Below are 57,671 nucleotides of genomic sequence, written 5' to 3'. Positions count from 1 at the left end.
TATCCCCGAAGCCTGGCTCGAAGCTGCGCAGAAATCTCCGGTGTACAAGATGGCTATCGACTGGCAGATCGCCCTGCCGCTGCACCCGGAATACCGCACCTTGCCCATGGTTTGGTACGTGCCACCCCTGTCTCCGATCCAGAACGCAGTACAGGCCGGCCAAGTGGAAACTGTCACCGTGGGTCGTGGCGCCGAGATCCCCGATCTCTCCACCCTGCGTATCCCGCTGCAATACCTGGCCAACCTGCTCACCGCCGGCGACGAGAAGCCAGTGGCCCGTGCCCTGGAACGCATGATTGTGATGCGCGCCTATATGCGCGGCATCCATGTGGACGGCATTCAGGAGCGCGAATTGCTGGAAGAGGCTGGCCTGACCGTCGCCCAGGTAGAAGAGATGTATCGCTACATGGCACTGGCCAATTACGAGGATCGCTTCGTGGTGCCCTCAAGCCATAAGGCCTACGCCGAAAACGCCTACGACATGAAGTCCTCTTGTGGTTTCAGCTTCGGCAACGGCTGTAGCACCGGCAACGACAGCACCAATATTTTCGGTGGCAAGCAGCACGCAGTGCGCGAAGTAATACCCGCCAAAGTAGTCGACTAAGGTCGAGCGGAGAATACCGATGAAAGTACTAAACCTGATCGCCCGCCTGCTGGATTACCCGTCCGATGAGCTGGTGGCGCACCTGGATGAGCTGACCAGCTGGTTGGCTGAATCCGAGGATCTGGATGCTCCGTTGCGCGACAAGCTGCTGGCATTTATCTCCCATTACGAGCGTATGGATGCGCTCGATTGGCAGAGCGAATACGACGGTCTGTTTGAGCGCGGCCGCGCTGTATCCCTGCATATCTTCGAGCATATCCACGGCGAATCCCGTGATCGTGGCCAAGCCATGGTAGACCTGACCGCGCGCTATCGCAGCGCCGGCCTTGAGCTGAATGAGCGCGAACTGCCGGATTACCTGCCCACCTACTTAGAGTTCTGTGCCACCCAGGGGGAAGCTGCCTACGGCTGGGTTCACGATATTACCCATGTGATTGCCCTGTTGAGCGCGCGCTTGTCCAAGCGTGAGAGTCCCTATCACCTGCTGATGGATGCGCTCTTGCAGATGGCAGGGGTATATGTCGATCTGACAGCACTCAAGGAAGAAGTCGCCAACGAAGAACGTGACGATACCCCCGAGGCGCTGGACAAGATCTGGGAGGAAGAGGCCGTTAGCTTTAGCGGCGCCAACAATTGCGACCAGTCAATAACGCGGCCCAGCAATGCGCAGCTGCGCGACGGCCAGCCCCTTAACTGGGCCAACGCCGCGCAGAATTCTGCCCAGCCCGCACCACAGGAGTAACAAGATGAACTATCTGAATACGCTGCTCTTCGCCATCTACCCCTTTGTCGCCCTCACGGTATTTCTGGTGGGTAGCCTGATCCGCTACGACCGGGATCAGTACACCTGGCGTACCGGCTCCAGTCAGTTGTTGGAGCGCAAGCAATTACGCATCGGCAGTTACCTGTTCCATATCGGGGTGATCGCCATTCTCGCGGGCCACTTTGTCGGCCTACTCACACCCAAGGCAGTGTGGCACTTCCTTGGAATTGAAGCTTCCACCAAGCAGATGATGGCAATGGGGATCGGTGGTTTCTTCGGGGTGATCTGCTTTATCGGTCTCACCATTCTGGTGAAGCGCCGCCTCACCAACAAGCGCGTACGCGCAACCACTTCCAAAATGGACTTGGCCATACTGCTGATGCTCTACGCGCAATTGATCCTCGGCCTGATCAGTATTGTGGTATCTGCCGGCCATATGGACGGTGCTGAAATGCTCAAATTGATGGCTTGGGCTCAGTCCATTGTCACGCTGGATGGTGCCGGTGCAGCTGCTGCAATCAGCGGAGTGAACATCATTTACAAGCTGCATATTTTCCTCGGCATGACACTGTTCCTGCTGTTCCCCTTCAGCCGCTTGGTACACGTATGGAGTGTTCCGGTGCAGTACTTCCGCCGCAATTACCAGGTAGTCCGCGCCAAAGCTGCGCGCTAATCCCTGCAACTATTAAATGGCCCGCCATGAGCGGGCCCAGTGTGGAGTTGAGTCATGAATACATTACTGGCCACTGATGCTGCCGGCGGCGAATTTGAGATGGCCGAGGTAGTGGCCGTTAACGGAACTGAAATCCCCGCTGACCTGATCTACCAAGAGATGCAGTACCAGCCTGCAGATTCTCCGCGTCAGGCGATCTACTGCGCCGCACGCGCTCTGGTTATCGGCTGGCTGCTACGAGATCGAGCTGCAGGGCAGGGTCTCTGCGCTGCCGACGAAGACTTGCACAGTGAGGCTTTCGATCGCGCAGTCTCAGATCTATTAAAAGGCGAGCTACAGGTGAACCCGGCAACCGACGCCGAGTGCCGCGCGTACTTCGAAGCCCACCCGTATAAGTTCCGCTCCGATCCCCTCGCAGAAGTACGCCATATCCTGATCCCGGCTGCACCGGATGACTCCGAGGCCTGCGCCAAGGCACGCACCGCAGCCGAGAATATGCTGGAACAGATTCGCGCCGACTCCAATCCGCTTCAATCTTTCGCTCGTTTGGCCCAATCCCACTCAGCCTGCTCCTCCTCCGAAGCCGGTGGTAGCCTCGGCCAAGTAGGGCGCGGTGATACCGTCGCCTCCTTCGAACGCGCAGTGTTCGAGCAGGGCACCGGATTGGTAACGGAACCCGTGGAGACCCCCTACGGTGTGCACCTGATTTATGTGGAGCAATGCGAACCGGGCCGCCCACTGGAATACGAATATGTCTCGGAGCGAATCGAGGAATACCTGACCGAAAAACGCCGCCGCCGGATGACCAGCGACTACCTGCAAAAAATGGTGCAGGCCGCGCAAATATCCGGCCTGGACTTATCGGGGGAGGCCCACTGAGGTGGCAGAGATCCGCCAACTGTTCGCACGCAACCGTGCCTGGGCAGAGGATAGGACGGCACAGGACCCGGAGTTTTTCCAACGCCTGAGCCGCCTGCAAGTACCCAAGTATTTATGGATCGGCTGTTCCGATTCCCGCGTGCCCGCCAACGAGATTGTGGGTATGGCACCGGGGGAGCTGTTCGTTCACCGCAACATCGCCAACGTGGTGGTACACACAGATTTTAATTGTCTCTCGGTACTGCAATACGCCGTGGAAGTACTCAAGGTTGAACACGTGGTGGTGTGTGGCCACTACGGTTGCGGCGGAGTACAGGCTGCCATGGGCCACAGCGAATGTGGCCTGGTGGATAACTGGCTGCGCCATATCAAGGATGTCTACGCCCGCCACAGGCAAGAGCTGGAATCCCTTGATAAAGAATCCCGCTCAGCGCGTCTTTGTGAATTGAATGTGATGGCACAGGTACAAAACCTGGCCATGACCAAAATAGTCCAGCACGCCTGGGATCGAGGCCAACGCCTGAGCCTGCACGGCTGGATCTACGATATTCGCGACGGCCTGATTAGAGATCTGGGAATGCGGATGGACGACCGCGGTCAGGTGCCAGAGATTTATCATGTTTATGGTGAGGTGCAGGAGGTGGGGTGAGTTTATAACTGCTTTATCCCCTTCGAGACCATAAGTATAAATAGCGCAGTTGCGTTTAAATATTTTTTAGTAATACTACGTTCGATTCTACTTGGCTTCTGCTAAAGCAGACGGCTATCAGCATCAGGTGGGGCGGAGCGATACCGCCGTCTCTTTCCAAACTGCAAAGAGGGTAACCATAAATACCGTTATCCTCAATCACATGTTCGCCCCATGCTTATCTCTATTTCTTCTAACTCCCAATACTGCACTGAGTGCAAGACACAGTGATTAAATCCCTAATATGATAAATAAATAGCGGTTTATTACTGATAGGGCCCTTAAATACCTGAATTACTTAAGCTGCGAAATAAAGCCAATGCACTCAAGATCGCGGGATACTGGCGTAATAAGAGCTAGAGATAGATTTTGGTGAGGAGATAATCAGTTGGCAAAAAAAGAAGGCTAAACCCTAGAACGAGCTGAACAACTTTTAGAAGTACAAAATCAAATTGATCATTTGAACATCAATTTAGATATGTGAGTTATACGCTAAAATCTCTCTTTCTCCTATTCTGTGCTTGCTGCTCCCCGTAGCACTCTGCTTTTCCTAAAACGCTACTTTATATGCCACTTTATCGTCTGAAGTCTATCTGATTTTCGAACATCGATAGGAGACAAAAATATTTATCTTAAAACCTTCGATTACTGGAAACTCAATATTTGAAAATATTCAAATTTAGTAACAAGAAATTAAGGATAAGCAGACAAAGATAAAGAGTTTTACGTCCCCAGATTGTGGCTTACTTATTATAAATAAATATATTCGCGAATAAATGAAAATCATTAAGTAATTTATAAATTCATAAAATTAATAAGCGCTCCCGATATTTATCCTCACGAAAAAAATATAACTAAAACTGGCATCAAATACCATGTTTATCAAAATTTGTATCCCTCCGAACTGACGGAGAAAAGCGTCTTATAGGAGTGGAGATAAGAGGACTTGGAAGTTGAATATTACTGCAGTTTAAGTGGGCCCAATTTTTTTCTTCTCCAGCGATGATTAATGTAGATGCATTACCCGTAAGGGATGAATACCCAGCGTATTCATGCTTCTACCTATTCTAATTACTAAAAATAGGAAATAATGAACATGAAAAAGATCCTTACCGCGCTCGCCCTGGCAATTGTTAGCACCGGTGCAGCCGCTGACACCTGGTCTCCCCAAGGTACCATTGGCCTGGCCAATGTCGGTGATATAAAAGTATCTAAGGGTATAAACCTTACTTGTGGTCTATCTGGTAGTTCTACTACAAATTCAGCAGGTAACGCCTCTGTGGGCAGCTTGTCATTGAATACTGGTTTCCTTTGTGGGTCAGTTAGCTTTACCAATCTGCCCTATACATTGGTAGGTAATGCAGGGAATACCGTTACCCTAAAAGATGTAACTGTTGCAGCTATTACCGGCAATTGTTTTGGTGATATTACCGGTAGTTTTAACCAATCAACCGGAGAAATTACTTTTAATGCCGCGGTACTCCCAAGCGTAGGTTTTGGTAGCGACTGCAAAATAACCGGTACTATCTCCACAAATCCCCAGGCATCTTTCGTGCCATAAGTAACCTTTAAAAACCCAATATCTAAAGTAGAGTAGTCAGAAAGTACTGGCTACTCTACTTGGCCACATTTTTATATTCATAAAAAAACCAAGATATCTGTTTCTAAATATCAATCATTATCTGCAAAAAAAATTTCTCATCCTCTTTTTTTAATATGCCTGCCATTAGTTGACCCGTTCGCTTCATTAACTCGGCACGTTAATAATTTACCAAATGTACAGATATATAGTTTTTGCCAAACTATTTGTCTATAGATTGTATAAACTTGCATTTCGGCTCAAAGTTACTTTAGGTCTTAATAAGAAGACAATGTAGGGAGACTAGGGTATTCTCAAAATAAAGTACAATTGGGAGGTGTGTGGCTAGCCCTAGCAAACAATCACCAACCGCCGGCTATACGATTGATCGATGATTTATATGAGTGATAAGAAAATTAGAAATGGAGGTATTTTCAAGCATAGCCAGTCTGAAATACCAGTAAGACACTATAGAACCATTAGTGTCTTACTGGAAATATAAAAATTAGAAACGCTTATTTAGACTAAAGCCTATAATACGCGGATCCAGGGTAAATACATTGGTGGTAAGGCCGGAGTCATCGCTATTGGTAAAGGCGCTTGTGATAGGCGTATCATCAAAGATATTCTTCACATACAACTGCATTTGCAATTCTGATTCCGGATGAGTAAGGGTCGCTGACGCATTGAAGTTATCCCAGGCTTTTAAGCGGTCATACTCGGTATTATAAACCCGCGCATAACTCTCAGACTGTCGATAGTAATCTGCACGTAAAGCTAATTCCCAATCTGAAAGGGGAATAACATGCTCCACTGCTAAGTTAAACGTTAACTTAGGAGCATTTGGTAATTCATTGCCACTTAGGTCAGCAGAAAAACCACGCCCGCCATTTGGGGCATCTGTTAGGGGATTATATTGGGGCAGATCGTAACCGAAAAGAGCTAAAATTTGATCATATCTTAGGGGAGCGTCAATCGCATCAGAGTATGAGCCCCACTGGCTTGAGCCTGCACATAATGCCCATAGGGGTGTCATGAAAAATATAGGCTCCAAAGCAATAGCAGCTTCAACATACTCGACTGGGGCAATACAGTTGGAAGGTACCTGTAAGGAGGGCCGCAGAACGGTCCAATCTTCATTCCCCTGGGTACGATCCATGACATCTATGGATTCCTCCCCTTCCGCTATGCGGGTTCTCAAGTAACCCACATTCATATTCATCCTGGTACTCTCTGTCATTTGCCATGCCAGCTCTAACTCCAGTCCCATACTTTCTGCATCAAAGTTTTCGTTTAATGCGATACGGTCAACAATCTGGGAAACCTGGTAGTCGGTATAGTCGTAATAGAAGGCAGTTGCGTTTAAGTTTAGGCGGCCATCCAGCAAAACATTCTTGGTGCCGAATTCAAGGGAATTTACGAATTCCGGCTCAAAAGTGTTGTCTAGTGGCTGATATTGAACCCGCGCAGGGTCAATCTCCGCCCGTGGTGGGTTGGAGCCGCCTCCTTTATAACCGTGAGCAAAAGAAACATAGAACATTGTATCATCGGTAAAGGGGGTATCTGTTCGCCAGTCCAGCACCGCTCGTCCGGTATACTCCTTCCAGCTTTGAGAAAACTTCTCCCCTTCAGGATATCCCATATGCGTATAGCCACCTGAGCTGTTACCTGGAACAGTAATACCATCTTCATGATACGTACCAAGTAATAACTGGCTGGATATAGGGGTGGTAGTTTTTTCGTCATCAGTATACCGGAGGCCTGTGGTAAGTTTTACATCGTCCGTGATTTGCCAATATGCCTCCCCAAATACAGCCCAGGAACGGGTATCTACTAAGTTACGACTGAGGAAGTAGTTGTGTCCCATTTCATCAATATTTTCCAGGGAATTAGGGTCGATATATATACAGTCTGACCCAACTAAATCTGTGGTGGGGTCAACGCAATTGATCGGAATATTATTGCCATCCTCATCTGTTCCCCGGCTGTAAACATATTCAGCAATCATGGTGAACATATTATTAAAGACAAAGTAGTCATCCTGGGTTTCAAAATTCAGGTAGTTCGCACCGAAGGAAAAATTCCAGGGCCCATCAAATGCAGTCTGCAACCGGAATTCCTGGCTCCACTGTTCATTATCGGAACGGCTGATATCAACTCCCAAAATACCGTCAGAAGGACCAAGTTGTGGGTCAGTATAAATACCTCCGGGGGTGGGGCCCAATGACCACTGATCACCAATTTCTGCTAGGTCATTAAAGACCGCGCCAGTGGTAAACCGATTATAATCCTGTGAAGAATAGTAATCATCCTTAGCATAGGTAGACTGGGAGTAAAAGGTGAGGGTATCAGATAAAGCCCATTCAAAATTCAGCTGTACCAAGTCATTTTCTGCACGAAATACTGGGTCAAAACTAGTAGATATTTCACGTAAATCTCGCGACTGCTCTACACCGCTGTAGGGATCTTTCCAGTCTGATAAACTACCTCCAAAAAGGTATGGGTCAATCAGCCCCGCTGCTGAAAGTATATAGGCGAGCCCCGTTCCATTGGGTGCATCAAAAGCATCTGCGCTGTATAGTGAACCAGGCAAACAGCCCTGACTTGTCATACCTTTTGATAGACTTGTTGTCTCTGTGTTCCCGACCATGTCATCACCGGGGTCAGTAGTACAAAGCTGCTTACCAGTGCGGGATCGCTTGTCATCTTCATCAAAGTGTTGCCAAATCAAATTAGCATTAAACTTATCACTGGGAGTCCATTCAAAAATGGCACGCGTGGAGTAGAGATCCCGGTCGTTAACATCATTCTTGGTATAAGTATTGTAATCAAAGCCATCCCGCTTGGTCATGGCTCCAGAAAAGCGGAAAGCCATAGTTTCACCCAGCGGTATATTCAACATACCCTTGGTACGCTTACTATTATAATTGCCCACTTCAACCTCAATCTCTGAGGCGAATTCATCTTCCGGCATGATTGGTAACATATTAACCACACCAGCAGTGGCGTTACGGCCATATAATGTGCCCTGAGGGCCACGCAGAACTTCTACCCGCTGTACATCAAAAAATTCCTGCTCAAACAGACGATTCCTGATTAAAGAAGCATTATTAAAGCTTACTGCAACGGCAGGATCACTACTGGCAGAAATTGACTGAGTTCCCACTCCTCGAATAGAGAAATTGTATGAGCTAAAGTTTGTTTTGGAGAAGTTAACATTGGGAACGGCTCGCAACAGTTCATTGCCCCCTTCGATCTTTAAAGCATCCATGTTATCCCCAGATAGCGCAGAGACTGCAATAGGCACATCCTGAATGCTTTCCTCAATTTTCTGTGCGGTAACCGTAACTTCTTCAATGGCCGAACCAGAATAGTTACTGGGCTTGTCCCCTTGCCCCTCCTGGGCAAATGCTGCCACAGATGCAGTATTTATTACCAAACAGGCAATCGCCACACTGTACCAGGGGGTTGAATAGTCGCTAGGGTTTGCGGCGGGGATTGCTTGAGCAATCAAATTTTTTTGTTTACGAAGGCGCATCATCATACTGAGTTTCTCTCTCTTATGCTCACTATTATTTTTTTCAAGGCCAAAACTGCCTTCCTTGGGGCCCAACTAGATTGAAGACGTAAAAAAAAGATATTAGGGGGGATAAAAAAGAATATAGAAGTTTAAAAATTTTACTTTTTCTAAGTAACGCACAAGAATTGGGCGCAATCGAAGTCTGAGCGTTGAAAACCGTGCCTAAATGGTTGGTGGGTATCTATATTAAATAGAAATTTTTCAACAAATAATTACCTTCAGGATCTCATATTTACATTGTAGATATAATGTAAGTCCTCACAGAATGTTGACGTAGAACAGAATTGTATAACATATGAAAGAAAGAGCTTTTCATAGATATCATAAGGTTAATGTCTAGCTTGATTCAGCTTATTGTCCGTTAAAGAAGCATGGAAATTAAATGTGGTTACTATTTGGTAAACCTAAGTCTTACTAGATAAGTATGCTAGTAGTGAGAATGGCCTTGTCTGAAGTAGGTAGAAAATATCAAAAAAATCATAACACTCTAATATTTAAAAATTTTTAATTTAAATTCTGGCGTTTGTTTTTCCTCTGACAGATATTTTTCCAGGTAAGCTTATTCTATTAAAAGCATGTCATTCTATTTGGTGAGTTTAGATATATATTCTATAGAGCTTGATATATCACTCATCAAATAAATTTCTGTAAAAATTCTATCTATTAAATTTATAGCATTTTTCAGGTATGTGATTTTTATGCTCTGATCTGGTGCATGTCTTCCGTTCTTAATCCATCAGTAGGGTCCTAATCCAGTCTTTTTAGGGGGAACTTATACCGATATTTCTTAGCTCTTAGAGGATCAGCTTGAGTTCAAAATACTTATATAAAATCTTCAATCAACAGAGGCATAACAATGAAATTTATCACCACATTAATTGCTGCGGTAATTTATATATTACAGGCAACTATTCAAGATTATAAAATCAGAGAGCGAGAATATTCCGTTCCACTTTCAACTATGCCAGATAACGTACAGGCACTTGCAGATGAAATGTTTGAAGAAGCAACTAAAGATAAGCAGCTTACTGCAGAGCAAGCTCAACAGATTGAAGCTGGTATTTGGAAGATGTTAGGTGAGGGCGCTGTACTTCAGAGAAATCATGAGCTGAAAAAAACAAGAGAAAAAATATCTTACTTAGGGCAGCTCTTATCTTGGTTTATGAAGGCAAAAGGGCTGACCTATGCACAGATTGAAGAAAAATATAGAAGCGAATTTACTGAATCTGAAAAGGAGCTACATAGAGCAATTGTAGAATCTGCCTCTCGTTCCAATCAGGATCTAGTCGGCAAACTTTGGAAGTCAATCTGCAAAACCTTTTGGGGGCAGGCAAAGCTATAATCAGAATCCTGATATTTAAGTTTACTTAAATGCCAACCTTATTAAGTTCCTAATAGGTTTATATTAGGAACTTGTAATGGCGCTGATCTTAAACCGGATGAATATAGTCTTGCTATGATAAATAGAGTAGCTATCCAAATTCCATAGAAAGTAGTAATACAAACAACAAATCTATGGGGCTCTGGATTGCTACTCTAAATTACATAGCTATTTATTTTCATTGCTTAGGTCGATAACTTCAATTCTTACCCCTTTATCAACCATCTCGGATAAATGGAATTTACCGTTAGGTTGTTTCACTATGGATTTTTCAATATCACCAGATACAAATTCCCATAGCTCAGGATTCAGTGCATTTGGCTTTGGCTTGTAAACTTCCGCAGTGAAACCACGTTTTGGTTCATTTTCACGTAAAATAACGATATCACCCTTGTAATCTGGAGCTGTTATTATCGTTAATGTAGTTGTTTCGATCTTATCGCCGAATCCTTTTTTGTTCCACTCTCGTAAAACAACATCAACCTGAGCTTTGTCCAGTTTAACATCATCCGTTTCCGTGCTGGCACAGGTGAAGGATGACAATGTCATTAAAAATAGTAGTAGGATTTTTATAGGTTTTAGCATAAATATAATTACTTACAGTTGGTGGAAGTAATAGTTAAAAGGTTGTGCGTGTCTGGCGGTACGACAATAATTCCTGAGAGCCAGGGAAACATTTTTAATTGTGTCTTAGTATATAATCCATCGCCAGCTTCTTTTTCCCAGTGTGATTCGTACACAAACTCTTTTGAATAAAGCCATACATGCCTACCGCCACTTGACATTCCCAGTCCAAATGGAATATTTGAAAATGTGTTGTAATCTGCGTCTTGTTTCTTGGTTAAATCCAAATAGGTGGTCACTTTATTTTTGCTCGGCTTATAGTTTATAACAGTATTGCTGATCGGCACACGACCAACACTATAAGTACAGTTTTTCTTTACCTGATTGTAGTAGCTCGCAATATGTTCACCAAGACCATCACTAGGGTGCTTAACGTCAGGATTATAATATACGCCTTTCCAGTTATGAGTATTAATCAAGTATTTTGCTAACTCGGTACCTTTTTCTCCAAGTCCACCCACTCGCTTGCTGGAATTAAGCTTTCCAAGCTTCTCAAAACTATATTTAAGAACCCAAATTGCCATTGTTATACAATCGCTAGAAATATGATTTTTATATTTTGTGGGGTTACCTATTTTAAGCTGGCTACCAACATGATTGCTGTGATCATTCATAATAGAATTAATCTTGTCTACAGCATGCTGTGAAAATGTCTTTGTCATACCTAACTTCCCAGTTGTTATTATTGTGGAATTTCCTTATCGAGAACGATTTGATTAGATGACAATAGCCAATTAGGGTCAAGGAAATGAAAATATAGATCCTGTACTGCTGAGTTTGTTATAGTGTATTTTAGGCTGATAATATCGCTCTAAAAACGGAGCTACTTCACATATTTTGTTTTTGATATTTATCAATCACCGGCATAAATCATTAAGAATCAGAAAGTTAGTACGGTGAATAGTAGGTATACACTTGTTAGCCATTGAACCTTGATGTTGCTAAAGCAAGAAATAACATAGCATTACACCGAGTATAAGAAATAAAAAATGGGGTGTGATAGATAATCTTCGCCCAAATTTTTATGTTAAATCAGAGCGCGTTATCTATATTTGGAGCTACATTTCTGTAAGGTGGACTATCGTACCGGATATGCCTGGTGTTAAGTGTTGGAGTAAACATCCCTGCTATCTAAACCTTGTAATATTATCTTGATGGCTTGCTGGATGCTTAGATAATTAAATAATCTACGGGTGTTGCGTTGAAGAGGTTTGTTCTGTGATTGCCGGGGCTTTAATACCTTCAGACTCCAATCTTATGCTCAATAATTTCTTTGCTAATGGATGTAAGCTTGCTGTATCAATCTCCTTGAGTCTGCGCTTACCTAAACGCTTATCCAGTGTGGCTAGGGACTGAATCAATGGGTTCTCGGAGTTTAGAGCTTCATCAATTTTGAGGGTATGAACGAATTCCCAGCAGGCTTGATAGGCATCTTGCCGAGATAACTCTCCATATTCCATCTCACCATAGGATAGTTTCTGCTTTTCACTTACATGCTCAGGCACATCGGAATCAGTAACCCAGCGATTATCTTTTCTATAGTAATCACCACTCGCTCTATTCCAAAAGGCTCTTGTACAGAAGTTTGCTATGACTTCTTTATCAAAAGTCAACCAGGCATGTCCACATGAACAGTTTCCATAACTGGTACTATTGATAGAGATACGGCCATCCAGGGATGGAGAAAATTTTTCTTCAACTAGAGATTTCAGCTTGCTCCATTTCATTGGGGGATATTCCTACTCACACATAAATTCATCAGTTTACGGCTATTGTGTAATTGATTATTTCGTTCCAATATAGCAGCTACCAAAAATTCAGGGGATGAGAAAACAGCAGATTCTCCGCACCTCCTATTCTAATTACTCGTTTACACCAGAGTGATTAAACAACTTATAAAGTTAATACTGTTAGTGCAATGAGCTTTCGAAATAGGTGAAGGCCGACCCAATAGCCACCCCAAGGAGGATAGGTCCGGGAAAAAATCTGAATAGCTGCTTTATTTTACTGGGGGTTCGACCATTACGTAGGTCGCTAATTAATTCATGTTGTGCGTGAAAGGCACATAGAGCTGATATCATGGCGACAACCAAAGAGAAAGTGAATCCTTCACTAATGGGTGTATCAATACCAAGAGCAGTTTTGAGAGTAACAATACCGCCTATAAATGCCATAGCGAATGTAGAAATGGACTTAAAAAAATCGAACTCCAATTCTTGACTCAAAAGATAATGAGGGCTTTGTTTTATGGGTTTATCATTAATTAATTCTTGTAATTTTGCTTTCATTACTTACAACCATTAACAGGATCTATTTGGATAATAGTACCTTTACCTGTTCAATGGAATACTCAGAACTTACAGTAAGTTCTATAGCCACAAAGCGATAGTAGCTCAGCGGAAAAGGCTCGATCGTACCAATATTGTTAACCCAGGCCATTTGGAGCAATTTTTATAAAGTAAATTATTATAGGTATAAAACACATCAAGGATAAAGCCAAATTTGTGATATTCAGTAATCGCTTGTTTCCAAACATCAAAAATAACAATCCTGCTAATTGAACAACGGCTGTATAAAGGAAATACATCCCTAGTGTTCTATAAAAATCCGCCAGTTCTGGAGCAACAAGGGCCGGAAAAGTCGCTACCAATAAATATGAGATGAATCCACATAGCATCGCGATACTAAGTCTACATGCTAAATAATTTATTCTTCCCATATTAGTTTTTAATTTTAGTTCTCGCATAATGAAGCGGGTCAGAAATTATAAAGCTCAATAACAGCAGGAGGAGATTTTGATTAATTTTTTAGTAATACATATGTAATAAAAGGTCAAAGCCTTTTATTGAAAATTTTACTCTTTCCATGTCTTCTGTATATTTACCGAGATTATTACCATTAAGATCCCAGACATTTTCTTTAGCTAGCCACGTATTTAATTCGTGGTCATGACATTTGAACTGGCTATGTGGGACTACCTTACCGTTTTTCATGGTCGGACCAAAGTTTCTACATTCTGGGCCCCACCTCCACCACTTTAAGTCTGGCATATCTACCATGCCATCTCTGAGGGGAACGCTGAAAACTATAAATTCCGACTCATAATTTTTATAAATTATATATCTTATGTCTCGCGCCCTCTCGTAATGAACATCCCGAGTAAGTATTTCACCCGGCTCTAGATCAGCTATATCTATACTAGGAGATAGTTCACCAGCATTTGCCGGAGGCTTTAGGGCACTGCCAAACATACCAAGTATAAATCCGACTCCAATTAAAGAGACGGCAAAAAGGCTGAACCAAAGTAATTTCTTACGCTTTTTCATTTGATGTTCACAGCGTATCCAAACTAAGCTATATCATACCACCTGCTGACAAATCAAAAAAGCTTAAGAATTGTCTGATTAATGTGGTATTGATTGTCATACTAGATAATTTGTACCAAATATGAGAGGTGTCCATGTAGCTAAGTATTCACTGATCTATGGGTATCCAGTATTGTTTCCTCAATCTCACACCAATACCATCCGGCAAAGTGCTTTTATCTATTAAGAGATCCTTTATCGATAGATGTAAAACGTTTCTAGCTGGAGTTAATGATCAATTGCTTTTCTGAATTCAAAAATGAAAACCAGTAAATAGTGCCAATTTAATTTTCTATTTTCATGATCAGCCTGAATTTTTGTCAGCATAAATAAACAAAAATATAGGCACAAAAATGATCTTATTGGATTTTATTCAGTTTGTTTTAGTGTCAAAGCTGCGTAAAATCGATAGATATTTATTGGTATTTTCGCCGGAATTGGGTGGCCTTTTGAAGGCCGATGGCCAAAGACCAAAGGGATTCGAGAGAATCAAGATATCTAAGAATTTTCTAAAGAACCATCTTCTCAAAGGAGAACGGTAGCGTGACGTAAGAGAGAGTAAAAGGCGCTGACCCAAGGTGCAGCAACACCAGGGGCCAGCTGACCAAATTGATACACGTACTATCAAAAGTCGAGTAGACCAAAGGAACTTCCCCTTCGACCTCTCACAGAACCGTACGTGAACCTCTCAATTCATACGGCTCTTCGTATTCAGCACATTTTCAATCTTCCCATTCTCCAGTGTGCAAACAAGCCGCGCATTTGTTGACGAACTTTTCCAATAAAGGCCCAACTTTTGAAACAGCTTCGCTTTAGATGCTTAAACTTCTTCCTGGCCCAACGCATCAGCGTTTGGTCAAGATACTTCTGAAGTCGATAAACACCATATCTCCGCCCAAAGTGACCATAGTAGTTCAGCCAACCCTGTATTGCGGGATTAAGTACTTTTGCCATTTCAGATAGTGATCGATCCACCCAGTTTATTACTCGCCATTGCCTGACCTTATCCTTAATCCTCTTGAAGGCCTTAGGGCTCATTGAAGGACTAAATGCGGTGAAGATCTGTCCTTGGCGATTCCTTGCTTTTCTGGGACCAAATCGAAAGCCCAGAAAGTCAAAGTGGATCACTGGGTGGGAGTCTTTACGATTACTGTTCTTGCAATAGACCTTGCGCGTTTTCTCTGGATGAGCCTCAAGCCCGCAGGTAGTCAAGCGTGCTTTTAGAGCCGCCAGTAAGCGATCCGCCTCTCGAGGATTACGACAATGGTAAACAGCATCATCCGCGTAACGCTCAAAAGGAATATCTCTGTGCGTTCTCACCATCCAGGCGTCCAGCGCGTAGTGCAAAAACAAGTTTGCCAGTAGAGGGCTGATTACACCCCCTTGTGGAGTACCTTGTGTTCGCTCTTCAAGCTGTCCGTCCCGATGTTGTACTGGAGCCGTTAACCAGCGCTGTACATAGAGTCTGACCCACTGATGATTATTATGTTTATCTAATGCCTTCAGCAGGAGTTCGTGATTAATATTGTCAAAGAAACCCTTGATATCTAAATCAACTACCCAGATTCTATCCCAGCATCGTTGTCGAGCTCGGCGCACTGCGTCTATAGCAGATTTGCCTGGCCGATAGCCGTAGGAGTCAGGGTGAAATACCTTCTCCAATTCTGGCTCCAGCAGTTGCTTAGCCACCATTTGCGCAATGCGATCTTCGATTGTGGGGATACCCAGTGGTCGCAGGCTGCCATCGAGTTTCGGAATATCCACTCGTTTGACGGCTGATGGAAAATAGCTGCCAGATGACATCCGATTCCATAGCTTGTACAGGTTTTTGACAAGACTCGATTCGTATTGCTCTATCGTTATCTCATCAATCCCCGCTCCGCCGCCATTAGCCTTAATCTGCTTCCACGCTTCCCAAACCGCTCGCTTGGGAATATTGAATGGCTTTGCGCTAATCGTTAATTCCTCCCCATCTGGGTTGATTACACGGTTAGTCGCCGAATACGACAACCCCTTCGCTCCACGTCCATTACAGCCGCTTCTCCACTACTACGGGTTGTTCCGCCCCTGTGACCAGTCTTGGTACTCAACGTCTTGTAGGGCCTCTACTTGACGCTCTTCCTTAACACCTGGACGACAGGTTCTCCTGTTCCACCCAAAAGCCTGTTGTGTGTTCACGCCACCTCTATGCCGGATGCCACTCGGTCGGTAAACAGGTAACCTCCAAGCTTATCCCCGCACTTAGCCAGTGCACGGGTTTTGACATCATCTTGGTAATACGCTTTCGACACCTCATCAGTGGTTCATTTGCATTCGTCTCTACACAACATACCTGACGTATCTCTTACGCCTTTTCCTCAAGCGCTTCTAACCAAAGCTCTTTACTCCGATCACCTTGAGGCGGTTTGTTATCACTTCCTGCAAAGCGATAACGGAGGGCCGACCTCCATCTCCTGGATAGCACGTATTTATTTTTTATTTATAAAAATAAAAAAAAATACTCAGGACGCACTGGCTATATGGATCATACGCTAGAAACCCGCTCATCTTCAATAAAGTGGAGTACATTCAGGGGCTTGGAGCGATTCCCCAAGCTCTGGGAGCGTTGTGCCTGCCTTTTCTTCTTCTATGCCTACCGTTCCCGCGCACCACCCGGTATTTCCTCACAACATTACTTTTTCAGCCTTCCATCAGAGAAGGTCTACCCATGGTCTGAGTATCAGTAGGAAATAACTATGTTGATCTTAAAGCGCCGGACAGGTGAAAACTTAAGGATTGGAGCCAATGTTTCAATCACGGTATTGGAAGTTAAGGGTAATCAGGTGAAGATAGGAATACGTGCTCCTAAATCTCTGCCGGTTCACCGTGAGGAAATTTATATTCGTCTCCGAAAGGAGCAGATGTTGAGGGATGGAAGTTATTGAGAAAAGTCGGAGCTTTGAAGGTTTTAAAACAGCGACGTGCGTCGGCGCGTCAAGCAATAAGAAAGATTTTGTCTTTGGTTGCTGGAGAAAATTATCCTTTCAAATTTAAAATAGATAATTAGTAAAATTCAAGTTCGCACAAATTTAGTCTTGTCAATATAAAGAATATTACTACTAGTAACAATACTTCGGACAGTTTCATGCAGCTATAGCCCCGTAGTCACTGTACCGTTCGTAAATTTGGGCAACTTTTCCAAAACTTTGATCCAGATCTAACTCGTCAAAAATTCTATCCATAAGGTGCTGATTGAACTTTCGACGCTTCTAGCTAGCAATTGAAATGGCCGTTGCCTCATCCATTGGTTTCGCATTTCTATCTTCGATTTTTAGCAAATTCAGAGCCACCAATGATGCATTGACATGCATGTTGATCGCCTCTTTTCGGATTGACTGACAATTAGCCAGACCAGTGTGCTGTTTTGCATCTCTGAATAGAAATTCTATTTGGAATCTAGATTTGTAATACGCGACTAATGTCATTGCATCCAGCTCTGTGTCTGTCGAATACAGCAATGCGTGACCCTCTTTGCCGTTCTTTTATGGATTTAAGCATCACAACACGAATGATTCGTTTTAAAAATCTTGCATAAACAATTTTCGTATAAACTTAAGTTCTTTTATTCAGAGAATCAACGTAGTCAGAACGGTGCGCGTCTGTATCAAAATCAACCTTGTCATCATATTTTTTGGGGCGTCCCGAACCTTTGTATGCCCCTTCGTATAACCACTGTAAGTCTGGATCTATTCGCAACTTCCCAACAATATGCAACCCTGTTGGAATGATGGCCGAAACAAATTTAACCTTGCTATAATAGGCATCTGCAGCTATATATTTGATACCAAGCGCAAGAATTGTTTCCGCAACCCTGACGGCATGATCGGCATATAACTCAATTAAGGATGGCTTGGGGGCCGGCGTTAGAAATTGCCGGCCACCTGATTTATGAATTACTTGGCAAAGTCTCTGATTGCAGCAACAATACTTTCAGTGTACCAACCAACGTCAACTTTTGAACGACTAGATACAGTTGTTGAAATCCTCTCTTGACCTCTAGGTATAACCCCTACTATTGGAATGTTAAGATCTAGGGCTTTATCTAACTCCCACTCCATCCAGTCGCTATGACTAGCGTACATTCCAGCAAGCCCAAGTACTATATTTGAGTTTCCAATCTTTTCAGCTAGTCGATTTTTGATGTAACTTGCGTTTTTAGAATCGATGGGCTCATCCTTGCTCACCTCTTCAAATTCAACGTTAAAGTATCCCCGATCATTTAATAGTCTTCGTAAACTTCTTAAGGCATCAGAGTTTTGCCATGAGTGACTAATGAAGATATTATATTTTTTTGCCATTTCTAACTCCTTGTTAGCTCAATTACTTTCTTTTTGCTCTCTTGAAAAGTAGCCTCTTCCCACTTGGCTTCAACTAAAGATAGGAATAATTTTTCAAACTTTTTGCCATTTTCAACTTCACCCAGACCGTAGTAACAATTGGAAAGTGTCGCAAAAGCCCATTTAAACTCTATGTTGCACTTACCATCATCAACCGCATCCTTCACATATGCTAGTGTTTCGATTATCTGTTGACGTGCTTTCTTAGCTGCAATTAGATAATAAGTTTTTTCATTACCATCTTCTTCCACTTTAGACATCATATCTAAGCAAAGCGCATAATTTTCACCTGTATAGAAATCCTTTCTAATCTGAAAGCCTTTTTCATAATATTTGATTGCCCTTTTTAGACATTCAATATCTGAATTTGAAAGCCACATTCTTTTGTAAATGGCACCAGTTAGGCCAAGTGTCTCAGGGTCATTTGAATCTCCATCGGGTGCTAGTTTTTCAATAACCCTTAGTGCGTCTGTTAATGCTGTATCTTCCGAAGGCTCTTTAGACTTGTAAATTGATAAGGCCAGTTGCTGAAGAAAATAATCTTCTGATGGTACCATTTCGGCCGCTTTTCTCCATAATTTTGCGGCTTCGACAAACTCATCCTCTAACATATGATCTTTTGCTTTTTCAACAATCGCAAATATATGGGTCTCTTTTTCTGCTAAATCACCAATAATTTTCTTATATTCAGCTGCTGGTAACTCTGGAGGGTTGATATCTTTGATGAAATCGTATAGTGGACTATCAACGAGTGGGCTGTTCGTAACTATCTTAATTTTCTCTTCTAACTCTTTTTGGCAACGTTGAGATTCATCTGCTCCAATATCTTCACCTAAATGTTTATAATGGAAAATTCTAGTATGATCTAGGTCAAAAGGGATTTTTCCTTCTTCTTCCTTTATTACTATTGTTGAATATGGTTTAACTGCATGTCGAACACCTAGTTCATATATCGCATTTGGGTTAAAAGTAGAAATGTCAGCCACAACTAACTCCGCCTGCATAAGTAGTGCATACATACTCTTATCAATTAAACCCGCATCCTGTATTTCGTCTGCTCTTATACATTGATACCCAGCAGACTCTACTGCGGGCTGAATTATATTCTTGTATGTTTTGTCTAAATCCAGGGTCTTACCTGTTGAGTGATCAGTTTTTTTCCCGAATCCCATTATTACAAAACATATTTTTTGTGACTTTGCCACGAATACTCCTTTTTGCCTCAGTGACTTTTGGATTCATAACTGCGTATTCAAAAGGGATGTATCATATCACCCCTAAGCACTCCTCAAGTGTGAAAAGTCAATTTAACCGGAGAAAAGCATATCAAAAAGTATGTAAACTAGTATTGGCACGGAATTGATCTAATAGATATATTAAGCCGCCCTTAATTTCCTATGTTATACAATATATGAAAACGTAAAATATTACGCAGCGCTTAGAAACAAGTACAGAAAATATGAGAGATGATCTCTGTCTAAAATTACCTGATAAATTAGTGTGCTTTTTAGATGTTCTGGGCCAAAATATTGGTAGATGGGATCATCGTGCTAGAAACCCTTGGTTTCATCCACTAGACGAAAACAACGCCGCCACCGCCAATAAAGTAGCCACCCAAATCCCACAAAGAATTTTCCAGAAAAGGGAAGCATCTCCCTTCTCAGTAGGATCTTCCCTTAGGTAATCCGGGTTGGGGTTAGCCAGATCGCGCATAAACTCCGTTAGGGTGGAGTAGCGCTGTTCCAGGTCGATACTGCATCCCCGTTCCAGGGCGCGGTCGAACCAGATGGGGACTACCGGATTAAACTGGCTGGCGGTGCGGTAGCGCAGGCGTTCGAAGTCGGCGTGGGAGCGGCAGTTTTCGATTTCCTCGCCGTAGGGCAGTTCTCCGGTAAACATTTCGTAGGCAATGGTGGCGAGAGCATAGACATCGCCGCGAATACCGCTGTTGTGCCCAAGGATATAGTGGGGGTCGGAATAGCTGGCGGTGCCCAGCGCTTCCGGGTGCTCCAGGGGGCGGAAAATCTCGGCACTGCCGGCTACGTAAACTGAGCCGAAGTCGATAATTTTTACCCGCCCGTCGCCGTCGATCATGATATTGGCTGGGCGCAAATCCTGGTGAATGGTTTCCTGATCGTGGAAGGCCTGTAGTCCGGTGGCAATTTCCTTAAGGAGTCGAAACGCCTCTGCGGGTTTAGGAAAGCGGTTGTTGGTGATCCACTGCTCCAGGGTGCTGCCCTGCACATACTCCATCAGGTAATAGAGCGCGGTGCGCGGGCGGGTCTGGCGGTGCAGGCGCACTACCTGGGGGCTGCGAATACGCAGGCCTATCCACTCCTCCTGAATAAAGCGGTCGATATAGTGGATATCGTCCTCGTAATTTACCGAGGGGGTTTTCATTACCAGGATTTCCCCGGTGGTACTGTCGCGCACCAGGTACAGCTGGCTGCGCTGGGAGGAGAACAGCTCCCGTTCCACCTGGTAACCATCCAATACCATGCCCGGTTCCAATTCCGGTGGGAAGGGCAGGCGGGTAAGCTGGCGGCTGTAGTCGTCCAGGGTGGTTTGTGGCAATGCCTTTACCTTTACCACTAATGCGGAGAGGTTATCGTCACTGCCGTTTTCCTCGGCGAGGCGCACCAGGGTTTCCGCTGTTTCCTGTTCGCTTAGTTGGGTATCTGCCAACAGCTCGCGCAGCAAATCCTGTTTGATAAAGTCGTGCACCCCGTCACTGGTAATCAGCAGTACATCGTCCTTAGCCAGGCTGAGCTGGCCGTAATCCACTTGCAGGCCAGTATCCATTCCCAACGCGCGGGACAGCATCTGTTGGCGGTGGGCCAGGGTGATGTTGTGGTCCCGGGTGAGGCATTTAAGGTTGTCACCGCGTAGGTGATAGATACGGCTGTCGCCGATATGGAAGTAGTGGGCGGTACGGGATTTAAAAATCAGGGCAGAGAAGGTGCAGAGGAAGCCCTTTTCCTGTTGGGGAAAGTCGTGGCTCTTGCGGTATAGCTTGCTGTTAATGGAGGCGAGGATTTTCTGTCCGGCGTGGGCGACAGACCAGGTATCCGGCACCTTGTAATAGTCCCGCACAAACTGCTCGGTGGCGGTGTGGCTGGCTTGGGCACCAGCTTCGGCAGAGCTGACTCCATCGGCCAGTGCGGAGACTGCGCCCAGGTATTCCTGTAAGTGCGGGCTGGCTGGCCAGTGATAGATTGCCGCGTCTTCGTTCTGCGGTTTGATGCCGGCACTAGTGCAGAGGCCGTGGCTCAATCGCGGTGTCTGGGCTTCGGGGTTTGCCTCGGTTTCTGTTTGCACCCCGGAATTGGTTTCGCTCACAGCTTTCTCCACTCTCTTTTCGTCCCCTCAGACCAACGGCGAAAAACAAAGAAGGGCCATTGGCCCTCCTTTGCGTTAGTTGCTTGATAACTGCTTTACGATCACCCTTTCCGGATCACTCCACGCTGATCAGCTGCACTGTGCCATCCGGTAGCACTTCGGCGATATTGCCTTTGGGCTCTTCCAGGAACAGGCAGGCGAAGAAGATCACCGCTGCTGCGCCGCAGATAATCAGGAAGAACTGGCTGTAGCTGACATAAGACAGGGCGGTAAGGAAAGTAACCGCACCCACGTTGCCGTAGGCTCCGGCCATACCGGCGATCTGCCCGGTCATGCGGCGCTTCACCAGGGGTACGACAGCGAATACGGCACCTTCACCGGCCTGCACGAAGAAAGAGCAGCACATGGTGGCCACTACCGCAGCGGGAATCCACCAGCTGCCGTTAATCTGGCTCAATACAAAGTAACCCACTGCCAGGCCGCCGATCAGGAACATCAGGCTGCGGCGGCGTCCCAGTTTGTCAGAGAAGTATCCACCGGTTGGGCGGGCCACCAGGTTCATAAAGGCGAAGCCAGAGGCGAGCAGGCCGGCCTTCACCGGGCTCAATCCTTCAAAGGTTTCCAGGAAGAACAGAGGCAACATAGAAACCACGGCCAACTCTGAGCCGAAGGTGACGAAGTAGGCCAGGTCGAGGATGGCTACCTGCTTGAAGTTGTATTTCTCCAGCTCGGGCACACCTTCGCGCAGGTGGTCTTTGTTTACATTCCAAATCATGCGGGTCTGGAAGGCGAACAGTGCTACCAGTAGGCCCCACATCACGTAGGTGGCATTCTGGCTCAGCAGGGCTACGCCGCTGGGAGACAGTTTATAAGCCAGCGCTGCCAGTGCCAGGTACATGGGCACATTCATCAGCAGGTAGAAGTAGAAATCCCGCTTGCTGGTCACTTCCAGGCCGCCGCTCTTTTTCGGTTTGAAGTAAGTGGAACCTTTAGGAGTGTTGCGGGCAACGCGGTAGTAGATGATGCCGTACAGGCCGGCGATGATGCCGGTGAGGCCCAGGGCATAGCGCCAGCCGTCTTCACCGCCGAACAGCAGGGCGATGGTGGGCAGGGTCATGGCACCGGCAGCAGAACCGAAATTCCCCCAGCCGCCGTAAACACCTTCTGCCAGGCCGACTTGTTTGGCTGGGAACCATTCACCCACCATGCGGATACCAATTACAAAGCCGGCACCCACAAATCCCAGCAGGAAGCGGAACAGGGCCAGGGATTCATAACTGTCTGCGGTGGCGAAGCCCAAACAGATTAAAGATGAGGTCATCAGCAGCCCGCTGTACACCAGGCGCGGCCCCAGTTTATCCACCAGCATACCGATAATGATACGGGCGGGGATGGTGAGTGCCACGTTGAGGATTAACAGGGCTTTTACTTGCTGGCTGGTGAGGTCGAACGCTTCCTTGATAAAGACCATCAGCGGAGCGTGGGAGAACCACACCACGAAAGTCAGGAAAAACGCAAACCAAGTAACGTGCAGCGTCTTTATTTTGGGATCGCCCCAATTAAATAAATTGAGGCCGCTGGATTGACTCATGACTATTTTCTCCGGCTTCTCAGAAATTTTTAGAGGTGGATAGGGTCATGACCGATAGTATTTGAGCAGCGCCAGAGGGAAAGCGCGCAAAAGGGGTAAGTGGAAGGGAAATCGATTTGTAGTTGGAAGGGAGTAACCCCTTGGGGTTAGTAGCTCGGAGTGGGTAGGGGCGGTTTTTAGTGCGTTTCTACCCCTGTGGGGGTAGTTGGCGGAAATTGATAATGATTAAAAAGGGTTTTTGGGAGTAGTTGTCGCTAGCCGATTTTTTGTGCATCTTGCCAGTAGCTTGCCTCTATGGATTTCTCGCCCCGCTGTAGTTCTGTAATCACTTTTCTGGGGCGGGGGGCCAATGCGGTGAATAACCGGGGCGGCAATTAATTTTCGACAGCCAATATTTTGGAGATACCTGCCGTGCAATATACACAGCAACTCGCCGGGCGCGCGCTGATATTTGCCTCGGCCATGTTCGCCGCTAACTTTTCTGTTTGGACGCTCTACGCGGTATTGGGGGTAGAGATTCGCGGGCAACTGGATCTGTCTGCAACTGAATACGGGGTTCTACTGGCTGCGCCGATTTTGAGCGGGGCGCTGCTGCGTTTTCCGGCGGGATTTCTGGTGGAATATTTTTCTGCGAAAAAGCTGATTTTATTGCAGATGCTGTTGTTGCTGCCGGTGCTCTTTTTGTTGCCCTTTATCGATAGCTACGGGGCCCACTTGCTGGCGGGGTTGTGGCTGGGTATTTCCGGGGTGTCTTTTGTTTTGGGGATTCGCTATATCAGCCCGTGGTTCGAAAGAGGGCGGCAGGGTACTGCGATGGGCATTTTTGGTGCAGGAAATGCCGGAGCTGCAATTACCCTGGCATTGGCTCCAGCCATTCAAAATTGGTTTGGCCGCGAGTGGATAGGGCCGGTTTATGGAGCCGGGATTATCCTGATGATGGTTTTATTCGAATTTTTTGCACCAGAGGAAACCCGCTATATGCGCAGCCGGGGAAAACCGGATCTGCGCAGTCATTTAAAGCCGCTAACGCAAATCCGGGTTTGGCGTTATGGGCTCTACTATTACTTTGTTTTTGGCAGTTTTCTCGCGCTTTTATTGTGGTTGCCGAATTACTATCTGTCGGTATACCAAGTCAGTACACCGGTAGCAATGGCACTCACCCTGCTGTTTGTGGCCCTTTCCAGTTCACTGCGCGCTTTAGGGGGTTGGTTTGCCGATCGCTACGGTGCGCGCACCGTCAATTGGAGTGTTTTCTGGACCTGCCTGGTGTGTCTTTTCTTCCTCAGTTACCCGCCCACCAGCATGACCATTCACGGGGTGGAACGGGATGTGCATTTAAATATTGAAGTGGGTATTGAATTATTCACTTTACTGCTACTGGTTATTGGTATCGCTCAGGGATTCGGACGAGCTTCTGTATACAAAGCACTGCACGATAATTTCCCCGCACATATGGGTAGTGTTGGTGGCGCGGTGGCCACGATTGGTGCTTTGGGAGGTTTTACCCTGCCAGTCCTGTTTGGTATTGCACAGGATTTAGTGGGTATTCACAGTGCTGCCTTTATGCTGCTCTACGGTGTACTCGCGATTTGCATGCTGGTTATGTATTTAGCGATTCAAAGAGAAAATTATATGCAGCGTTTACAGTACGCACAGCAAAATAATTTCCTGCTTGAGGAAACCAGCGAAACCGAGGCTTTGCCGGATAGGTAGTGCCCACTACCAATAAGGGATTACGCCTGAGTAAAGGCTAGGGAGTAAAGATTAATTAAGCAGGAAAAAATCTATGGTTTCAGTCGAGTCTGAAAAATTGTAATTTGTCACTGTTCACTCCGTTGTTGCAAAGGAAAAGCGTCATGACCGTTTCCAAATTCCCAAAAATTCTCGGTGCCTTACTGTTGGGGGCATGCAGCACTGTTGCATTGCAGGCCGCTGCGCAGGAAAGTGAAAATGCCACTCTGGTGGATGCGTTGAAATCCGGTGAAGTCGGATTGAATCTGCGTTACCGAGTAGAGACTGTTGATCAGGATGGTATTGATGATGAAGCAGTTGCATCCACTTTAAGAACCCGCCTCAACTGGCGCAGTGGCAGCTACCGTGGCTTTACCAGCTTCCTGGAAATGGATGATGTTACGGCGGTAGGCAATGACAGCTACAACTCCACCGTTAATGGTGAAGGCGAATACCCGGTAGTGGCTGATCCGGAAGGAACTGAAATTAACCAGGCCTACATTCGCTACAGCGGTGGGAATTCCATAATTACCGCCGGTCGCCAGCGCATTAACCTGGACGGGCAGCGATTTGTCGGCGGTGTTGGCTGGAGACAAAACGAGCAGACCTACGATGGTGTTCGTTATCAGTACGGCAGTGCCGATAGCTTCCAGCTGGATTACAGCTACGTCTACAACGTTAATCGTATTTTCGGTGAAGACAGTGCTGGTTCCGATATGGGCGGCGATATCCAACTGCTACACGCGATTTATCCAGTAGCTGAAAACCATAAAATCAGCGCTTTTGTTTACAATCTGGATCTGGAAGATCTCACCGATAATGCCAGCCGCACTTATGGGGTAGATTACAAAGGTAAATTTGGTCCGGTAAAAGCCAACCTGAGTTATGCGCACCAGTCAGATATTGGTGACAACCAGTATGACTATAGTGCTAATTATTACCTGGCAGAGCTTGGCGCTGATCTGGGTCCTGTTGCGGCTAAACTCGGTTATGAAGTTTTGGGTTCCGACAATGACGTTGGTTTTAAAACCCCGCTGGCAACCTTGCACAAGTTCCAGGGTTTCACTGATAAATTCCTGGGAACCCCCGGTGACGGTATTGAAGATCTGTATGTTGGCGGTTCTATGAAAGTGGCCGGCGGCAAGCTGGGTTTGACCTATCACAATTTTGAAGCGGCCGAGGGCTCCGTTAGTTATGGTGACGAATGGAACCTGAGCTACGGGCACAAAATTACCGACGACATTTCTGCACTCGTTAAGTACGCAACTTATCGTGCTGATGAGTACAGCACTGACACCGACAAGCTTTGGATCATGGTAACCGCTAATTTCTAAGCGGCTGAAAGAACTCCTTAGCGAGGCCCCCGGCTTCGGCCGGGGTTTTCCCCGCACCTTGAACCTGTTTTTATAATTTATAAATTTTAATCGACTAAAGCTCCACGTTTTGATGTCTCCCCAAGGAGCATCAGTTCGAGCACCAAGGGAGTACCACCTTTGCCCCAAGCATAAATTAACCAGCTTGATACACTGACATCAGTTTAAACACCGAGTCCCGCTACCTAAACCGCGTCGTTTTTTATTGACGTTGCAAGGTGCCGGGACCGTGGCCGTACCGGCCACCAGGGTCTAGCGGGAAACTGCGCGGCCTCCCGAAATTGGAAAGGCGTTTAATGTTACAAGACAATTTTGGCCGTAGGTTTTACTACCTGCGCCTGTCCGTGACGGACATCTGCAACTACCGCTGCAACTACTGCCTGCCCGAGGGCATCGGTTGCGGACGTTCCCTGGAAGGGGAAAATCCTCTCTCAGTCGCTGAGGTGGGCACATTAGTGCGCGCTTTCGCTTCACTGGGTACGGAAAAGGTACGCCTTACTGGCGGAGAGCCCTCCCTGCGCAAAGACCTGGTGCCGCTGCTCGAAGCCGTGCGCGCTAGCGATAAGATTCGCCGCTTAGCCATCACCACCAATGGTTACCGCCTGCCCAGTCAGATAGACGACTGGCACCGCGCGGGCTTGGATCAGGTGAATGTCAGTATCGACAGCCTCGACCCGGCTCAATTCCACCATATCACCGGCCACAATCGCCTGGATAAAGCCTTAGCAGGCCTGGATCGCGCCCTGGCCTTGGGTATCGATACCAAGGTCAACGCAGTGCTGATGCGCCAGTACAACCTGGCCGAGTTGGATAACTTCCTCGCCTGGGTTCGCGAGACTCCGGTGACCCTGCGTTTTATTGAATTAATGCGTACCGGCGATAACCGCGAGTTCTTCGCCAGCAACCATGTCTCCGGCGGCGATATAGAAACCCTGTTGCTTCGGGAAGGCTGGGAGCAGGTTATTCGCACCCGCGATGCCGGCCCGGCGCGGGAGTATTTCCACCCGGATTACGCCGGTCGTATCGGCCTGATTACCCCTTACGGCAAAGATTTCTGTGCAAGCTGCAATCGCCTGCGGGTATCGGCCCAGGGCAAGTTGCACCTGTGCTTGTTCGCCGACCAGGGCTTTGATATGCGCGAAATCATTGCCGATGGCGATAGCGAGGCGCTGGCAGCTCATATCCGCGAGTTGATTGTGGATAAGACCGCAGGCCACCAGCTGCACGAAGGTTTTACCGGCGCTACCCGCAACCTGGCGATGCTGGGGGGCTAGGGTTATGGCCAGGGCTTTTGTTAGTAAATCGACAATCGGCGTGGTGCTGGCCGGCGGCCGCTCCAGCCGGATGGGCCGCGACAAGGCCCTGCTGGCCCACCCCCAACGGGGCAATTTTTTGCAGCATGCCGAGGCATTGCTGAGTGGGCTTCCGCTGGAAAAAGTCGTCACCAGCGGCGCTCGCCCCGGAGCGATTGAAGACCTGGTGCCAGAGCGGGGCCCTCTGGGCGGCCTTTATTCGGTAGCCCTGACAACCGGTGCCGATGCGGCCCTGGTGATTCCGGTCGATATGCCCTTGCTTGGGCGGGAGCACCTCGCAGAGTTATTGGCAGAGGGGCAGGCAAGTGGCCGGCCCTGTTATTTTGAAAAATTCTTTTTTCCCCTGTGGCTGCCTTTAAATGGCGATTGCCTTGATTATTTGCGCCGTGCCGTCGAAGGCAGTGCGCGCAATTCTGTCGGCGCACTGCTGCGTCACCTGGGGGCCAAATCCATACCCATAAAAAGTGCTGGCGATTGGCATCGCAATATCAATACGCCGGCAGATTATCTCGGCTTGAGTACGCCGGATAAAACTCCAGAAAACAGTTTTTTGAGAGACCACTGATTATGTCCGCACACGCTAGCAAAGAATTTGTACCGCTCAATATCGCGGTACTTACCGTATCCGATACCCGCAACGAGCAGACTGATACCTCTGGCCAGTACCTGGTGGAAGCCCTTAAAACTGCCGGCCATCAGCTCGCGGATAAGTGTATTACGCCGGACGATGTTTACCAGATGCGCGCGGTGGTCTCCGCCTGGATTGCCGATCCCAAAGTACAGGTGGTCTTGGTGACCGGCGGTACTGGTTTTACCGATCGCGACTCCACGCCGGAGGCCCTGAGCCCGTTGTTCGATAAAACCGTCGACGGCTTTGGCGAGCTGTTCCGCCATATTTCTCTGGGGGATATCGGTAGCTCCACCGTGCAATCCCGCGCGCTCGCCGGCCTCGCTAACCGCACACTGATATGCTGTATGCCCGGTTCCACCGGAGCCTGTCGCACAGCTTGGGAAGGCATATTGCTGGAGCAGTTGGATGCCCGCCACAAGCCCTGCAACTTTATCCCCCATGTGCGCTTTGCCAGCGCACCCTGCGAGAGCCGGGGGTAATTTGTGAGCCAGTTAACCCACTTAAACCAGCGCGGCGAAGCCAGCATGGTGGATGTTACCGAGAAAGACATCACTGACCGCAGTGCCCTGGCCGAGAGTAGTATCAGTATGAGTGCAGAGGCTTTTGCACTGCTGAGTCAAGGGGCACACAAAAAAGGCGATGTGCTTTCTGTAGCTCGTATCGCCGGCATCCAGGCCGCCAAGAAAACCTCGGATTTAATTCCCCTGTGCCATCCGCTGGCGTTGACCAAAGTAGCGGTGGATTTCGAATTACAGCCGGAAAAGCACAGTGTGCATATCACCGCTTTCTGCCGCCTGGCCGGGCGCACCGGAGTAGAGATGGAAGCGTTAACCGCAGCTTCGGTAGCGGCGCTGACTATTTACGATATGTGTAAAGCCGTGGACCCGGCGATGGAAATCGGCCCGACCCGCCTGCTGCAAAAAACCGGCGGTAAGCGCGGCCACTGGCGCGGCGATGCTGCGGACAAGGCGTAAAAATTTCAGAGGTGTAAAGCGATGGTAAAGGTTCTGTTTTTCGCGCGTCTGCGCCAGCAATTGGGCATGGGCGAGACTACCCTGGAGGACTTTTCCGGCAGTCTGAGCGAGTTGCGCAATACCCTATGTGAACAGCACCCGGATTGGAGCTCACATCTGCAAAGAGACGATGTCCGTATGGCCCTGAACCAGGAGCTGGCAGAAACCGGAGCCCAGGTGAAGGCTGGGGATGAAGTTGCATTTTTCCCGCCGGTTACCGGCGGTTAGTGGTGCCAATATGACAGCTGTTGATCGTATCGAAGTCTGTGAAACGCCCCTCGACGTAGCGGCTGAATATACCGCACTGCAAGGCAACAGTGGCGATGGTGCTTGCGCCCTGTTTGTGGGTTCGGTGCGGGACTTCAATGCGGGCAGTGATGTCTGCGGCCTGGCCCTGGAACACTATCCGGGCATGACCGAAAAGAGCCTGCAACGGATTATCAATGATGCCCGCGATCGCTGGTCCCTGGGGCGTGTGACTATTGTCCACCGGGTTGGCCCCATGCAGATCAACGATGAGATTGTTTTTGTCGGCGTTACCAGCCCCCACCGTCAGGCCGCCTTTGCCGCCTGCCAATACATCATGGATCGCCTCAAAACTGAGGCGCCTTTCTGGAAGCGCGAAGCGGTAGCGGATGAGTCCGGTAAGCCTTCAGAGCGCTGGGTCGAAGCCCGGGCCAGTGATGTTGCGGAGATGGAAAAGTGGTCCGCCGGCTGAGCCTGCTGCTATCCGCTTTACTGGTGGCCATCGCGCTACCGGTTAATGCGGATAACTGCACCTTGCGGGTGGCGGTAGCGGCCAGCTTCCGCCCGGCACTGGAAGAGGTACTGCCGGAATTTGAGCGTCGCCATGCCTGTGTGGTGCAAATCAGTAGCGGCAGCTCAGGGGTGCTCTACCAACAAATAGCGCACCGCGCGCCCTTCGATTTATTCCTGTCTGCCGATCGCGAGCGCCCCGAACTGTTGGAAAAGCAGGGCGGGGCACTGGGCAACAGTCGCCAGACTTACGCCCTGGGTTTATTGGCTCTATGGCACCCAAAATCGGAATCGAATATAGAGCAGTTACTGCAAACCTGGCCCGATAAAATTGTATTAGCCGATCCGAAAGTAGCACCCTTCGGCAGTGCCGCCCGGCAAGCGCTGCAAAGCCTGGATTTGTGGAAGAAAAAACAAACTCAATTAGCCCGGGCCCACAATGCCGGCCAAGCCTATTTAATGCTGGATTCTGGCAATGCCCGGTTGGGTTTTGTCGCCGCCAGCCAGATGCAAGCAGCTAGCCGCGATAACTACTGGTTGCTGCCGCAGCATTTGTACAAACCCATTGAACAGCAGCTGCTGATTCCCACCCAGAGTCGCCGGCCTAAAGAGGCACAATCCCTCGCTAACTATTTGCGTTCAGGGGAAGTGCAGGCGCAGTTATACCACTTGGGTTACGGTGTTTTACCGACTCAATATCAAAGTAGAGATGGAGGGAGTGGCTTATGAGTATCGCCGCTGCCGACTGGCAGGCCCTGTGGCTAACTTTAAAATTGGCCGGCTTAACCACCTTACTCCTGTTTATTATCGGCGTGCCCCTGGCCTGGAAATTGAGCCAATGGCAGAGCCGCTGGCGCCACGGTATCGAGGTATTAATTACCCTGCCGCTGGTACTGCCACCCACGGTGCTGGGTTTTTATTTACTGCTTTTATTTTCCCCCAACTATGCGCCCGGGCAGTGGCTGTCACACATTTTTGATGGCCCTTTGGTGTTTTCCTTTACCGGCCTTGTATTTGCGTCAGTAATTTATTCCCTGCCGTTTATGGTGCAGCCGCTGTTGGCCGCGTTTAATGCCAATGGTCAGCGCCTGACCCAGGCTGCCGCAGCGCTGGGTATACCGCCCTGGGCGGCACTATTAAAAGTTCTTTTGCCGGCGAGTCGCGCTGCTATTGTGGGTGCCTGCGCTTTAACTTTTGCCCATACCCTGGGTGAGTTTGGGGTAGTGCTGATGATTGGTGGCGCTATTCCCGGTGAGACCCAGGTAGTTTCTATTGCCCTTTATCAACATGTGGAGGCGATGGAATACGGTGCGGCGCACCGGCTGGCTTTGATGTTGATGGGAATTACTACCGTACTGCTACTCGCTGCCCGTTGGCTGGGACATAGATTGGCTCCGCGTGGATCAAACAACGAGCGCGCTAAACCGGTAATGGGGGTGCTGGGTTAATGGAAATCACCTTACCCCTATTCGGTACTGCGTCTACCACTTCTGATTCCACCGGGCTGAGTGTTGCAGGGCTGGTGACTTCGCTTAACGCTGCGACTCCCTGGCAATTAGAGCTGCCTGCCTCTGGGATTTTTGGCCTTACCGGTCCTTCCGGCAGCGGCAAGAGCACATTACTGGCTGCTTTGGCTGGCCAACGCCATTGCCGTGGCAATATCACTTTTGCCAATACGGTTTGGCAGCGCGGACGCCGCGCCCTGGCTACCCACAAAAGAACGCTTTCTTTGGGCTTTCAAGATAGCCGCTTGTTTGCCGGCCAGTCGGTGGCAGATAACCTGGCACTGGCCCGCCGTTACAGCCGTAGGCCACTGCCCGAGGAAGAGTGTGGTCGTCTGCTAAAGGCTTTTGGTATTGAACCGCTACTCCATCAGCCGGTGGAGTTACTCTCTGGTGGAGAGGCCCAGCGAGTGGCTGTATTGCGCCAGCTTTATAACAACGCGCCGCTGCATTTATTTGATGAGCCACTATCAGCGGTTGACCGCGCCCAGGTACTGCGGCGCCTATTGCCGACCCTACGGGATTTCTGGGCTCGATATCCGGCGCTGGTAATCTGGACCAGTCACGACTTTGATGAAATCCAGCTGCTGGCCCAGCGTTGTTTATGGATGGATTCTGCCAATTTGTCCGCACCACTTCCTTTACTTGAAGTTGCCCAGCGTCTGGATAGCCACGGCGTAGGGGATAGTTGTCGCAGCCGGATTGAAGCGCGAGTGGAATCCCTAAACGATGGTCTGCTCACTTTGGATTTAGGTGGGATTTCCATCTTTGCAGATAGGGTGGCAGGCCATTATCGCAAAGGCGATACCGTCGCTTTTCTGCTGGAAGCTGGAGATATCAGCCTCAGTGTAGAGAAGCCGGGCCTGTCCAGTATCCTCAATTGCCTGCCGGTAACTTTAGTTGCTAAGCAGAACCTTACCGATGGCCGCATTCGTTTACAGTTAGCCGCTGCTGATCAGGTGTTCTACGCAGATATTTCCCGTCTCTCCTGCGAGCGCCTAGAATTGCGTGAAGGCACTACCTACTTTGCCCAGTTTAAGGCCGGTAGTCTTGCCGGTTTGTAAGTAGTTCCAGGGCAATTTCTGAAAGTGCATTTCTTCAATCCCTAAAACCCCAGCAATTTTTTTGCTAAGTTTGAACATCTGCTAACTTAGTGGTGCTCCTATGGGCGTTGTGTTGGGAATTTCCCTCTTTAACGAGGGCGATAAGTTTTACCGGGAAAAAGCACAGGTCGAGGGCTTACCTGTAGCGAAAGCTGTGACCATTGAGGATCTACACCCAGTACTTACTCGCTGCATAGAAGAAGGCGGGCACAACTATCGAGTAAACCGCCTGGAATCGGGTGAGCTGGAAATTGCCGAGCTACTTGAGGATTGTGAGCCCTACCGGATCGATGCTTTCCGTTATCAGCTTCGCCGAAAGGGCGACGCTATCGTTATTCAATCTACTTACAAAGATGATGCCTTGTACTTTCATCTGGCTTGCCGCGCAGCCAGTGGGCAGAGAGTTAAGATAGATTTCCACGGCGAGCACCCGTTTTATAACTATGACTCCATAGCGGAATACCAGGGTGATGGTAACTATCATCTGGCCAATTTCTTCGACCTTCAATATTTGCCCGGTTATATCGAAGAGCACTGCCGGCGATTTATTCACTGCCCGGAGTACTGGTCTTTTACCTTCTTTATCCCGTATTTGGGCAAGGTAGAGCTGAATAACTACACTTCCGATCCAGAACAGCCTCTCTACCACCTCGATTTCTATTGCCCGGAGCGCAAGCTAAAAATCTTCCAGTCGGCGACTGAGAGAGAAGGCTCTTACTATTTTCGCGACGCTATCTCGGCAGAAAAGCTGGTGCAATTGCTAGAAGATATGGCGACAGAACTGCTGCCAGAGCTGCAAGAAGCGGGTGTTATGTCTTGCTTGAGCTGCTTTGAAGCTATCCATCAAGCCTACAGTGAAATTGAGAGCACCATTGAGACGGATGACAGTCTTGCCTCAGTTGCGGAGGATCTTGTTGGGTACCAACAGAGTATCTGCGGTAGACCTGTCCAATACGAAGTCACTGAAAATGCAGATGGATCTATTACTGTGCAGGCCTACTATTTTCAGCCGCCCATAGGTTACAACTATACGATTAGTGCTGAGGATATCGCAGGGGGCCATATCTATCTGGATAAGCTGCACGATTTAGATTTTTATGAGCAGATGTGTATAGCTATTGCCAGGCATCTATGCCCGACGATGCCAACCGTTGAAGACTTGGATGAAGTGACGATCTACTATCGCAGGGACACCGATAGACAGCTGATTTCCAGCCTGCTTGAAGGTTCGGATATAACACCGATATTGGTTCAGGTGAAATAAAAAAGGGGAGGTTAAACCTCCCCGCAACTGCGGTTTCCCGCCCGTGAGACCAAATTATGGATTGTAGAATTCGCCGTTCTTGCGCAGGTAGAACCAGTAGTTAACCACCAGGCAAACCGCGTAGAAGATAGCAATGCCTGCCAGAGCGTATTCCGGGGTGGTGGCTTTGATCTGCTCGCCGAAGACCTTGGGAATATAGAAGGCACCGTAGGCGGCAACTGCTGAGGTCCATCCCAATACCGGGCCTGCCTGCTCTTTCGGAAACACCATGGCGATGGTGCGGAAGGTAGAGCCATTGCCGATACCGGTAGCGGCGAACAGCACCAGGAACAGCAGGAAGAAGGGCAGGAAGAACTCTTCCGGAGTGGCTGAGCCGTAGGCGGCCTTCATGTAGTAAGCCACACCTAGGGCACTACCCACCATGATTGCAGCACAGATTTGGGTAACCAAGGCTCCGCCGATACGGTCGGAGATCCAACCACCTACCGGGCGAATCAGGGCGCCGATAAACGGACCCATCCAGGCGTACATCAGGGCGCTGGGGCCATTGTTGTTGATGGTATCGTGAGTCATAACCCCATCCACCATCACGTGGCTATATCCGAAGATCACCTTGATGGCCAGGGGGAAGGCCGCTGCGAAACCGATAAAGCTGCCGAAGGTCATGGTGTAAATGACACTCATCACCCAGGTGTGCTTGTTGTTGAAGATACGGTACTGACGCTGCAAGCTGGTTTTAATCTCACCGGGCAGCAGCTTCAAGCCGAACACGGTAGCGGCGATTACCAGTACCAGAACGATTTCCTTGGGCACCCCCCAGCCTGAACCGTTGGCCGCTTCGGGAAGCAACAGCCACAGACCTGTGATTGCGGTGAAGAGGCCGATTCCCAACATCATGGTCATCTTCAACATCGCGCCGATAGAGCTGCCCACATCCGGGGTGACTTCGTCGGTGCGCAGGTTGTTCATACCGAACCAGCCGACAAAGGCCAGTGGAACCAGGAACAGCAGCCATACAAAACCGGCATTTTGAATCCACGCTTCAGAACCGGCTGGTACTTTGCCAATCAGGGAGCCAGAGCTGCTCACCAGGGTCATGGGATCGCCGCCAGCAGCGCCGAAGGCACCGAAGGTCATAAACAGCGGTACCAGGATCTGCATGGTGGTAACACCGAAGTTACCCAAGCCCGCATTCAGGCCAAGCGCCAACCCTTGTTTTTCCTTGGGGAAAAAGAAGCTGATATTGGACATGGAAGAGGCGAAGTTACCACCGCCAATACCTGACAGCAGAGCCAGCAACTGGAATACCCACAATGGGGTCTCAGGATTTTGCAAGGCGATACCCGTGCCTAGGGCAGGGACCATCAATAGGGCCGTGGTAAAGACAATGGTGTTGCGCCCACCGAACAATCGAATAAAGAAACTACTGGGTATTCGAAGAGTAGCGCCGGTGAGGCCGGCAATTGCCATCAGGGTAAACAGATCGGCTTTGGCAATGGGGAAGCCAAGGTTGAGCATTTGAACGGTAATAATGCCCCAGTAGAGCCACACGGCGAAGCCGCACAGCAAACTGGGAATGGATATCCACAAATTCCGGTTTGCGATTTTTTTGCCCTTGGACTGCCAGAACTTGCTGTCCTCTGGGGCCCACTCGTAGATGTCAGACACGGCGGCCACTCCTCCTCGAAATGATTCGTCCGGCCACTATGGGCCGGGGCTTATCCCTGCTCAATTACCAACAGTAAGTAACCCCTTTGCCCCCGCGCGTAATAGCTACCCATTTGGGGGTAAGCGCAGGCACTGAGCCCTGTGTTAAAGTCACTGTTCAGAATTAGTACAACTTACAGCAATGAAGCAGGACACCCCATGACTTCTTCTGCCACGGTAATGATGGTTGATGACCATCCTCTGTTTCGTAAAGGTCTCAAGCAATTGTTTGCTATGGAGCCCAGCTTGGAGTTAGTAGCCGAGGCCAGTAGCGGAGAGGAAGCGTTGGAGCTGGCCAAACAGCATGAGCCGGACCTTATTCTGTTGGACCTGAATATGCGCGGTATGGATGGGCTGGATACCCTGAGGGCAATGCGCGCGGCCGATGTAGCTTCACGCATCGTGATACTGACAGTGTCCGATAACAACGCGGACGTGGTTTCCTGTATTCGCGCCGGTGCCGATGGCTACCTGCTCAAGGATATGGAGCCGGAAGATATTCTCGATCAGGTTATCCAGGCCACACACGGCAAGCTCGCTATCAGCCAGCGCCTGACCGAGATCCTCGCCTCCGCCCTGCGCAAGCCGGACAATTCCGGTGCGGATACCCTGTCGACGCTCACAAGTCGTGAGTACCAGATCTTGCAATTGATTGCCGATGGCCTCAGTAACAAGTTAATCGCCCGTGAATTGGATATCAGTGATGCCACTGTAAAGGTTCACGTTAAACACTTATTGAAAAAGTTGGGCATGCGCTCCCGGGTGGAAGCCGCTGTGTGGATGGTTAATCAGAAGCGACCGGAATCCCAAAACCGCAGCCACTAATTTGTCCCAGCCGCAAAGGAATGAAGTAAGAGATATTGTCCATGCCCACTATCGACTGCTGTAGCCAACCGGGCCTGATGCCCATCGAAAGCGCCCGCGAAAAACTTCTTGAGGCACTGAGCCCAATCAGTGGCACTGAGACTTTGCCCCTGGCACAAGCCGCCGGTCGAGTATTGGCTGAGGATGTTATCTCCACAGTAAACCTACCGCCTTGCGACAATTCTGCAATGGACGGTTACGCCCTGCGCTTTGAAGACCTGGCCAGTGGCTTGCCACTGGAACTGATCGGCAAATCTTTTGCCGGTGCACCTTTTGACGGTGTGGTGAACCCCGGCACCTGCGTGCGCATCATGACAGGAGCCGCAGTACCCGCCGGTGCAGATACGGTAGTGATGCAGGAAAATGTCGATGCCCAGGGGGAGTCGATACGAATAAATTGCGAAGTTCGCACTGGCGACCATGTTCGCCGCTGCGGTGAAGACGTGGCTGAAGGAGCTAGCCTGCTTAAGGCCGGAGAGCGCATCAGCGTTCCACATATTGCCCTGCTCGCTGCTGCCGGTGTGAGCACAGTGACTGTAGTGCGCAAACCGGTAATCGCACTTTTCTCCACCGGCGATGAATTGCGCCAGCCTGGCGAAGCCCTGGGTAAGGGCGATATCTACGATAGCAACCGCATTGCCCTGTTATCCGCCCTGGAACAGTTGGATCTGGAAATTTTGGATTTGGGTATTTTGCCCGATAAAAAGCAGGCCATCACCAATGCCCTGCAGCGAGCTTCCCAAGAGGCCGATGCCATTATTACCTCCGGTGGAGTTTCCGTTGGCGAAGCGGATTACACCCGTGAAGTGTTGGAAGAACTGGGAGAGATCAGCTTCTGGAAAGTGGCGATGAAGCCCGGTAAACCTTTTGCCTTCGGTTTCCTACAGGGAACCCCTTTCTTTGGCTTACCCGGTAACCCGGTTTCCGCCCTGGTAACTTTCTACCAGCTGGCCGTGCCCGCCCTGAGTGTGATGAAAGGCGATCAGTGGACTGGCCCGCAGACCTTACAGGCAAAACTGTTAAAACCGTTGAAGAAAAAGCCGGGCCGTACCGATTTCCAGCGGGGCGTTTATCGCAGTGATAAAAACGGGATATTGGTAGTAGAACCGGTTGGTACCCAGGGGAGCCATATTCTTTCCGGTCTTGCTGCTGCTAACTGTTTTATTGTTTTAGCGCGAGAGAGTGGCAGTGTAGAGGCTGGGGAGCAGGTGGTGATTGAGCCTTTGAGGGTGCCGTTGGGGTAGGTTTTTTATAGCTGCTTTCGTATTGGCTATGGGCTCGTATAAGCTATATCCAAATTAATTTGATTGAAATGGGTAAGGGCGATGAGGATTAGCTTCGCCCGTTGGGCTCGCTGCTCTGCGGCAGCTTTGCTGCCTCCGAGTCGAACCTGAGTTCGAACAAAACCCTGGGAGTTAACCATATACAAAAAAGCCCGCATAAGCGGGCTTTTTTGTATATGGCCCGCCCGAGAGGATTCGAACCTCTGACCTTCGCCTCCGGAGGGCGACGCTCTATCCAGCTGAGCTACGGGCGGTTTAATTGGCTATCTGTGCCAATGGGAGGCGGATTATACAGAAGCTGGGGGGCGGGTTAAAGGACATTCTGTTGGCTTATATAGTCTTTGGCAGGTGGCGATGCAGTGCTTATAATGCGCGGCGTAGGAGTTTGCGACGATATTTTGAACGTTTGTGGGCCAACTCACTTCGGTCCTTTTGGGGGAATATGATGAAGCGTATTTTGGGTATTGTGGCGGCATTGGCCGTCAGTGCGGCTACGGCAGTGGCCCAGCAGTCTGTTAATGAAGAAATCGCAGAGCGAATTGCTCCGGCAGGTGAAACCTGCATGAAAGGTAAAGAGTGTGCGGCGGCAGTAGCGGCAGCACCTGAAGGTGCTAGCGGCGGCGCTGCTCGCAGTGGTCAGGATATCTACAACGCAAGCTGCCAGACCTGTCACGCAATGGGTGTTGCAGGTGCGCCAAAATTCGGTGATGCCGCAGCTTGGGCACCCCGTATCGCCAAGGGCATGGATACTCTCTACAATAATGCCATCAATGGTATCAATGCCATGCCGGCCAAAGGCCTGTGTATGGACTGTAGCGATGACGAGATCAAAGCTGCTGTGAATTACATGGTGGATAACAGCAAGTAAGCTGTTTCTCTGTTGGAAAAAGGCCGCTCATTGAGCGGCCTTTTTTGTTTTCTGCTAAGCAAAATATCTCCTCGTCTAACCAGCCTCATTTTCTGTAATTTTCAAGTACGACTTGTACCTTCCAATGAAATTATAGGTATTACCAAAAAAAGCTGTCTTAAATGACAATTGGATAATTTGCTGGTAGGTAATTAGTAATTAGCAGTTATTCGACATTTAATCCCCCCTGATGCGCAAACTCTGTATTATCCGTGTCTGTTTGTAAGTCAGATGTATATAACAACATAAGGATATTGAGCATGAAGTTGGGGAAGCTTCTTTCATTTATTATTCTTTCATCTTTTTTGACTGCCTGTGGTGGCGGTGGCGGTGGAGGTGGTGATTCTCGTACAGATAGTGATGTTAATAACTCTAGCAATGGTGGCGGTGGCTCCAATAACGGTGGCTCAGGGGGGAGTGGCTCAGATAGTACTCCGGATGAAATTAGTTTTTTAGATATTGAAAATGCTCTTCCTGAAACATTAATAACTTCATTACCAGTAATAGTTACTGGAATTGATACCGCGGTTCTTGTTGAAGTATCTGAGGGGGAATTTTCTATCGATGGCCAAGATTTTTCCTCTGAATCTCGTAATATAGAAAATAATCAAACTCTTGTAGTTCGACTTATATCTCATGTTGAGCTGGGGGGCGTAGTTTCTTCTGATATTAATGTTGGTGACTTCATGACAACATTCAATGTCACGACTAAGGGGGATTTGAGTAATCCATCTGTGCGTATAGACTTTCCTGTGAAAGATGGAGTTTATTTATTTGATTCTGAGCTCACAGTCAGTGGTGTGGCTGAAGATGATAATGGCATAGAAAGGATAGAAGTTAACGGAGTTCAAAGTGATTATGACAGTGAATCAAAAAAATGGCATGCCACTATTCCTCTAGTTGAAGATGGCTCTACCCAGATAAAGGTAGATGCTATTGATATTTACCAGAACCGAGAGGAAGTTTCTGGCGTTGAAGTGTATACGAATAAAGGCTATGAGCGTCTGCCAAGAAAAGGGTTTGCTTATTCTTCCTCCAACGGAGGAGAATTGTTATTTGGTAGCCCACTGAGCAGGTATAACCTTGGAAGCAAAACATTTATTTCAGTTGAAGTCGATGATTGGATTCAGAGCTTAGAGGGTTTTGTCTACGATCAGGCGAATGATTTTGTTGTTGGCTATATCAATGGATCTATCTATAGGTTAGATAATTTTTCAGCTGAGTCAAAACAGTCTGAGTTGTATTCTGGAGAATTAGGGGAAGAAATTTTTGACTTGGTGTTTGATAATTCCAAATCTAACATTTACTTCTTGAAAAAAGATGATGGGAATTATTCACTAGGGAAATTGGAGCTGGCAACAAATGCTGTTTCTGTTATCAAGGATGACCTCTTGAATGGTGATCGCTTTCAGCGAGTGACGGCTCTTCAGTGGGCTAATGATCAGTTGGTGTTTGCAACTAATAAAAGTTCTAGTGGAGAATCTGGAGCTGCATTGTTTTCTCTGAATATTCAAGATAGTACTGTTGTTGAACTGACTAGTTTTGGGCGCCATGTAGATTTTCCAATAGCATCTATCGAAGATTTAATTTATCGCCCCTTAGATGATAGCTTTGTGTTTATTGGTAGGCCCTACCGTATATCAAACTTTGTTAGATCAACATATGAAGAGGGTGAAATTTATCAATGGGAAGTTTTAAGTAATAGTTTAACGAAAGTCGTTGGTGTTAACTCTCTCGAGCCTTTCAATTTAAATTTGAGTGAAGCAAAAGTGGTTGAGAAAGGAGATTCTACTAATCTTTTATTAACAACCGAAAGTTCTGATGAGATATTTGAGGTTAATCTGACCTCTGGTGAAGTTGAGCAATTGACAGAACCATTTCGGGGTGTAGGGCCTCAGCTAGTTGCAGAATCTGTACTTGAACCACTCATTTATAGTAGCGAGGAGAAAAAGCTATACCTAACTTCCTCTTCAGCAGAAAGAGATACAGCGGGGAAAATTATTTCTGTTGACCCACAGTCTGGAGAGCGATCAGTCATTACTGGCCCTGAAAAAGGCACTGGTCCGTCTTTTTCCTTTATTTATGATTTAGCTTTTGGTGGCACAGGGTCGCTTTATGCTCTTGATGGGCATCGGGACGAATTTTCCCTAATTCATGTAGATATCCCATCGGGAAACCGAACTCTAATAAGTGACAATAACAGCTCTGACGCTCTAGTTTTAACTGATGCTGTTGAGGTGGAAATTGATCAGGTTAATGAGCGTGCTTGGGTAATTTCAGATTTAGGGCGGCTAACCTCTATTTCTCTGGAAACAGGGGAGAAAACTGATCTTAAAGATACTCTTGGCCAACTCACCGGTTCAGGTAGCTGGGTGAATATTGAAACTATGGCTATGACAAAGGATGGGCAATACCTTTATTTATTAGGATATTCTTCTTGGAGTCAGCCGATTTCACGCGAAGTGTATACTGTAGATGTTGAGACTGGATCTATTGTCATGACCTCCCGTTTTAGTGATTCAAGTGAGCTTACGGGAAGTGTGGACATGATATTGAGTGCGGATGAAGAAACATTAATATTCGTTCATAGTTATGCTGGAGACGGGCTTAAATCTATCCCTGTGGATTTTTCCGCCCCACTAAAACATACCCCGTTAAATAGTTCACATAAGCTGGCTAGTATCGCGCTTGATCCAGATTCTGGATATCTATTTGGGTTGGATTTGAATACAAACTCAATATTGGAAATTAATCCTGAGAGTAATATGGCTACCGCTATCTCGTATTGATTTGATTGACTTAAGGTCAGGATATACGCCGTTATATCCTGACCAATATGTACAGCCTCAATCAAACATACTCAACAAAGATCCTAAAGTTTCCTCTCCCTTCGCCTGATTCTGCTCCGGCGTCGCCTTACCAAATCCTTCCAACAACACATCTTCTTCCGGCAATTCGTCAATAAAGCGACTGGGTGTGGTGTCCTGGGTTTCGCCGAACTGTTTGCGCTTGCCCGCCAGGGTCATGGTAAGGGTGCGCTGGGCGCGGGTAATGCCTACGTAAGTGAGGCGGCGCTCCTCTTCGATATTGTCGTCTTCAATACTGTTGCGGTGGGGAAGTAAGTTCTCTTCCATACCGATCATAAATACGTGGGGGAATTCCAGGCCCTTGGCGGCGTGTAGGGTCATCAGGCTGACCTTATCGGTGGCTTCCTCTTCTTCCTGGCGCTCCAGCATATCCCGCAGGATCAGTTTGGAGATGGCCTGTTCCAGGCGAATATCCTGCTCCAGCTCGTCGTCGGTGCCCTCCATAATTTTGTTGAGGCTTTCCAACAGCCAATACACATTCTCCATGCGCTTCTCGGCCACTTTCTCGCTGCTGGCGTTTTGCGATAGCCAGCCGGCGTAGTCGATATCTTCCAGCATCTCGCGCAGGGCGCCATTGGCAGTGGTATCGCGACAGTTGCGCTGTACCCCTTCGAGCCACAGGGCAAAGCGATTCAGGCGTTCGTAGCCCTGCTCGTTGATATGCTCCTTAAAGCCCAATTCCGAGCAGGCTTTGAACATGGAAATCTCGCGGCCCTTGGCGTAGTTGCCCAGGGCTTCCAGGCTGCTGGTACCTATTTGGCGACGTGGGGTATTGATAATGCGCAGGAATGCGTTGTCATCATCCGGGTTTACCAACAGGCGCAGATAGGCCATCACGTCTTTGATTTCGGCGCGGGCGAAGAAGGAAGTACCGCCGGACATCTGGTAGGGAACCTGGTGCTCCTGCAATTTCATTTCGATCAGGCGCGCTTGGTGGTTGCCGCGATAGAGCACTGCAAAATCCATAAACTTGCAGCCGCGACGGCTCTTCTGCAGAAATATCTCGTTGGCGACCCGCTCCGCTTCCTCATTTTCATTGGCCACCTTGAGCACGCGGATCTCCTCACCCAGGCCGCGATCGGACCATAATGCTTTGTCGAATTCGTGAGGATTGTGGGCGATCAGGTGGTTGGCCACTTTGAGGATGCGGCTGGTGGAGCGATAGTTCTGCTCCAGTTTGATCAGGCGAAGGTTGGGGAAGTCGGTCTTCAGCGCACTCATGTTCTCCGGGCGCGCGCCGCGCCAGGCGTAGATAGACTGATCATCGTCTCCCACCACTGTGAGGCCGCCGCGCCCGCCCACAAGCAGCTTTACCAGCAGGTACTGGGAGTTGTTGGTGTCCTGATATTCGTCCACCAGCAGGTAGCGAATCTTCTTGCGCCAGCGTTGCAGCAACTCCGGGTCTTTGTCGAACAGCTGTACCGGCAACAGGATCAGGTCGTCGAAGTCGACGGCATTGTAGGCCTTGAGGGCTTCACAGTAGCGATCGTAGGCAATGGCGATGGCCTGCTCGCCGGGGCTCTGTGCCTGCTCCAGGGCACGGCGCGGGGTGAGCATATCGTTCTTCCAGTTGGAGATCTGGTTCTGTACCCGATCCAACAGGTCTGTATCCAGGTCGCCATCCCTGAGCATCAGCTCCTTGATCAGGGCGCGGGCGTCTTCCGCATCGAAGATGGAGAAGCCGGGCTTAAAGCCGGCGGCGCGGTATTCCTTACGCAGGATATTAAGCCCAAGGTTGTGAAAGGTGGATACGGTGAGACCGTGACTCGCCTTGGACCGCTTGCCATCCGGGCCTGCCAGCAGTTTGCTGACCCGCTCTTTCATCTCCCGTGCCGCCTTGTTGGTGAAGGTGAGGGCGGCGATATTGCGCGCGGCGTAGCCACACTGCTCGATCAGGTAGGCGATCTTGCGGGTGATTACGCTGGTCTTGCCGGAGCCGGCACCGGCCAGCACCAGGCAGGGGCCATCGACATACTTCACGGCTTCGGATTGGCGGGGATTGAGCTGGGTCATAGATGGGGCTGCATCTTCGCGTCGCGGAAAAGCGGGAGATTCTAGCAGCCTTGGCTCGAATCATCCCAGTACCAGTGCGAACCACCGGCCACACGTATACTTTGCCCTTGGGATTGGCTATAACTGCGCCTTATTCCCTGCTTGTGTAACCCCATGCAACAACCCATCGCCGGCTATCACCTGGATGAAGAGAATCACTGGGTGGCGGAGCTCGCCTGTGGCCACTTTCAACATGTACGCCACAATCCCCCTTGGACCAACCGGCCCTGGGTAGTCACTGAACAAGGGCGCGAGTCCATGCTGGGATTCCAGCTCAATTGCAAGAAATGCGATGAGGGTGCACCGCCCGATACGCTCGAAAAGGTTGTATAGCCATGACAAAACTTTGGGTCGATGCCGACGCCTGCCCAGTCGCCATCAAGGAAATCCTGTTTCGCGCCGCTGAGCGCACAGCCACAGAACTGACACTGGTTGCTAACCAAGCGGTGCGGGTGCCGCCGTCGCGCTATATTCGCTCCGTGCAAGTGACAGCGGGTTTTGATGTGGCAGATAACGAGATAGTGCAGCGCTGCGAGGCGGGGGACCTGATTATTACTAGCGATATCCCACTGGCAGCAGAGGTGATCGACAAGGGTGCTGAAGCCCTTAACCCCCGTGGGGAGCGCTATACCAAGGCCAATATCCGCGCGCGTCTGAATATGCGGGACTTTATGGATACCCTACGCTCCAGCGGCGTGCATACCGGCGGACCACCGGCCCTTAGCCAGGCGGACCGCAAAGCTTTTGCCGATCAGTTAGATAGATGGCTGGCAAAGAGTCGCAAGTAACTTTAAGGAGAATTGCCGTGGATAATTTGAGACTGAAGCCAATGGAAGAGTGGCAATTCCCAACATTGATGTCTTGGCTACCTGATAGGGAGCAGTGCCAACAGTGGGGTGGTCCTGATTTCAGGTTTCCGTTCGAGGGGAGGTCCTTCTTGGAGGATTGTCGCTGGCCGGAGTTGCCTAGCTACGCACTTCAGGGCAGCAGCGGTGATGTGCTGGCTTTTGGGCAGTATTACCAACACCTGGGTCGCTGCCACTTAAGTCGTTTAATTGTCTCGCCTAATCATCGCGGAGCCGGATTAGGGCGTTCGCTGGTAGTACAGCTTGCGCAAACAGGAGCCAGAGCCCTGGATGCAATCGAGTGCTCTTTATTTGTCCTGCGTACTAATCTAGCGGCACGGACTCTCTACGAGAAATTGGGCTTTGAGGAAGCGGCTTACCCAGGGCAGCGAAAATGGCTGGATCAGTGCGATTTTATGGTCGCACCATCTAAAGGTTTTCAGCAGAAACAAAATATTGAATAGCGAATATTCCATGCCTGAATTAATACAACCCATGACAGAGCGCTTACAGCTGCGCCAGTGGCGAGAGGAAGATAAGCCTGAACTTGCCGAAATGAATGCCGACCCCAGGGTGATGGAGTTCTTCCCCTCATTGCTGACGCGACAGCAGAGTGACGCCGGTGTGGATCGTAGTATTGCGCATATTGAGAAGTACGGCTGGGGCTTTTGGGCCTTGGAGCTGAGAGAGACCAAAGAGTTTCTTGGATTTGTCGGTATGAAAAATGTGACTGAAGATTTGCCCTTCACTCCAGCGGTAGAGATTGGCTGGCGCTTGGCCTTTCCCCACTGGGGAAAAGGCTATGCCAGTGAAGCTGCACAAGCATCTTTGGATGTAGCTTTTAATACCCTGAATCTCAGCGAAGTCGTTTCTTTTACTGCGCTACAAAACCTTCGTTCCCAGCGGGTGATGGAGCGGCTGGGTATGCGGCGGGATTCTCTCGTCTTTGAACATCCACTGGTCCCCAGCGAAAGCCATCTGCAGCGGCACTGCCTTTATCGCTTAAGTGCTGATGATTGGAAAAAATCTTGATGTGATTAGCTTCAGTTAGCTCGGGAACCATTACTTTTTCTTGGGTTCGGAGAGGGGGTGAATATGAGGTTCACCCCCTTTTCAACAATAACCAAGCAAATATAGCCCCACCATTAATTTCAGGTGAGGGCAGGGAGTTCTCGCTATGGGTTGTCTTAAATCGGCCTTTATAACGGCAACTGGTTTTCTGCTAGCGACTTTGCATATCGGCGTGTCCGCCGAACCTTTACTTAAAGTTAGTAAACGCCCTGATGGATCAACGCTTTACTGGTCTTTAGAGCAACCATCGGCTAACGGGAAATATGGCTTGTTTCTGATAGCCCAGGGATCTGGCTGCCTGCCAGCTGTTAAAAATACTACTATCCAACAGGCTAAAGAGTTAGTGGCAGGATATGCTGTTTTATTGGTAGAAAAATATGGTGTAACTCACTCTGACAGCCCGGAAGAGCAATTTAAAGATTGTTCCAAAGAGTATGTAGCTAACCATACTGTTGAGCAGCGTGCGGTAGATGTAGAGCAGATTGTCGACGAACTGCGCGGGGCTGATTGGTGGAATGGCAAGCTGGTCTTGTTCGGCGGTTCCGAGGGTGGTGATCTTGTTGCACGACTGGCGCCGAGGCTAAATCCCGATGCGGCAGTGGTCTTTTCAAGTGGATTGGGGGAATCCTTTGCTCAAGTGCTAAAGAGTTTGGTTCCGCCCCACGTAGCTAAAGAGGTAGATGCTAAACTCGCCTATGCCCGAGCTAACCCAGAAAGCGCGGAAGTCTGGGGTGGAAACTCTATGCGTTGGTGGGCCGATGTCGTCGATCGGGTACCAGTTAACGATTTATTGAACAGCCATGCCCCCGTATTATTGATCCAGGGTACAGAAGATAAATCTGCCCCGGTCAGTTCCGGCCGAGCAGCACGAGATGCCTACGCATCAGCCGGACGTTGTGAGCTGACTTATTGGGAGTACCCCGGTTACGATCACTATATGACGGATAAGGATGGTGTAAATCACCGGGGAGAAGTTTTTGAAAGAATTTCTGGATGGATCAAAAAGACTGCACTAAATGGAGCTCCCGGGTGTATCTCTGATGCCGGTAAAAGTTGAGACTGATCAATGAATGTAAGAATCCAATTAGCCGCAATAGTGATGGCCGCTTATTCCAGTTTTTCGGCAGCGGAAAACTATGCTGTCTTACCACAACTGGAAACCTACAAGGTACCAGAATCCTGGCGTCAGCCAGTAGCGCCTCTAAAGATTGCAGGTAACACGTGGCAAATAGGTACCGAGGGAATTACCTCACTGTTATTAAAAGGCAAAGAGGGATCGATTCTAATTGATGGTGGCATGGAGCAGACGGCTGAGCATTTATTGGAGAATATGCGCAGGTTGGGAGTCGCCCCCTCGGATCTCAAATTAATCTTGCACAGTCAGGCCCATGCAGACCACATAGGTTCCTTAGCGGAGCTAAAACGCGTAACTGGTGCACAGGTGGTAACCAATGCCGAGTCAGCGGTGTTAATGGCTCGCGGTGGTGCCAATGATATTCATTTTGCCGACGAACTTTTATATCCGCCAATAAAGGCGGATCGTATCCTGCACGATGGCGAGCAAGTGGTTCTAGGGGATTTGCGTCTACGCGTACATTTTATCCCAGGCCATACACCAGGCAGTATGGCCTGGACCTGGGAAGACAAAGTTGATGGTAAAACTAAAGATATAGCTTATGTGGATAGCCTTACAGCGCCCGGTTATCAACTGATTGATAACCGCCGCTACCCCAATATCGTAGAGGACTTCCGCACAAGCTTTGCCCGTGTGCGGGATTTACCTTGTGATTTACTACTTACCCCTCATGCACCTGCCAGCGGCTGGGAGTTTAAAAACAAAGCTATACAGAAAAAATCAGTAAGCTGTCATCAATATGCAGAGAAAGCGGAAGAAAAATTAAGTGAAAAGCTGGAAGCTGAGAAAGATCCAGCTGACTAGATATTTGCGCTACAAAACATGGCTCGACATATTAGTGCCGGGCCAAAAATTGATGCACCTTTGGCACAAGATAGAAATACATTAGTGGGACCAGAATAACGGTCATTATTAGCGCTTTTAAACCAATTGCAATTTGCAATTCCAGTGCCTGCATCCCTAGAAGTAATAGAGTAACAATAGGGTAAACCAATGCCCAGATGCACAGGGCGTGCAGTATCGGTTTCTTCATTTGTTCAACTCCTCCATAAATTTAGAAATTGTCTTAAAATACCCGGGTAAGATTTTCTGTAAAAATTGTTTTCCACTCTTGGATAGTGCTACACATTTTGCCCTACCATCGCTGGAGTCTGCTTCCATAACGATGAGCTCATCTTCCACCATACTTTTGAGGGTTCGCGTCATTACCGGTCGAGAAACATCGATGCGCTCTGCGATTTCTGAAGCCAGCAAACTATCTCTTTGAGGCTCCCGGTCGATAACGATCATTACCAGGAAGCGCAGCTGGGAGGTTCCGTGTTCAGAAAAATACCCCTCCAGCTCCCGCAATAACAGACTCGCATCCCGCATCATGGTAAGGGCGCCCTGAATGGCAGCGGGATCTTTTACAGAAAATCGCTTGGAATATCCCTCAACCATCTGTTGTGAGGGAAGTTCTTTGAGAAAAAACATAAGGATATTAAGCTAACCTCTCCAGTTTATTGATCTCCACAGGCTCTTTTAGCCACTCTTTATAGGCTTCGAATATCGGGGTGATGTAGGGCATAGTGTAATGCTTATCGAGATCTTCCTGACTGCGCCACTCCTCGTATAAAAACAAGTTTTCCCCGTCCTCGTGTACTGCAAACTTCAGGCAGCCCTCTTCCTCCAATGTATTAGCCACTATGGACAGGATGGCCTGCTTGGCTTGGTCAAAGAACTCTGTCTTGGGAGAAATCTTGGCAATAATGAATAAATTTATAGCCATAAACGTCACTCTCTATGGAATTTAGTTATCATGATAATCAAATGGGGTGGATTGTCAAACTACTTGTGGGTCAGTTTAATGTAAGGAGTGGAGGAGAACAGTCGGTTTACTTAACATTGTAGAGATAGCAGTGGCTCAACTAGGAGCCACAGAAATGAAGATTGCACGAAACTAGTAATGAGCTACCTTGGAGTGGCAAAATAAACTTGGCGCTTGTAAAGCTTACGCCACTGGATACCGTCTTCTGATTTCCATATGTCATTATTTATTCCCTCACCCTGACCCCCAATAAGTAATAGATGGTCACCATTGCTCACTATTTCGTGAGAGCCTCTGGCTGAGAAGGGGGCGGAAGAGGTTTCCAGAGTCCAGTTAACCCCATCCATAGAAGACCATATATCATTGGTATATTCCGCCATTTCTGTGTCCCATCCCCCAATTAGCCATAGCTTATTCTTAAAGGCTACAAATTGGTGATCGTAACGAGTATTAAAGATTGGGTTAAGCGTTTCTTTTGACCAATTGATACCATCGGTAGATGACCACATGACATCATCTGAACCTAAGTCCCCTTTTCCTCCAAAAACCCAAATTTTATTATTGAAACTGAGTGCCTGATGAAAGTGGCGAGATATAAATGGAGGGTTATCTGTGACAAGTGTCCAGTTAATACCATCTATTGATGACCAGATATCTTTTTTTCCTGTATCGCCATAATCTTCGGTACCTCCAATAAGCCATAGCCGCTCATCGTAACTTATGAGTTGATGGCCGAATCGGGCTGAGAATCCAGGAGTCTCTGACTCTAACTTCCAATCTATTCCATCAATAGATGACCAAACGTCATTCTTTAATCCGTGAGATTGCTCGCAACATGCTCCGTCATTACCTCCAACTAACCACATTTTTTCATTGTGGATCGCGACTTGATGTCGATAACTGAAAGGGAAATTTGGACTGTCTGTCGCTAGTGTCCAATCTGCCCCGTTACTAGATGACCAGATATCATTCTTTGAACTTCCAGAACCACCAATAATCCAATATTTATTTTTATAATAAATAGCTTGATGTTGTGTTCTTGGCGGTATCTCATCAGTTTTTGTGTGTTGTTGCCAATTCACACCATCTATAGATGACCAGATGTCATTTCTTAACCCACTAAACATACCACCTGACCGACCGCCAATTAACCATATTTTTCCGGTAAAACTAATAGCTTGATGGTTTTCACGGGATGAAAAAGGAGTACTTTCGGTTTCTTGCTGCCATCTAACTCCGTCTGTTGATGACCAAATATCGTTTATATTATTTGGGCTGCCACCTTCACTGCCACCAATTACCCAAAGCTTATTGTCATGGGATACTAGTTGGTGGTCTTCTCTCGCCATAAATGGGGTCTCTTCTGATACCTGTTTCCAATGTTCTCCATCCTCTGATGACCAAATTTCACTCTTTGTGAAATCAAATCCCAGGGCGCCGATCATCCATAGTTTATTGTTGAAACTAATTGTTTCTGCTGCCCATCCGATTAAGAATGAGGGGTCTTCTGTAACAAGAGTCCATGTGACTCCATCAGTAGACGACCATACATCATTGTGAAAATTGTCCCCTGTTGAATCTCTATACGCACCACCAATGATCCATAATTTATCATCGTGAGTAATAAACCTCTGTGTAATGCGACTCGGAAAATTGGGATTATCCGTAACCAGTTCCCAGGTAATGCCGTCATCTGATGACCAAATTTCATTATTTTCAGGGTTACTAATAGGACTTAGAACAACCCATAATTTATTATTGTATACGGCGGCTTTAGGGGACCAGGCTAGAGGAAAAGGTGCATTTTTGGTTTGTAGTTCCCAAATAATTCCATCACTACTGGACCAGATATCATTTTGGTACTCCAAACCATCATAACCACCGATGAGCCAAAGTTTTTCTTTAAAAGCTATTACCTGGTGTCCCTCTCTCCCAGAAAATTCTGATGTAGTTACTGTGACAGAGGCTTTTGAAGTATCAGAAACAAGATTGTAGAAAGCTGGCTGGGAGAGAGTGGCAGCTGTATCGGTAACTATTTGACCGTTGATAGTACTTAACTGCCCATTTTTACAAGTATTATAGCTTTCTAGATTACACTCATTCTCAGCGCTACGATAAAATAAGATATTGTCATCTGACTCAGAAAACTGAATTTTAGTATCAGATTTGCCTACCCACGCAGTCATACTGATTGTTTTTATTTCAGAGTTAACTTGATAGCTAGATGAAGCGGAAAAGTATTGATTGTCCTGATCTATATTTGCCGTTATGGTAGCTGAGCCTGCGGCTATAGCAGTGATTAAGCCTTCTGAATCAACAGTGACTATTTCTGGATTATTAGAACTATAAGCGATTAAGCCTGAGCCTTGCCCAGTTGCAGTATTTTGTAAACTGTCGCCAAGATATAAATCAATTGAACCAGTGTAGGCGAATGTCAAATTTTGTTGGCTCAACGATGAGTCAGACTTCTCACCACCACCACCACCACCACCACCACCACCACCACAGCCAGTTAAAAAAATACTAATAAATATAGTGATAAATAATGATAAAATGGGGTTAATTTTTATTTTTATCATCGACTCGTCCTTTATGAGTACGTACTTACGTATTAATTAGAGCTAATTTTATATAGAAAATAATAACAGTATTTAGATACTGATTTTAATCCTAAATATTGATAGGGATTGGAAAGGGTTAATAACTATCTACTTTATAACTCAGGTTTTTGACTAGTTTGATAAAGCAATTACATTTCTTCGGTCGAGATTTCTATAGGCTAGTGCCTCAGCAATTTGAGTAGTACTTATATGTTCAAAATTAGTGAGGTCTGCCAGGGTTCGAGCTACTTTAAGGACCCGATGGTAACTACGCGCGGATAGCCCCAGCTTTTCTACTGACTGGCGTAAGAGGTGCTTTTCCTTTTCCCCCAAGGCACAGTGCTTTTCCAGCTCTGCGCCTTTTAACAGGTTATTTGTCTTACCTTGCCGCTGTATTTGTTGCTGGCGTGCGGCACAAACTCTCTCTCTCACGGTATCGGAAGTTTCTCCGGGAGCTGAATCCTGCAGTTGGACTGCATTCATAGCGCCCACCTCTACCTGCATGTCGATACGATCTAATAGCGGGCCCGAGAGCTTGTTGCGATATCGATCTATCTGGTCTGGGGTACAGCGACAGCGAGGCTCGCCTAAATAGCCACAGGGGCAGGGGTTCATAGCCCCGACCAGTTGAAAGTGAGCGGGATAGGTGACTTGGGCTCGCGCGCGGGAGATACGCACTTCACCATTCTCCAGGGGTTCCCGCAGTATCTCCAGAGCGTGCCTGGGAAATTCGGGCATTTCATCGAGGAATAGGACTCCCCGGTGCGCGAGGGATATCTCACCGGGCCTTGGGGTGCTGCCACCACCCACCAGCGCCGTTGGTGAGGCGCTATGGTGCGGGGCCCTGAAAGGGCGCAGGCTCTGGTGGGGTAGGCCTGCGCTGGAGTAAACGCTCGCTACTTCTAGTGACTCTTCGGTTGTCAGCGGGGGCAATATGCCCGGCAGGCGGCTGGCCAACATGGTTTTGCCGGTGCCGGGAGGGCCGTAAAAAAGCAGATTGTGGCCGCCGGCTGCTGCCACCTCGAGAGCGCGGCGGGCCTTTAGTTGACCGCGCACATCGGCTAAGTCCGTGCACAGGTGCTCTTCGGTAATAGGCTCTGCAACAGCTTTGGGCATAGATTCACGCCCATGAAGTTCGGCGCAAACTTGCAGCAGGGAGTTGGCAATGCTGACTTCGCCGGTTGCCAGCGCGGCTTCCGCACCGTTTTCCCTAGGCACAATGAGTTTACGGTCTTCATTGGTGCAGGCTACGGCTGCCGGTAAGCTACCACTTACTTCCCGCAAGGCGCCAGTGAGTGCTAGCTCGCCAATAAATTCATAACGTTCCAGCGTTTCGGTGGGAACCTGTCCCGAGGCGCTGAGAATACCGATGGCGATGGCCAGATCGTAGCGGCCACCTTCCTTGGGTAAGTCGGCGGGGGCGAGGTTGACGGTAATACGGCGCTGGGGGAAGTCGAAATGGCTGTTGATTAGGGCGCTGCGCACACGGTCGCGGCTCTCCCGCACCGCCGCTTCCGGTAAACCCACAATATGAAAAGCAGGGAGTCCATTTGCCAGGTGGGTTTCTACGGTAACCAGAGGTGCAGAGACCCCGAGCTGAGCTCGGGAGTAGGTGACTGAGAGGCTCACGATTTCATCCTTGAAGTGGCTCCCTGGGCTTAGTCCTTGGCGGCGCTGTCTCGCTGCGCCAGGGCTTGCTCCAGCATTTCGACCTTATCTTCGAGTCGTGCCAGCTTTTCCCGGGTCCGGCGCAGTATCTCCACCTGGGTGTCGAACTCTCGCTGGGAGACCAATGGCAATTTATCCAGTGATACCTCCAGAGCACTGCGCAGGTCACTGGTCACCACGGCGCCCTGTTGTTGTAGCTCTTTCAGCAGCTGTTGCAGTTTATCTGCTGCCACGGGCATTTCCTCGCTAAATAAGATGGATATGAATAGCACGGGATTGTAACCCAGTGCATTTTTTGGAAAAAGCAGCCTAACAGCGCACCGTTCTGAGCGCACCTTAATCTTTACCTCCCCACTTCAGTGCAAAGGAAGAAAGGTAGTTCCATGTTGGTGCAACACTTTGCCTCCGAGTTTCTATTCGTACGAATTTTACTAATTCAATTACTCCTAACTTATTGATTTTGCTTGCGGTTGCAGTGTTGGCATCAAGTCTGCAAACAATCTGTGCAGGTGTCCCATTAACGATCATTGGGAGTCTGGGAAAGTAGCAGTTCACGAGACGCAAGCGACCCTCTGTCACACCCGACAGTGAAGGACTGATTGCAGGCGGCGCCATAAAAGCACTCGAAAAAACAGCTTCAAAAGCCTTGGAGGATTAAAGTGGAAAATAAAATGTATAAAGTTGCCACTCTCGTCACCGGTGCCGTTCTCGCACTGGGCGCTGCAAATTTATCGATGGCTGCCGAGGGCGGTCCCAGCATTAGTGCCAATGTAGGTCTTGTTTCTGACTATAGATTTCGTGGTATTAGCCAGACTGATGGAGGCCCCGCATTACAGGGGGGTGTCGATGTCGATTTTGGAAACGGCATTTATATTGGCACCTGGGCATCCCAAGTGGATTTTGATTACGAGACTGATCAAACCGACTATGAACAGGATTTTTACGGCGGTTATAGTGCGGATATCAATGACAGCGTTAGCTTTGATGTTGGCTACATTTATTACGCCTATCACGGCGGAAGTGAAGATGAAGATTATCAGGAAATATACGGCAGCCTGAGTTTTTCAGATTTAACATTGGGGTTTGCCTATTCCGATGACTATTGGGCGGATACCGGTGAGTTTTATTACCCTTATGCGGAATATAGTTTCGCTCTTCCCTCAGATTTTTCTCTCGATCTACATCTGGGATTAAACCTTTTTGAAGAAGAAGGTTTTCTCGATGAATCTGATTCCTATATCGATTACTCCGTTTCCCTCAGTAAAGAATTTGGCGGCTTGAGCCTGAGCGCTTCTTTCGTGGGCACCGATGTCAGCGATAAAGAGTGCTACGAGACCGACTGGTGCGAACCTACATTGCTCGCTGGCGCGACTTATACCTGGTAATACAAAAGGGCCTTCGCTAATACGAGGGCTCGTTTTTCTTTAGGGGAATACCATGAAATTAATCACTGCAATCATTAAACCCTTCAAGCTGGATGCTGTGAGAGATGCCCTGCGGGAGTCGGGGGTTAATGGTGTAACGGTCACTGAAGTGAAGGGCTTTGGTCGCCAAAAAGGGCATACGGAATTGTATCGCGGCGCAGAGTATGTGGTGGATTTTCTTCCGAAAACCATGCTGCAAATAGCGGTGGCAGATTCGCAACTGGATGCGGTTATCGAAGCAATTGGTTCCAGCGCGCAGAGTGGCAAGATCGGTGACGGAAAAATATTTGTCGCAGAGCTTGAGCAGGTCGTGCGCATACGTACCGGAGAAACCGGTAATGCAGCAATTTAATTAAAAACCGAAAACATAATTTTAATAAATATCCAGATTTGAACGGAGAGGAATATGGAGAACCAAATTTTTCAATTGCAGTATGCAATTGATACTTTTTACTTTCTGATGTGCGGCGCCTTGGTGATGTGGATGGCCGCCGGCTTTTCCATGCTGGAAGCCGGCTTGGTGCGCTCCAAAAACACCACAGAAATTCTCACCAAGAATGTGGCCCTGTTTGCGATTGCCTGCATTATGTATCTGCTGACTGGCTACGCCATTATGTACGATGGTGGCTGGGCTCTGTCTGGTATTGAGGCATTTAGTCTGGAAGGTGTCCTCAGCGATTCAGCTGAAAATGGTTTCGAAGGTGACTCCGTTTATTCCGGGGCTTCAGACTTTTTCTTCCAGGTAGTCTTTGTCGCTACCGCCATGTCCATTGTTTCCGGTGCGGTTGCCGAGCGTATGAAGCTGTGGAGCTTTCTGGCCTTTGCAGTAGTTTTGACTGGCTTTATCTACCCGCTGGAAGGTGCCTGGACCTGGGGCGGCAAAGAGGTCTTCGGCCTGTACAACCTGGGTGATCTCGGTTTCTCTGATTTTGCCGGTTCCGGCATCGTGCATATGGCGGGTGCAGCGGCTGCGCTTGCTGGTGTCCTGCTACTGGGCGCGCGCAAAGGCAAATACGGCCCCAACGGCCAAGTGTATGCCATTCCCGGTGCTAACTTGCCGTTGGCAACCCTGGGTACCTTTATCCTGTGGATGGGCTGGTTTGGCTTCAATGGCGGCTCCGTACTGAAGCTGGGCGATGCTGCCAGTGCGCACTCCGTCGCCATGGTCTTTGTGAATACCAATACCGCTGCTGCCGGTGGTGCTATTGCTGCACTGATCACCGCCCGTATCCTGTTCGGTAAAGCTGATCTGACCATGTTGCTCAATGGCGCCCTGGCTGGTCTGGTAGCAATTACTGCGGAGCCTTCAACCCCGACTGCATTGCAGGCAACCCTCTTCGGTATGATCGCCGGTGTGTTGGTGGTCTTCTCTATCATCACCCTGGATAAGCTGAAAATTGATGATCCGGTGGGTGCTATCTCTGTACACGGCGTTGTCGGCTTGCTCGGTTTGCTATTGGTACCTGTGACTAACAGTGATTCCAGTTTCAGCGGGCAATTGATTGGTGCACTGACCATCTTTGGCTGGGTATTCGTCAGTTCATTTGCAGTGTGGTACCTGCTCAAGCTCGTCACTGGTATCCGTGTGAGCGAAGATGAGGAGCAAGAGGGTGTTGACTTGACCGAATGCGGAATGGAAGCTTACCCGGAATTTATGAACAAGTAAGTTAACAGTGTCGGTGCTGCCCCATAGGCGGGGCAGTGGCCTGGGTAAGGTTCTCTCGACGAGGACGAATCAGGGGAAATACTCAAGATGAAATTGATTACGGCTGTAGTAAAGCCCTTCAAATTGGATGATGTACGCACTGCCCTGTCTGAAGTGGGCGTGCAAGGAATGACCGTCACCGAGGTAAAAGGTTTTGGGCGTCAAAAAGGCCATACAGAACTTTATCGTGGCGCCGAATATGTGGTGGACTTCCTACCGAAAGTAAAATTGGAACTCGCTGTTGATGATGAGATGGTGGACTCCGCTGTCGAGGCAATTACCAAGGCGGCGCAAACCGGCAAAATCGGTGACGGCAAAATCTTTATCACGGCTCTCGAAGAAGTCATTCGTATCCGTACCGGTGAAACCGGTAGCGAAGCTGTGTAACCTGTTTGATAACTCTTTCATAACGTAGCGATTGAGTATCATAAGCCCCGCAAGGGGCTTTATACGCACTTCTGATAAGTCCCGCTATCTCGCCTTCGATCTTTGTTATCTATTTTGCTTGAAATACCTGCTACCGGTGCAGGCGCAAAAATCTGCATAACTAACTGAAATATTCCCATTTCATTTCCCAACAAAAAACTCTACAGCCCCCTCCTTGTGTTACTGGCACGGGGGTGGGGAACTGCCTATAAATTAATCGCCGCTATTGACGCGGTAGGGGATCGCCACTGAAAAGTGGTTGTCAGTTTTGTAGATGCCGCGGGAAAGGGGCGGCACAGAGGTACTCCCTCTGTAACAGGAGTAAAGGTTACAGGGTTTTAGCTATGAAAGATGGTTATGAAGATCAGGGTAAGAACTCTCGCAGCAAGGACTCCGAGGAATTTGCAGAAGAGCGCAGTATCACCTCTCGCCAGCGCGCCAGAAGCCAGTTAAGTTCCGATGTAGAGGAGTTTCTCGCCGGTGGCGGCGCGATTAGTGAAGTTGATCCAGAAGTTACCGCCGACCCCCCGCGCAAACCGCAGCCAAAATACGGCAGCCGCCCTATCTAATCTCTCTGGTCGCTGTTGCTCCTCCAGCAGGAGGAGTGACAGTTGGCCAAACCCCTCTCAGCCTCTCAGAGCTTTTACCGATTGAGCAGTTTCGGTAGCAGGCGCTCCAGGACTTCGCCGATATAAGATAGGAATAAAGTGCCCAGGCTAGACCGGTAGTACTGGGGATCAGCAGAGCCTACCGCTAGGGTGCCAAGTTGATTGCCCAAAGGAACTACGGCAGCTGAAGCGATATATTGCGCTTTTTCCGCAAATAGGAACTCTTTTTCCCGCTGGCGCAAAACACCACAGATGGGGCGGCCGTTACGAATTATTCCGCCAATTGCCGTCTCGGCATCGGAAAATGTGCTGGTCTGAACTTGTCCCAGGCTTTGACGGGGAGCAGATAATGGCTCGAACAGAGTCAGGCTGGTGAACTCAACATTGAAGTCAGCGGCGAAACTGGCATAGAGAGCTTCTGTGACTTCACCGATATTTTCAGCTTCCAGCAGTGCCAGGATAAGTCGGCGGCTATTGAAAAATAACTGGTCGTTGTCCCGTGCGTTGTGCAAGAGCTGGTCGAGGCGCTGGCGCATTTCGATATTGCGCTCACGCAGCAAATTCGTTTGGTGGG

The 57,671-nt window shown here is 48.4% G+C and carries 56 protein-coding genes, 1 tRNA gene and 1 riboswitch (2 of these 58 cut by a window edge); of the genes, 35 read left to right on the top strand and 22 right to left on the bottom strand.

What is annotated here, in order from left to right; translation table 11 throughout:
• The 6 genes from narH to ACJJIN_RS17015 all read left to right on the top strand — a co-directional run.
• A protein-coding gene (gene narH / locus ACJJIN_RS17040) for a nitrate reductase subunit beta (RefSeq protein WP_282930424.1) crosses the window boundary here: on the top strand, positions 1-604 show its 3' end. 944 nt of this gene lie to the left of the window's left edge; the window shows 604 of its 1,548 coding nt (coding positions 945-1,548); its start codon lies off the left edge, out of view; the stop codon is at positions 602-604.
• Positions 605-623: 19 nt separating this feature from the next.
• On the top strand, positions 624-1,346 hold the full coding sequence (narJ, locus tag ACJJIN_RS17035; protein ID WP_282930423.1) for a nitrate reductase molybdenum cofactor assembly chaperone: 723 nt from the start codon (positions 624-626) through the stop codon (positions 1,344-1,346).
• A 4-nt stretch (positions 1,347-1,350) separates the two neighbouring features.
• Positions 1,351-2,040, top strand: a complete 690-nt coding sequence (gene narI, locus ACJJIN_RS17030) for a respiratory nitrate reductase subunit gamma (protein WP_282930422.1) — start codon at positions 1,351-1,353, stop codon at positions 2,038-2,040.
• 54 nt (positions 2,041-2,094) lie between these two features.
• Complete coding sequence (locus ACJJIN_RS17025) at positions 2,095-2,919, top strand: peptidylprolyl isomerase (RefSeq protein WP_444895518.1); 825 nt, start codon at positions 2,095-2,097, stop codon at positions 2,917-2,919.
• A 1-nt stretch (position 2,920) separates the two neighbouring features.
• Positions 2,921-3,568, top strand: a complete 648-nt coding sequence (can, locus tag ACJJIN_RS17020; protein WP_444895517.1) for a carbonate dehydratase — start codon at positions 2,921-2,923, stop codon at positions 3,566-3,568.
• Positions 3,569-4,703: 1,135 nt separating this feature from the next.
• The gene (locus ACJJIN_RS17015) at positions 4,704-5,168 is read left to right on the top strand and encodes a PraA/PraB family alkane oxidation protein activator (RefSeq protein ID WP_413663995.1); all 465 of its coding nucleotides are present in this window, start codon (positions 4,704-4,706) and stop codon (positions 5,166-5,168) included.
• 523 nt (positions 5,169-5,691) lie between these two features.
• Here the strand turns inward: ACJJIN_RS17015 and ACJJIN_RS17010 are convergent.
• Complete coding sequence (locus tag ACJJIN_RS17010) at positions 5,692-8,730, bottom strand: TonB-dependent receptor (protein WP_444895516.1); 3,039 nt, start codon at positions 8,728-8,730, stop codon at positions 5,692-5,694.
• An 892-nt stretch (positions 8,731-9,622) separates the two neighbouring features.
• Here ACJJIN_RS17010 and ACJJIN_RS17005 point away from each other — a divergent pair.
• A complete protein-coding gene (locus tag ACJJIN_RS17005; RefSeq protein WP_444895515.1) occupies positions 9,623-10,108 on the top strand; it encodes a hypothetical protein in 486 nt (161 codons plus the stop codon).
• 207 nt (positions 10,109-10,315) lie between these two features.
• Here the strand turns inward: ACJJIN_RS17005 and ACJJIN_RS17000 are convergent, their stop codons facing one another.
• The 6 genes from ACJJIN_RS17000 to ltrA all read right to left on the bottom strand — a co-directional run bounded on the left by ACJJIN_RS17000 (position 10,316) and on the right by ltrA (position 16,146).
• Complete coding sequence (locus ACJJIN_RS17000; protein ID WP_444895514.1) at positions 10,316-10,732, bottom strand: hypothetical protein; 417 nt, start codon at positions 10,730-10,732, stop codon at positions 10,316-10,318.
• An 8-nt stretch (positions 10,733-10,740) separates the two neighbouring features.
• Positions 10,741-11,433, bottom strand: a complete 693-nt coding sequence (locus ACJJIN_RS16995; RefSeq protein ID WP_444895513.1) for a hypothetical protein — start codon at positions 11,431-11,433, stop codon at positions 10,741-10,743.
• Between the two features lie 525 nt (positions 11,434-11,958).
• Complete coding sequence (locus tag ACJJIN_RS16990) at positions 11,959-12,498, bottom strand: SF0329 family protein (RefSeq protein ID WP_444895512.1); 540 nt, start codon at positions 12,496-12,498, stop codon at positions 11,959-11,961.
• A gap of 183 nt (positions 12,499-12,681) precedes the next feature.
• Positions 12,682-13,059 carry a hypothetical protein gene (locus tag ACJJIN_RS16985; RefSeq protein WP_444895511.1) on the bottom strand — a complete coding sequence of 126 codons (378 nt, stop codon included), beginning with the start codon at positions 13,057-13,059 and terminating at the stop codon, positions 12,682-12,684.
• Between the two features lie 519 nt (positions 13,060-13,578).
• Positions 13,579-14,097, bottom strand: coding sequence for a hypothetical protein (locus tag ACJJIN_RS16980; protein WP_444895510.1), 519 nt, complete (start codon positions 14,095-14,097; stop codon positions 13,579-13,581).
• A 750-nt stretch (positions 14,098-14,847) separates the two neighbouring features.
• A complete protein-coding gene (gene ltrA / locus ACJJIN_RS16975) occupies positions 14,848-16,146 on the bottom strand; it encodes a group II intron reverse transcriptase/maturase (RefSeq protein WP_444895509.1) in 1,299 nt (432 codons plus the stop codon).
• Between the two features lie 725 nt (positions 16,147-16,871).
• On the opposite strand from ltrA, the gene csrA reads away from it, so the two are divergent.
• Complete coding sequence (gene csrA, locus ACJJIN_RS16970) at positions 16,872-17,060, top strand: carbon storage regulator CsrA (RefSeq protein WP_444895508.1); 189 nt, start codon at positions 16,872-16,874, stop codon at positions 17,058-17,060.
• Positions 17,061-17,384: 324 nt separating this feature from the next.
• Here the strand turns inward: csrA and ACJJIN_RS16965 are convergent, their stop codons facing one another.
• From ACJJIN_RS16965 to ACJJIN_RS16945, 5 genes are all read right to left on the bottom strand, one after another.
• Positions 17,385-17,633 carry a transposase gene (locus tag ACJJIN_RS16965; protein WP_444895507.1) on the bottom strand — a complete coding sequence of 83 codons (249 nt, stop codon included), beginning with the start codon at positions 17,631-17,633 and terminating at the stop codon, positions 17,385-17,387.
• Positions 17,634-18,068: 435 nt separating this feature from the next.
• Positions 18,069-18,473, bottom strand: a complete 405-nt coding sequence (locus tag ACJJIN_RS16960) for a TIR domain-containing protein (RefSeq protein ID WP_444895506.1) — start codon at positions 18,471-18,473, stop codon at positions 18,069-18,071.
• 2 nt (positions 18,474-18,475) lie between these two features.
• Positions 18,476-19,717 (bottom strand): TRAFs-binding domain-containing protein, encoded by a 1,242-nt coding sequence (locus ACJJIN_RS16955; protein ID WP_444895505.1) that lies wholly within the window; start codon positions 19,715-19,717, stop codon positions 18,476-18,478.
• A 361-nt stretch (positions 19,718-20,078) separates the two neighbouring features.
• Entirely contained in the window at positions 20,079-21,851 is a 1,773-nt protein-coding gene (locus ACJJIN_RS16950) for a bifunctional protein-serine/threonine kinase/phosphatase (protein WP_444895504.1), read from the bottom strand.
• A 115-nt stretch (positions 21,852-21,966) separates the two neighbouring features.
• The gene (locus tag ACJJIN_RS16945; protein WP_444895503.1) at positions 21,967-23,442 is read right to left on the bottom strand and encodes a NarK family nitrate/nitrite MFS transporter; all 1,476 of its coding nucleotides are present in this window, start codon (positions 23,440-23,442) and stop codon (positions 21,967-21,969) included.
• Positions 23,443-23,853: 411 nt separating this feature from the next.
• Here ACJJIN_RS16945 and ACJJIN_RS16940 point away from each other — a divergent pair, with 411 nt between their 5' ends.
• The 12 genes from ACJJIN_RS16940 to ACJJIN_RS16885 all read left to right on the top strand — a co-directional run bounded on the left by ACJJIN_RS16940 (position 23,854) and on the right by ACJJIN_RS16885 (position 34,128).
• The gene (locus ACJJIN_RS16940; protein ID WP_444895502.1) at positions 23,854-25,155 is read left to right on the top strand and encodes an MFS transporter; all 1,302 of its coding nucleotides are present in this window, start codon (positions 23,854-23,856) and stop codon (positions 25,153-25,155) included.
• 143 nt (positions 25,156-25,298) lie between these two features.
• Complete coding sequence (locus ACJJIN_RS16935) at positions 25,299-26,507, top strand: alginate export family protein (RefSeq protein WP_444895501.1); 1,209 nt, start codon at positions 25,299-25,301, stop codon at positions 26,505-26,507.
• A 196-nt stretch (positions 26,508-26,703) separates the two neighbouring features.
• A riboswitch (molybdenum cofactor riboswitch) is annotated at positions 26,704-26,854 on the top strand.
• Positions 26,843-27,820 carry a GTP 3',8-cyclase MoaA gene (moaA, locus tag ACJJIN_RS16930; protein ID WP_413664021.1) on the top strand — a complete coding sequence of 326 codons (978 nt, stop codon included), beginning with the start codon at positions 26,843-26,845 and terminating at the stop codon, positions 27,818-27,820. Its footprint overlaps the riboswitch before it by 12 nt.
• A 4-nt stretch (positions 27,821-27,824) precedes the next feature.
• Positions 27,825-28,424, top strand: a complete 600-nt coding sequence (mobA, locus tag ACJJIN_RS16925; protein WP_444895500.1) for a molybdenum cofactor guanylyltransferase — start codon at positions 27,825-27,827, stop codon at positions 28,422-28,424.
• A 2-nt stretch (positions 28,425-28,426) separates the two neighbouring features.
• Positions 28,427-28,969 (top strand): molybdenum cofactor biosynthesis protein B, encoded by a 543-nt coding sequence (gene moaB / locus ACJJIN_RS16920; protein ID WP_444895499.1) that lies wholly within the window; start codon positions 28,427-28,429, stop codon positions 28,967-28,969.
• 3 nt (positions 28,970-28,972) lie between these two features.
• Positions 28,973-29,464 carry a cyclic pyranopterin monophosphate synthase MoaC gene (gene moaC, locus ACJJIN_RS16915; RefSeq protein ID WP_282930383.1) on the top strand — a complete coding sequence of 164 codons (492 nt, stop codon included), beginning with the start codon at positions 28,973-28,975 and terminating at the stop codon, positions 29,462-29,464.
• 21 nt (positions 29,465-29,485) lie between these two features.
• Positions 29,486-29,731: a molybdopterin converting factor subunit 1 gene (gene moaD, locus ACJJIN_RS16910; protein ID WP_444895498.1), complete on the top strand. Its 246-nt coding sequence runs from the start codon at positions 29,486-29,488 to the stop codon at positions 29,729-29,731.
• Positions 29,732-29,741: 10 nt separating this feature from the next.
• On the top strand, positions 29,742-30,221 hold the full coding sequence (moaE, locus tag ACJJIN_RS16905) for a molybdopterin synthase catalytic subunit MoaE (protein ID WP_444898271.1): 480 nt from the start codon (positions 29,742-29,744) through the stop codon (positions 30,219-30,221).
• Positions 30,206-30,988 (top strand): molybdate ABC transporter substrate-binding protein, encoded by a 783-nt coding sequence (modA, locus tag ACJJIN_RS16900; RefSeq protein WP_444895497.1) that lies wholly within the window; start codon positions 30,206-30,208, stop codon positions 30,986-30,988. Before moaE ends, modA begins: the two co-directional genes overlap by 16 nt.
• Positions 30,985-31,707 (top strand): molybdate ABC transporter permease subunit, encoded by a 723-nt coding sequence (gene modB / locus ACJJIN_RS16895; RefSeq protein WP_444895496.1) that lies wholly within the window; start codon positions 30,985-30,987, stop codon positions 31,705-31,707. The genes modA and modB overlap by 4 nt, the downstream gene beginning before the upstream one ends.
• Positions 31,707-32,825, top strand: coding sequence for an ATP-binding cassette domain-containing protein (locus ACJJIN_RS16890; protein ID WP_444895495.1), 1,119 nt, complete (start codon positions 31,707-31,709; stop codon positions 32,823-32,825). Before modB ends, ACJJIN_RS16890 begins: the two co-directional genes overlap by 1 nt.
• 100 nt (positions 32,826-32,925) lie before the next feature.
• Positions 32,926-34,128: a hypothetical protein gene (locus tag ACJJIN_RS16885; protein WP_444895494.1), complete on the top strand. Its 1,203-nt coding sequence runs from the start codon at positions 32,926-32,928 to the stop codon at positions 34,126-34,128.
• Positions 34,129-34,182: 54 nt separating this feature from the next.
• Here the strand turns inward: ACJJIN_RS16885 and ACJJIN_RS16880 are convergent, their stop codons facing one another.
• Positions 34,183-35,796, bottom strand: coding sequence for an MFS transporter (locus ACJJIN_RS16880; RefSeq protein ID WP_444895493.1), 1,614 nt, complete (start codon positions 35,794-35,796; stop codon positions 34,183-34,185).
• Positions 35,797-35,994: 198 nt separating this feature from the next.
• On the opposite strand from ACJJIN_RS16880, the gene narL reads away from it, so the two are divergent.
• Together narL and moeA are read left to right on the top strand one after the other, a co-directional pair.
• Entirely contained in the window at positions 35,995-36,660 is a 666-nt protein-coding gene (gene narL, locus ACJJIN_RS16875; protein WP_108731363.1) for a two-component system response regulator NarL, read from the top strand.
• 41 nt (positions 36,661-36,701) lie between these two features.
• Positions 36,702-37,943 carry a molybdopterin molybdotransferase MoeA gene (gene moeA, locus ACJJIN_RS16870; RefSeq protein ID WP_444895492.1) on the top strand — a complete coding sequence of 414 codons (1,242 nt, stop codon included), beginning with the start codon at positions 36,702-36,704 and terminating at the stop codon, positions 37,941-37,943.
• Between the two features lie 216 nt (positions 37,944-38,159).
• Here moeA and ACJJIN_RS16865 read toward each other — a convergent pair.
• Positions 38,160-38,236 (bottom strand) — tRNA-Arg (locus ACJJIN_RS16865).
• A gap of 191 nt (positions 38,237-38,427) precedes the next feature.
• On the opposite strand from ACJJIN_RS16865, the gene ACJJIN_RS16860 reads away from it, so the two are divergent.
• Positions 38,428-38,850, top strand: a complete 423-nt coding sequence (locus tag ACJJIN_RS16860) for a c-type cytochrome (protein ID WP_444898270.1) — start codon at positions 38,428-38,430, stop codon at positions 38,848-38,850.
• 299 nt (positions 38,851-39,149) lie between these two features.
• Positions 39,150-41,678, top strand: coding sequence for a hypothetical protein (locus ACJJIN_RS16855; protein WP_444895491.1), 2,529 nt, complete (start codon positions 39,150-39,152; stop codon positions 41,676-41,678).
• 57 nt (positions 41,679-41,735) lie between these two features.
• Here ACJJIN_RS16855 and rep read toward each other — a convergent pair whose 3' ends face one another.
• Entirely contained in the window at positions 41,736-43,769 is a 2,034-nt protein-coding gene (gene rep / locus ACJJIN_RS16850) for a DNA helicase Rep (protein WP_444895490.1), read from the bottom strand.
• Positions 43,770-43,922: 153 nt separating this feature from the next.
• Here rep and ACJJIN_RS16845 point away from each other — a divergent pair, with 153 nt between their 5' ends.
• The 6 genes from ACJJIN_RS16845 to bla all read left to right on the top strand — a co-directional run bounded on the left by ACJJIN_RS16845 (position 43,923) and on the right by bla (position 47,663).
• On the top strand, positions 43,923-44,141 hold the full coding sequence (locus tag ACJJIN_RS16845) for a DUF3565 domain-containing protein (RefSeq protein WP_444895489.1): 219 nt from the start codon (positions 43,923-43,925) through the stop codon (positions 44,139-44,141).
• A gap of 2 nt (positions 44,142-44,143) precedes the next feature.
• Positions 44,144-44,596 (top strand): YaiI/YqxD family protein, encoded by a 453-nt coding sequence (locus tag ACJJIN_RS16840; RefSeq protein WP_152450565.1) that lies wholly within the window; start codon positions 44,144-44,146, stop codon positions 44,594-44,596.
• Between the two features lie 17 nt (positions 44,597-44,613).
• Positions 44,614-45,117 (top strand): GNAT family N-acetyltransferase, encoded by a 504-nt coding sequence (locus tag ACJJIN_RS16835; RefSeq protein WP_444895488.1) that lies wholly within the window; start codon positions 44,614-44,616, stop codon positions 45,115-45,117.
• A 10-nt stretch (positions 45,118-45,127) separates the two neighbouring features.
• Positions 45,128-45,685 carry a GNAT family N-acetyltransferase gene (locus ACJJIN_RS16830; protein WP_444895487.1) on the top strand — a complete coding sequence of 186 codons (558 nt, stop codon included), beginning with the start codon at positions 45,128-45,130 and terminating at the stop codon, positions 45,683-45,685.
• Between the two features lie 145 nt (positions 45,686-45,830).
• Positions 45,831-46,781 carry an alpha/beta hydrolase family protein gene (locus ACJJIN_RS16825; RefSeq protein ID WP_444895486.1) on the top strand — a complete coding sequence of 317 codons (951 nt, stop codon included), beginning with the start codon at positions 45,831-45,833 and terminating at the stop codon, positions 46,779-46,781.
• Positions 46,782-46,790: 9 nt separating this feature from the next.
• Positions 46,791-47,663, top strand: coding sequence for a subclass B3 metallo-beta-lactamase (gene bla / locus ACJJIN_RS16820; RefSeq protein WP_444895485.1), 873 nt, complete (start codon positions 46,791-46,793; stop codon positions 47,661-47,663).
• 31 nt (positions 47,664-47,694) lie between these two features.
• On the opposite strand, the gene ACJJIN_RS16815 is transcribed toward bla, so the two are convergent.
• From ACJJIN_RS16815 to ACJJIN_RS16790, 6 genes are all read right to left on the bottom strand, one after another.
• Positions 47,695-47,892 carry a putative antibiotic biosynthesis monooxygenase gene (locus ACJJIN_RS16815; protein WP_413664037.1) on the bottom strand — a complete coding sequence of 66 codons (198 nt, stop codon included), beginning with the start codon at positions 47,890-47,892 and terminating at the stop codon, positions 47,695-47,697.
• Entirely contained in the window at positions 47,889-48,332 is a 444-nt protein-coding gene (locus ACJJIN_RS16810) for a MarR family winged helix-turn-helix transcriptional regulator (protein WP_444895484.1), read from the bottom strand. The genes ACJJIN_RS16815 and ACJJIN_RS16810 overlap by 4 nt, the downstream gene beginning before the upstream one ends.
• Positions 48,333-48,339: 7 nt before the next feature.
• Entirely contained in the window at positions 48,340-48,627 is a 288-nt protein-coding gene (locus ACJJIN_RS16805) for a putative quinol monooxygenase (RefSeq protein ID WP_444895483.1), read from the bottom strand.
• A 182-nt stretch (positions 48,628-48,809) separates the two neighbouring features.
• A complete protein-coding gene (locus ACJJIN_RS16800) occupies positions 48,810-51,245 on the bottom strand; it encodes a Kelch repeat-containing protein (protein ID WP_444895482.1) in 2,436 nt (811 codons plus the stop codon).
• Between the two features lie 153 nt (positions 51,246-51,398).
• Entirely contained in the window at positions 51,399-52,895 is a 1,497-nt protein-coding gene (locus ACJJIN_RS16795) for a YifB family Mg chelatase-like AAA ATPase (protein WP_444895481.1), read from the bottom strand.
• A 29-nt stretch (positions 52,896-52,924) separates the two neighbouring features.
• Entirely contained in the window at positions 52,925-53,173 is a 249-nt protein-coding gene (locus tag ACJJIN_RS16790; RefSeq protein ID WP_282930338.1) for an accessory factor UbiK family protein, read from the bottom strand.
• Between the two features lie 432 nt (positions 53,174-53,605).
• Between ACJJIN_RS16790 and ACJJIN_RS16785 the strand changes: the two genes are divergently transcribed.
• The 5 genes from ACJJIN_RS16785 (at position 53,606) to ACJJIN_RS16765 (ending at position 57,058) form a co-directional block, all read left to right on the top strand.
• Positions 53,606-54,319: a TorF family putative porin gene (locus tag ACJJIN_RS16785; protein WP_444895480.1), complete on the top strand. Its 714-nt coding sequence runs from the start codon at positions 53,606-53,608 to the stop codon at positions 54,317-54,319.
• Between the two features lie 52 nt (positions 54,320-54,371).
• A complete protein-coding gene (locus ACJJIN_RS16780) occupies positions 54,372-54,710 on the top strand; it encodes a P-II family nitrogen regulator (protein ID WP_282930336.1) in 339 nt (112 codons plus the stop codon).
• 54 nt (positions 54,711-54,764) lie between these two features.
• On the top strand, positions 54,765-56,024 hold the full coding sequence (amtB, locus tag ACJJIN_RS16775) for an ammonium transporter AmtB (protein ID WP_444895479.1): 1,260 nt from the start codon (positions 54,765-54,767) through the stop codon (positions 56,022-56,024).
• An 87-nt stretch (positions 56,025-56,111) separates the two neighbouring features.
• Positions 56,112-56,450 (top strand): P-II family nitrogen regulator, encoded by a 339-nt coding sequence (locus ACJJIN_RS16770; RefSeq protein ID WP_108731383.1) that lies wholly within the window; start codon positions 56,112-56,114, stop codon positions 56,448-56,450.
• Between the two features lie 383 nt (positions 56,451-56,833).
• Entirely contained in the window at positions 56,834-57,058 is a 225-nt protein-coding gene (locus ACJJIN_RS16765; RefSeq protein WP_108731384.1) for a hypothetical protein, read from the top strand.
• A 74-nt stretch (positions 57,059-57,132) separates the two neighbouring features.
• On the opposite strand, the gene ACJJIN_RS16760 is transcribed toward ACJJIN_RS16765, so the two are convergent.
• A protein-coding gene (locus ACJJIN_RS16760) for a DUF484 family protein (RefSeq protein ID WP_444895478.1) crosses the window boundary here: on the bottom strand, positions 57,133-57,671 show its 3' portion. The gene runs 199 nt beyond the window's last position; only the last 539 of its 738 coding nucleotides appear in the window; its start codon lies off the right edge, out of view; it ends in the stop codon at positions 57,133-57,135.

Source organism: Microbulbifer maximicatervae (SeqCode) (assembly GCF_052467505.1).
The sequence above is the reverse complement of the archived record's forward strand: the minus strand, read 5'-3'. Positions and strand labels throughout refer to the sequence as shown.

What these genes read in the sequence shown, in the direction of transcription:
- narJ (WP_282930423.1), top strand. Translation starts at nt 624, where the DNA reads ATGAAAGTACTAAACCTGATCGCCCGCCTGCTGGATTACCCGTCCGAT.
- narI (WP_282930422.1), top strand. Translation starts at nt 1,351, where the DNA reads ATGAACTATCTGAATACGCTGCTCTTCGCCATCTACCCCTTTGTCGCC.
- ACJJIN_RS17025 (WP_444895518.1), top strand. Translation starts at nt 2,095, where the DNA reads ATGAATACATTACTGGCCACTGATGCTGCCGGCGGCGAATTTGAGATG.
- ACJJIN_RS17015 (WP_413663995.1), top strand. Translation starts at nt 4,704, where the DNA reads ATGAAAAAGATCCTTACCGCGCTCGCCCTGGCAATTGTTAGCACCGGT.
- ACJJIN_RS17010 (WP_444895516.1), bottom strand. Translation starts at nt 8,730, where the DNA reads ATGATGATGCGCCTTCGTAAACAAAAAAATTTGATTGCTCAAGCAATC.
- ACJJIN_RS17005 (WP_444895515.1), top strand. Translation starts at nt 9,623, where the DNA reads ATGAAATTTATCACCACATTAATTGCTGCGGTAATTTATATATTACAG.
- ACJJIN_RS17000 (WP_444895514.1), bottom strand. Translation starts at nt 10,732, where the DNA reads ATGCTAAAACCTATAAAAATCCTACTACTATTTTTAATGACATTGTCA.
- ACJJIN_RS16995 (WP_444895513.1), bottom strand. Translation starts at nt 11,433, where the DNA reads ATGACAAAGACATTTTCACAGCATGCTGTAGACAAGATTAATTCTATT.
- ACJJIN_RS16990 (WP_444895512.1), bottom strand. Translation starts at nt 12,498, where the DNA reads ATGAAATGGAGCAAGCTGAAATCTCTAGTTGAAGAAAAATTTTCTCCA.
- ACJJIN_RS16985 (WP_444895511.1), bottom strand. Translation starts at nt 13,059, where the DNA reads ATGAAAGCAAAATTACAAGAATTAATTAATGATAAACCCATAAAACAA.
- ACJJIN_RS16980 (WP_444895510.1), bottom strand. Translation starts at nt 14,097, where the DNA reads ATGAAAAAGCGTAAGAAATTACTTTGGTTCAGCCTTTTTGCCGTCTCT.
- csrA (WP_444895508.1), top strand. Translation starts at nt 16,872, where the DNA reads ATGTTGATCTTAAAGCGCCGGACAGGTGAAAACTTAAGGATTGGAGCC.
- ACJJIN_RS16960 (WP_444895506.1), bottom strand. Translation starts at nt 18,473, where the DNA reads ATGGCAAAAAAATATAATATCTTCATTAGTCACTCATGGCAAAACTCT.
- ACJJIN_RS16945 (WP_444895503.1), bottom strand. Translation starts at nt 23,442, where the DNA reads ATGAGTCAATCCAGCGGCCTCAATTTATTTAATTGGGGCGATCCCAAA.
- ACJJIN_RS16935 (WP_444895501.1), top strand. Translation starts at nt 25,299, where the DNA reads ATGACCGTTTCCAAATTCCCAAAAATTCTCGGTGCCTTACTGTTGGGG.
- moaA (WP_413664021.1), top strand. Translation starts at nt 26,843, where the DNA reads ATGTTACAAGACAATTTTGGCCGTAGGTTTTACTACCTGCGCCTGTCC.
- mobA (WP_444895500.1), top strand. Translation starts at nt 27,825, where the DNA reads ATGGCCAGGGCTTTTGTTAGTAAATCGACAATCGGCGTGGTGCTGGCC.
- moaB (WP_444895499.1), top strand. Translation starts at nt 28,427, where the DNA reads ATGTCCGCACACGCTAGCAAAGAATTTGTACCGCTCAATATCGCGGTA.
- moaD (WP_444895498.1), top strand. Translation starts at nt 29,486, where the DNA reads ATGGTAAAGGTTCTGTTTTTCGCGCGTCTGCGCCAGCAATTGGGCATG.
- moaE (WP_444898271.1), top strand. Translation starts at nt 29,742, where the DNA reads ATGACAGCTGTTGATCGTATCGAAGTCTGTGAAACGCCCCTCGACGTA.
- modB (WP_444895496.1), top strand. Translation starts at nt 30,985, where the DNA reads ATGAGTATCGCCGCTGCCGACTGGCAGGCCCTGTGGCTAACTTTAAAA.
- ACJJIN_RS16890 (WP_444895495.1), top strand. Translation starts at nt 31,707, where the DNA reads ATGGAAATCACCTTACCCCTATTCGGTACTGCGTCTACCACTTCTGAT.
- ACJJIN_RS16885 (WP_444895494.1), top strand. Translation starts at nt 32,926, where the DNA reads ATGGGCGTTGTGTTGGGAATTTCCCTCTTTAACGAGGGCGATAAGTTT.
- narL (WP_108731363.1), top strand. Translation starts at nt 35,995, where the DNA reads ATGACTTCTTCTGCCACGGTAATGATGGTTGATGACCATCCTCTGTTT.
- moeA (WP_444895492.1), top strand. Translation starts at nt 36,702, where the DNA reads ATGCCCACTATCGACTGCTGTAGCCAACCGGGCCTGATGCCCATCGAA.
- ACJJIN_RS16860 (WP_444898270.1), top strand. Translation starts at nt 38,428, where the DNA reads ATGAAGCGTATTTTGGGTATTGTGGCGGCATTGGCCGTCAGTGCGGCT.
- ACJJIN_RS16855 (WP_444895491.1), top strand. Translation starts at nt 39,150, where the DNA reads ATGAAGTTGGGGAAGCTTCTTTCATTTATTATTCTTTCATCTTTTTTG.
- rep (WP_444895490.1), bottom strand. Translation starts at nt 43,769, where the DNA reads ATGACCCAGCTCAATCCCCGCCAATCCGAAGCCGTGAAGTATGTCGAT.
- ACJJIN_RS16845 (WP_444895489.1), top strand. Translation starts at nt 43,923, where the DNA reads ATGCAACAACCCATCGCCGGCTATCACCTGGATGAAGAGAATCACTGG.
- ACJJIN_RS16840 (WP_152450565.1), top strand. Translation starts at nt 44,144, where the DNA reads ATGACAAAACTTTGGGTCGATGCCGACGCCTGCCCAGTCGCCATCAAG.
- ACJJIN_RS16830 (WP_444895487.1), top strand. Translation starts at nt 45,128, where the DNA reads ATGCCTGAATTAATACAACCCATGACAGAGCGCTTACAGCTGCGCCAG.
- ACJJIN_RS16825 (WP_444895486.1), top strand. Translation starts at nt 45,831, where the DNA reads ATGGGTTGTCTTAAATCGGCCTTTATAACGGCAACTGGTTTTCTGCTA.
- bla (WP_444895485.1), top strand. Translation starts at nt 46,791, where the DNA reads ATGAATGTAAGAATCCAATTAGCCGCAATAGTGATGGCCGCTTATTCC.
- ACJJIN_RS16815 (WP_413664037.1), bottom strand. Translation starts at nt 47,892, where the DNA reads ATGAAGAAACCGATACTGCACGCCCTGTGCATCTGGGCATTGGTTTAC.
- ACJJIN_RS16810 (WP_444895484.1), bottom strand. Translation starts at nt 48,332, where the DNA reads ATGTTTTTTCTCAAAGAACTTCCCTCACAACAGATGGTTGAGGGATAT.
- ACJJIN_RS16805 (WP_444895483.1), bottom strand. Translation starts at nt 48,627, where the DNA reads ATGGCTATAAATTTATTCATTATTGCCAAGATTTCTCCCAAGACAGAG.
- ACJJIN_RS16800 (WP_444895482.1), bottom strand. Translation starts at nt 51,245, where the DNA reads ATGATAAAAATAAAAATTAACCCCATTTTATCATTATTTATCACTATA.
- ACJJIN_RS16790 (WP_282930338.1), bottom strand. Translation starts at nt 53,173, where the DNA reads ATGCCCGTGGCAGCAGATAAACTGCAACAGCTGCTGAAAGAGCTACAA.
- ACJJIN_RS16785 (WP_444895480.1), top strand. Translation starts at nt 53,606, where the DNA reads ATGTATAAAGTTGCCACTCTCGTCACCGGTGCCGTTCTCGCACTGGGC.
- ACJJIN_RS16780 (WP_282930336.1), top strand. Translation starts at nt 54,372, where the DNA reads ATGAAATTAATCACTGCAATCATTAAACCCTTCAAGCTGGATGCTGTG.
- amtB (WP_444895479.1), top strand. Translation starts at nt 54,765, where the DNA reads ATGGAGAACCAAATTTTTCAATTGCAGTATGCAATTGATACTTTTTAC.
- ACJJIN_RS16770 (WP_108731383.1), top strand. Translation starts at nt 56,112, where the DNA reads ATGAAATTGATTACGGCTGTAGTAAAGCCCTTCAAATTGGATGATGTA.
- ACJJIN_RS16765 (WP_108731384.1), top strand. Translation starts at nt 56,834, where the DNA reads ATGAAAGATGGTTATGAAGATCAGGGTAAGAACTCTCGCAGCAAGGAC.